The organism is Streptomyces sp. NPDC048331 (assembly GCF_043201215.1).
Classification (GTDB): domain Bacteria; phylum Actinomycetota; class Actinomycetes; order Streptomycetales; family Streptomycetaceae; genus Streptomyces.
Map to the genome: position 1 here is coordinate 1 of NZ_JBICYT010000031.1, position 55,154 is coordinate 55,154.

Sequence of the window (55,154 nt, forward strand, 5' to 3'; positions counted from 1 at the left end):
AAGTACGCCTCGTGGACGGAACGCACGATGTCCGGCCGGGTGACGTTCAGAACCTCGTTGCAGCCCTCCAGCTGCTGGAAGTCCTCCAAGCTGGGGTCCTGCGCCTGGAGCATCGTCCCCATGGCACCGTCCGCGACGACCACACGGGTCGCGAGCGCCTCCCGAAGGGCATCGGCCCGGGTCTGGGTGTCAGCGGGCAAGGTGGGCAACGAGGCCATGGGTGCTCCCTGGGATGCGACGGCTGTCGGCTTTGCACCCCCTCTGTGTCAAGGGTGCACGCGGCCAGAGTAACCGCGAGGTACCCGCCCCGGTGTGGGTGTCCCACGTGGCGGACTGCATTCTGTGGCGGGGACTTCCCGGGGGTGGGACCCGGAGGTGGTACGGCGAACAGCTGTCCGACGATGCGCAAGGTCGGCATCGACCGATACTGTTCAGCATTGTCGAACCGCGTCAAGATGGTCAGTAATACCGAAGGTCTGCAGGAGGCTGCGCGATGGCACGGAACATCCAGTCGCTCGAACGAGCCGCTGCGATGCTGCGACTCCTGGCGGGCGGCGAGCGCCGGCTGGGACTCTCGGACGTGGCGTCCTCGCTGGGCCTGGCCAAGGGGACCGCCCACGGCATCCTGCGCACCCTGCAGGCCGAGGGCTTCGTGGAGCAGGACCCGGCCTCCGGCCGGTACCAGCTGGGCGCGGAGCTGCTACGCCTGGGCAACAGCTATCTCGACGTGCACGAGCTGCGCGCCCGCGCCCTGGTGTGGACGGACGACCTGGCCCGGGCCAGCGGCGAGAGCGTGTACGTGGGCGTGCTGCACCAGAGCGGGGTGCTGATCATGCACCACGTGTTCCGTCCCGACGACAGCCGTCAGGTGCTGGAGGTCGGGGCCATGCAGCCGCTGCACTCGACCGCGCTGGGCAAGGTGCTGTCGGCCTACGACCCGGTGGCGCACACCCAGGCGCACGAGGTGGAGCGCGAGGCCTTCACCCCCCGCACGGTCACGGACGGCACCGACTTCGAGCACATCCTGAGCCTGACCCGGGCCCGCGGCTGGGCCGCGGACGTCGAGGAGACGTGGGAGGGCATCGCCTCGGTGGCGGCCCCGATCCACGACCGACGCCGGATGCCGGTCGGCGCGGTGGCGGTCGCCGGCGCCGTGGAACGGGTCTGCGGCGAGTCCGGGGAGCCCCGTGCGGCCCTCGTGGCATCGGTACGGGACTGTGCGCGCGCGGTTTCACGCGACCTCGGCGCAGGCCGGTTCTGAGCTTCCTTTAACAGGTCCTGGCCACACCCTGGCCTCTTTATGCCTGTTTTTCGCCACATCCCGGCCTTGAGATGGCTGGTTTTGGCTGATCGCACCTACGGGTAACGATCCGACACATTGGCCTGGCCGACCCTTGACGCGTTCTTCACTTGGGCGGAAAACTGCCGTTCATCGGTCGGCATTGTCGAACACCTACCGGCAATACGCGCTAGGATGCGACAAGCCACGGACCGGTGCAGCACTCACCGAGTGCGCGGAACCACCGGAGGGACCCGGTGTCCGCCCACCCCTGGACGTACAAAGGAGTCGCGGGTGTCCAGCTCCGACATCTTCATCGGCGAGACCATCGGTACCGCCCTGCTCACACTGCTCGGCGGTGGCGTCTGCGCCGCAGTGACGCTCAAGAGCTCCAAGGCCCGCAACGCGGGCTGGCTCGCCATCACGTTCGGCTGGGGTTTCGCCGTACTGATCGCCGCCTACGTCTCGGCGCCGCTCTCCGGTGCGCACCTCAACCCGGCGGTCACCGTCGGCCTCGCCGTCAAGACCGGCGAGTGGGGCGACACCCCGGTCTACTTCGCCGGCCAGCTGCTGGGCGCGATGCTCGGCGCCGTGCTGATGTGGGTGACCTACTACGGGCAGTTCCGCGTCCACCTGGCCGACCCGGAGCACATCCGCGACGCCAAGCTCGGCCCCGAGGACCCGCACCCGCACGATGTGGCCGGTCCGGTGCTCGGCATCTTCTCCACGGGCCCCGAGATCCGTAACGTCGTGCAGAACCTGGCGACCGAGATCATCGGTACCGCGGTCCTGGTCCTGGCGATCCTCACCCAGGGCCTCCAGGACGGCGGCAAGGGCCTCGGTGTCATCGGCGTCCTGATCACCTCGTTCGTGGTCGTCGGCATCGGCCTCTCGCTCGGTGGCCCGACCGGCTACGCCATCAACCCGGTGCGCGACCTCGGTCCGCGTATCGTGCACGCCCTGCTGCCGCTGCCCAACAAGGGCGGCTCCGACTGGGGTTACTCCTGGATCCCGGTGGTCGGCCCGCTCGTCGGTGCCGCGCTCGCCGGTGGTCTGTACAACATCGCGTTCGCCTGATCAGCAGTACCGGCAAGATCGTAAGATCCGCACCGCCCTCCTGATTCCGCCTACTCACCCGACCTGCCAGGAGCAGCCAACATGACCACCAGCACCGGCCCCTTCATCGCCGCGATCGACCAGGGCACCACGTCCTCCCGCTGCATCGTCTTCGACCGTGACGGCCGCATCGTCGCCGTCGACCAGAAGGAGCACGAGCAGATCTTCCCGAAGCCGGGCTGGGTCGAGCACGACGCCACCGAGATCTGGACCAACGTCCAGGAGGTCGTCGCCGGCGCCATCGCCAAGGCCGAGATCACCGCCGCCGACGTCAAGGCGATCGGCATCACCAACCAGCGCGAGACCACCCTGCTGTGGGACCGCCACACCGGCGAGCCCGTCCACAACGCGCTGGTCTGGCAGGACACCCGCACCGACGCCCTGTGCAAGGAGCTCGGTCGCAACGTCGGCCAGGACCGCTTCCGCCGCGAGACCGGCCTGCCGCTGGCGAGCTACTTCGCCGGCCCGAAGGTCCGCTGGCTGCTCGACAACGTCGAGGGCCTGCGCGAGCGCGCCGAGGCCGGCGACATCCTCTTCGGCACCATGGACTCGTGGGTCATCTGGAACCTCACGGGCGGCGCCCAGGGCGGTGCGCACGTCACCGACGTCACCAACGCCTCGCGCACCATGCTGATGAACCTGCACACCCTCGCCTGGGACGAGAAGATCGCGGAGTCGATGGGCGTCCCGCTCAACGTGCTCCCCGAGATCAAGTCCTCCGCCGAGGTCTACGGCCACGTCAAGGACGGCGTCCTCGCCGGTGTCCCGGTCGCCTCGGCGCTCGGTGACCAGCAGGCCGCCCTCTTCGGCCAGACCTGTTTCGCCGAGGGCGAGGCGAAGTCCACCTACGGCACCGGAACGTTCATGCTGATGAACACCGGCGACAAGATCATCAACTCCTACAGCGGCCTGCTGACCACGGTCGGCTACCAGATCGGCGACCAGAAGCCGGTCTACGCCCTGGAAGGCTCCATCGCCGTCACCGGCTCGCTCGTCCAGTGGATGCGCGACCAGATGGGCCTGATCAAGTCCGCGGCCGAGATCGAGACGCTGGCCTCCTCGGTCGAGGACAACGGCGGCGCCTACTTCGTGCCGGCCTTCTCCGGCCTGTTCGCCCCGTACTGGCGCTCCGACGCCCGCGGTGTGATCGCCGGTCTCACCCGGTACGTGACCAAGGCGCACATCGCCCGTGCCGTCCTGGAGGCCACCGCCTGGCAGACCCGCGAGATCACCGACGCCATGACCAAGGACTCGGGCGTCGAGCTCGCCGCCCTCAAGGTCGACGGCGGCATGACCTCCAACAACCTGCTGATGCAGACGCTCTCGGACTTCCTGGACGCCCCCGTGGTGCGCCCGATGGTCGCCGAGACCACCTGCCTCGGCGCCGCCTACGCCGCCGGCCTGGCCGTCGGCTTCTGGCCCGACACCGACGCCCTGCGCGCCAACTGGCGCCGCGCGGCGGAGTGGACCCCGCGCATGCCCGCCGAGCAGCGGGACCGCGAGTACAAGAGCTGGCTCAAGGCCGTGGAGCGTTCCATGGGCTGGGTCGACGACGAAGACGCCAGCTGACCGCACTCAGCTGAGTCAATCGACGAGGAGCTAAGAGAGATATGAGCAGCCTGCAGAGCGTTCCCGCATTGGGCACGCACCCGACCGCCGGTGCCAACGTCAGCCGCGCCCAGACCCGTGAGCAGCTGTCGAAGGCCACGTACGACCTGCTGGTCATCGGTGGTGGAATCCTGGGTACCTCCGTGGCGTGGCACGCCGCGCAGTCGGGCCTGCGGGTTGCCATGGTGGACGCCGGTGACTTCGCCGGCGCCACCTCCTCGGCCTCCTCCAAGCTCGTCCACGGCGGTCTGCGCTACCTGCAGACCGGTGCGGTCAAGCTGGTCGCGGAGAACCACCACGAGCGTCGGGTGCTGGCCAAGGACGTGGCCCCGCACCTGGTCAACCCGCTCACCTTCTACCTGCCGGTCTACAAGGGCGGTCCGGTGGGTGCGGCCAAGCTGGGCGCGGGCGTCTTCGCCTACTCCGCCCTCTCGGCCTTCGGCGACGGCATGGGCAAGGTCATATCCCCGGCCCGTGCCGCCGCCGACAACCCGGGTCTGAAGACGGACAACCTCAAGGCCGTCGCGGTCTACTACGACCACCAGATGAACGACTCCCGCGTCGCCGTGATGACGGTCCGCGCGGCCGTCGAGTCGGGTGCGGTCGTCCTCAACCACGCCGAGGTCACCGGACTGCGCAAGACGCGCGGCCGGGTCACCGGCGCCGAGCTCAAGGACCGTCTCGACGGTACCGAGTTCGGGGTCGACGCACGGGTCGTGCTCAACGCCACCGGCCCGTGGGTGGACCACCTGCGGCGCATGGAGGACAAGCACTCCATGCCGTCGATCCGCCTCTCCAAGGGCGCGCACATCGTCATGAAGCGCAAGTCGCCGTGGAAGGCCGCCATGGCCACCCCGATCGACAAGTACCGCATCACCTTCGCCCTCCCCTGGGAGGACCAGCTGCTGCTCGGCACCACCGACGAGGTGTACGAGGGCGACCCGGCGGACGTGCGTGCCACCGAGTCCGACATCGCGCAGATCCTGGACGAGGCCGCGTTCTCGGTGAAGGGCGCGGACCTGGACCGCTCGCTGATGACGTACGCCTTCGCGGGCCTGCGGGTGCTGCCCGGCGGTCCCGGCGGCGTCGAGAAGGCCAAGCGCGAGACCGTGGTCTCCGAGGGCGCCGGCGGCATGCTGTCGGTGGCCGGCGGCAAGTGGACGACGTACCGTCACATCGGCCGTGTGGTCATGGACAAGCTGGCGAAGCTCCCGGGCAGCCCGCTGACCGAGGACATGGAGCCGGTGAAGTCGCTGGTGCGCCGGATCGCGCTGCCCGGTGTCGCCAACCCCAACGCGGTCGCGCACCGCCTGCTGGTGGACCGGGAGCCGGGCACGCGGATGGACCCGCTGACGGCTCGTCACCTGGCCTCCCACTACGGCTCGCTGGCCTTCGACATCGCGCGCCTCGCGAACGAGGACCCGGCACTGGCCGAGCGGATCCACCCCGACGGTCCGGAGATCTGGGCGCAGGTCGCCTACGCCCGTGACAACGAGTGGGCCGAGACGGTCGACGACGTGCTGCGCCGCCGTACGACGGTGACGATCCGCGGTTTGGACGACGAGTCCGTCCGGGCCCGTGTCGAGGAGATGCTGGGCCGTAAGGCATAGGTCCTCCGCAGGTGGGGAAGAGGGGCGGTTCCGAGGGGAACCGCCCCTCTGTCGTGGGCTGTGGCCGGTGCCTCATCAAGGCTTAGGCTGACCACGTACGCAAGGGAACTTCGGAAGGAGACCTGGGTGATCGAGCTTGAGGGCGTGCCCGAGCTGATCGACCCGGTCATGGTGGCCGCGTTCGAGGGCTGGAACGACGCGGGTGACGCGGCCTCCGGTGCGGTCGCACACCTGGACCGGGAGTGGAAGGGCGAGGTCTTCGCGGCACTCGACGCCGAGGACTACTACGACTTCCAGGTCAACCGGCCGACGGTGTGGCTGGACAACGGGGTACGGAAGATCACGTGGCCGACGACCCGGCTGTCGGTGGTCCGGATCGGCGGCGCCAAGCCGCGCGACCTGGTGCTGGTCCGGGGGATCGAACCGTCCATGCGGTGGCGGTCGTTCTGCAACGAGATCCTCGGCTTCGCGCACGAGCTGGGCGTGGAGATGGTGGTCATCCTGGGCGCGCTGCTCGGGGACACCCCTCACACCCGGCCGGTGCCGGTGAGCGGGGTCACCTCGGACGCGGACCTGGCGCGGACGATGGACCTGGAAGAGACCAAGTACGAGGGTCCGACGGGCATCGTGGGCATCCTGCAGGAGGCCTGTACGCACGCGGGTGTCCCGGCGGTGTCCCTGTGGGCGGCGGTGCCGCACTACGTCTCGCAGCCGCCGAACCCGAAGGCGACGCTGGCCCTGCTGAACCGGTTGGAGGATCTGATCGACATCCGGATCCCGCTGGGCGAGCTGCCGGAGGACGCGCGGGCGTGGCAGCTGGGCGTGGACCAACTGGCCGCCGAGGACAGCGAGGTGGCGGAGTACGTCCAGACGCTGGAGGAGGCGCGGGACACGGCCGACCTGCCGGAGGCGTCGGGGGACGCGATCGCCCGCGAGTTCGAGCGGTACCTGCGTCGGCGTGACCCGGCGGCGGGCCCGGCCCCGGAGGCGGGCGACGGCTCCTACCTCCGCGACACGAGCGGGGGCCTCCCCCGCCCTCCGAAGCGCAAGCCGGACCCCGCCGGGGAGGGTCCGGAGCCGCCGACCGCCCCGTCCCCCGGTGAGGACGACACCCCGGACGCCTAGGCCCCCGTCCCGCCCTCTCCCGGGCGCTGCCCGGACCCGCGCCTCAAACGCCGGCGGGGCTGGATTTCCAGCCGTCCGGCATTTCAGGGACCGGGTCCGGGCAGCACCCGGTTTCGGGAAGGGGCGGGGTAGGGGAAAGAGAGATGCCCCCGGCCCGGTGGGCCAGGGGCATCGGTGTCGCTACGGCCGGATCACAGGGCCACGCCCAGGAGGGCGTCGACCGTGCGGGAGACCAGGCCGGGGGCCGACTCGTCGTCGCCGTCCGTGGCGATCTGCCGCTCGACCCAGCGGTCCACGGCCGCCAGGGCCGCCGGCGCGTCCAGGTCGTTCGCCAGGGCCTCGCGGACCTCTTCGACCAGGGCGTCGGCGGGGATGCCGTCCGGCCGGGACACGGCCGCGCGCCAGCGCTCCAGCCGTGCCACGGCCTCGTCCAGGACGGCGTCCGTCCACTCCCAGTCGGCCCGGTAGTGGTGCGAGAGCAGGGCCAGGCGGATCGCCGCCGGGTCCACCCCGGCCCGGCGCAGCGCCGAGACGAAGACGAGGTTGCCCTTCGACTTCGACATCTTCTCGCCGTGCAGCGCGACCATGCCCGCGTGCACGTACGCCTTGGCCATCGGGAATTCGCCCGTCAGTGCCTGCGCGTGCGAGGCGCCCATCTCGTGGTGCGGGAACGCCAGGTCGGAGCCGCCGCCCTGGATGTCGAAGCTCATGCCCAGGTGGTCGAGGGCGATCGCCACGCACTCGATGTGCCAGCCCGGCCGGCCGCGGCCCAGCGAGCCGCCGTCCCAGCTCGGCTCGCCCGGACGTGCGGCCATCCACAGCATCGGGTCCAGCGGGTTCTTCTTCCCGGCCCGCTCGGGGTCGCCGCCCCGCTCCGCCGAGAGCAGTCGCATCGCCTCGGCGTCGAGGTTCGAGACGCCGCCGAAGTGCGGGTCCGCCTCGACCGAGAAGTAGGTGTCGCCGTCCAGCTCGTAGGCGGCTCCGGCGTCCCGCAGCCGCTCGACGAGCGGCACGATGCCGGGTATGGCCTCGACGGCGCCGATGTAGTGCTGCGGGGGCAGCATCCGCAGGGCGGTCATGTCCTCGCGGAAGAGCGCGGTCTCGCGCTCGGCCAGCTCGGTCCAGTCCTGGTTGTCGCGCAGCGCCCGCTCCAGCAGTGGATCGTCGACGTCCGTGACGTTCTGGACGTAGATGACCTGCCGCTTGGTGTCGAGCCACACGCGCTGTACGAGGTCGAACGCGTTGTAGGTCGCCGCGTGACCGATGTGGGTCGCGTCGTACGGAGTGATGCCGCAGACGTAGATACGGGCGACGGGACCGGGGGCGAGGGTGATCGTCCCTTGGGTCGCGGTGTCGTGGATCTGGAGGTCGCGGCCCTTGCCAGGAAGGGCGGGGACCTCAGAAGCGGGCCAGGCATGCATGTGTCGAGCCTAACCGGACGGATGTTCCGGAAACGAACTGGACCTGCACGGTTGTCTTGATCGGCACTCTTGCGGTCTGGCCGGTTCTATGCGTATGGCCGGTGGCCGATTCAGACCGGTGGCCAGGGGATCGACGGCCACTGCCCGGACGGCCGCGGATGGGTGCCGGTGCGCAGCAGGTGCTCCACCCGGTCCCGTACGGCGGCCAGCTCGACCGGTGTGATCAGTTCGGCCAGCCGGGTGGCGAGCGGGGCTCCGTCGGCCAGCCCGGCGGCCAGCACGGCCAGTACCTCGCGTGCCTCGTCGGTCAGCGGCTCGCCCGCCCAGCCCCACAGGAGGGTGCGCAGCTTGTCCTCGGCGTGGAAGGTCACACCGTGGTCGATGCCGTAGAGCCGGCCGTCGGGTGCGGGCAGCAGGTGGCCGCCCTTGCGGTCGCCGTTGTTGATCACGGCGTCGAGTACGGCGATCCGGCGCAGCCGGGGGTCGTCGGCGTGCACGAGCAGCGCGGTGCGGCCCTCACCGACCTCGGCGAGGGCGACGGCCTTCCAGCCCTCGCCCGCCTGCTCACCGTCGACGAGCCCGAGGAGCGGGCCGAGCGGGGAGTCCGGAGCGCCCGGAACGGGTTGCTCCGCGTCGATCCAGCGCTGGACCATGCCCTCGCCGTACGGGCCGTCGCGGAGCACGGTGGCGGGGACCAGGCCCCATCCGGTGGCTTCGGAGATCAGGTAGGCGGCGACCTCCCGGCGGGCGAGGTTCCCGTCGGGGAAGTCCCACAGCGGCCGCTCACCCTTGACCGGTTTGTACACGCAGTCGGCGCTCACGCCCCCGTACGTGACGCTGCACAGCAGGACGGCGTTGGACGCCTCGCGGATCCGGCCGACGACGGTGAGCTCGCCCTTGGCGAGCAGTTCCTCCAGCTCCCCCGTGTCCGTCACGCCTGGCGCCGGTAGCCGTTCTGGCGCGGGCAGACGTGGCCCTCCGGGTCCAGCGGGAGGCTGCACAGCGGGCAGGGCGGGCGGCCGGCGTTGACCACGTCCAGGGCCCGCTTGGCGAAGGCTCGGGCCTGGGCGCCGGTGAGGCGGACCCGCAGCATGGGCGGGCCGTTCTCCTCGTCCTGGAGCAGTCGCTCCTCGGCCTCGGCGAGGTCCTCGTCGGAGTCCGCGTCGAGTTCGACCAGCGCCTGGGCCTCGACGATCATGCGCTGTTCCTCGCCGTCCCAGGCCAGGGCCATGGTGCCGACGCGGAACTCCTCGTCGACCGGGACGTCCAGCGGTGCGGTGTCGGCGGCCTCGGCGGGGGCGACGGCCGGGACCGGGGCGTTGCCGCCGGTGCGCCGTACGACCTCGTCCAGCAGCTCGTCCATCCGCTCGGCCAGCGCCGCTACCTGGGTCTTCTCCAGGGAGACGCTGGTGACACGGGGGCCGGCGGAGGCCTGCAGGAAGAACGTACGGCGTCCCGGCAGACCGACCGTGCCGGCCACGAAGCGGTCCGGGGGGTCGTAGAGGAACACCTGACGGGGCACGTCCAGTCTCCAAGTCTCGGCGGCAGGGGCAGGTCTGCGCCCTTGTGTTGGCCCGTCCACCCTACTGCTCCGGGCGATCAAGCCGCGCCCGCGCCGCCTCCCACGACGGCGTTCCCGGCGTCTTCGGTGTCTTTGTCCGATGCGACGGTCTCCGGTGCGGCGGGGCGTCGGACGAGTGAGCCGAAGTCCCCGGTGTCACCGAGCCGGAACACGAACGGCCGGGTGGTGGTGTACCGGATGGCGGTCACCGAGCAGGGGTCGACATGGATGCGCTGGAAGAGGTCCAGGTGCATGCCCAGGGCGTCGGCGACAAGGGACTTGATGATGTCGCCGTGCGAGCACATGAGGAGGACGGCGTCGCTGCCGTGCTCCTGCTCGATCCGGGCGTCCCAGTCGCGTACGGCGTCCACCGCGCGCGCCTGCATGGCGCGCATGGACTCGCCGCCGGGGAAGGCGGCGGCCGACGGATGCTGCTGGACGATCTTCATCAGCGGTTCGTCGGAGAGTTCGGACAGCTTGCGGCCCGACCACTCGCCGTAGTGGCACTCGCCGATCCGCTCGTCGGTGTGCAGTTCCAGCTCCGGCCGGGCGGCCAGCAGTGGCGCGAGGGTCTCCCGGCAGCGCTGCAACGGGCTGGTGACGGCGGCGGCCAGCGGCACCCCCGCCAGCCGGCCGGGGAGCGCGGCGGCCTGCTCCGCGCCGCGCTCGTCGAGGGCCACTCCGGGGGTCCATCCGGCGAGCAGCCCAGCGGTGTTGGCGGTGGACCGCCCGTGTCGTACGAGGATCAGCGTGGCCATGGGGCCAGCGTATGCGCTGCCGCGGGTGTGCGGGCGGGCGGTGGGCAGGGAAGAATGCCCCGCGTGATTGTGGACTGCGCGATTTACCGGGACGGCCGCCGTACCGAGGGGCCGGACGATTTCTCGGACGCCCTCGACCAGGCGCGGGCGACCGGTGACGCCTTCCTGTGGATCGGCATGCACGAGCCGACGGCGAAGGAATTCGACCATGTCAGCCAGGAGTTCGGGCTGCATCCGTTGGCGGTGGAGGACGCGCTGACCGCGCACCAGCGCCCGAAGCTGGAGGTGTACGACGATTCGCTGTTCGTCGTCCTCAAGCCGGTGCGGTACGACGAGGACTCGGACACGGTGACCGCGGGCGAGCTGATGGTCTTCATAGGGGATTCGTTCGTCGTCACGGTCCGGCACGGCGAGGGGGCCCCGCTGGCCGCCGTGCGCCACCGGCTGGAGCGGGAGCCGGACGTGCTGCGGCACGGCCCGACGGCGGTGTTGTACGCGGTGTCCGACGCGGTGGTCGACCACTACATCGAGGTGGCCGCCGAGCTCCAGGAGGACCTGGAGGAGCTGGAGGCCGAGGTCTTCGCCCCGAGCGCCTCGGACACCAAGAACACCGCCGCCCGGATCTACGGGTTCAAGCGTCAGGTGCTGGAGTTCCGGCGGGCGACGAGTCCGCTGCTCCAGCCGATGGACCGCCTCGCCTTCGGGGAGGTCCCGTTCGTCCACGAGCACGCCCAGCCGTTCTTCCGCGATGTCGCCGACCACCTGACCAAGGCGAACGAGTACATCGAGGGGCTGGACCGGCTGCTGTCGGACGCGCTGGCCGCGCATCTCGCGCAGATGGGTCTGCGGCAGAACGACGACATGCGCAAGATCTCTGCCTGGGCGGCGATGGCAGCCGTCCCCACGATGGTGGCGGGCATCTACGGGATGAACTTCGACCACATGCCGGAACTACGGCACACCTGGGGCTATCCGGCGGTGCTGCTGGTCATGGCGGGTGCGTGCCTGGGCCTGCACCGGATGTTCAAGCGCCGGGGCTGGCTCTGAGTTCCCGCTCGCGCGCGGTGCGGGTGGGGCCGGGCGCGGCGTCCGGTGGGCCGCCGAGGGCGTCCAGGCGCACCGGCAGTCGCAGGTCGACCATCCGGTGCCAGCCGCTGAACCGCTCGTAGGCGTACATCGCGCGGATGCCGGTGGCGAGCGCGGCCGCCTTCGGGGCGGACCAGTGCAGGAGCCGTCCCATGTGGCCCATGACGGCGAGGCTCACGTCGCGGTAGACGGAGATCTCGGCGAGCGCGCTCTCGCGGAGCACCCGCTGGATGGTCCGGCCGTATCCGGACCGGGCGAGGCGCAGCAGTTCCTCGTGGCAGTAGGCGAGGTGGTTGTCCTCGTCGTGGCTGATCATGTGGATCGCCTTGCCCACCTCGGCGTGGTCGCCGAAATACCTGACGAGCATGTCCATCTGGTCGGCGGCGCGCTGTTCGGTGACGCGGCTGTGCGCGAGGTAGACGACGATGTCCTCCTCGGTCAGCGCCACCTCCCGACGCAGCTTCTCGTGCGCGAGGCCGATGCCGCGGCGCTCCAGCAGCATCGTGTAGTCGGTCTCGGGGGGCACGGGGACGGCGGGCAGGCCTCGTTTGCGGAGCAGGGCGTGGAAGATCCGGCCGTGCTTGTCCTCGTCGGCACCGTGTCGGGTGATCTTGGGCGCGAGGTGGCGCATGCCGTCCGGCACCAGGGCCGCGATACGGGCGTTCTCCCAGCCGCCCTGGGTCTCCCCGCTGGCGGCGATGGAGCAGAACAGCTGGAAGGAGTCGTCGTTGTCGACGATCTCCTGGAACAGGCTGCGGGCAGAGAGCATGGAACGAGTCAAACGCCGGTGGACGGCGCGGGCAACCGAGGGGTCGCACGACTCGTCCGAATGAACGAAATCGGGGGGCGGGCCGCCGTGCGTAACCCGGCGGGCGTTCCCGGCGTTGTTCGCTGTGTCGGCCGTGGCGGGGAAGACCCCCCGAGCCCCCACCACGGCCGCAGAGCGTTCACCGGATGCCGGCGTCACCCGCCGGCATCCGGATCGACCGATCAGGCGATCAGGCGATCAGGCGAGACCCGCCAGCTCCATGGCCTCGGTGCCGGCGCGCAGGGCGGCGATCCGCTCGTCCAGCGTGAATCCGGCCGGGGCCAGCGTGAGGGTGGTGACCCCGGCCTCGGCGTAGGCCCGCATCCCGTCGGCGATCCTGGCTACCGGGCCGAGCAGCGTGGTCGAGTCGATCAGCGAGTGCGGGACCGCCTCGGCCGCGCCGTTCTTGTCGCCCGCCAGGTACTTGTCCTGGATCTCGGCGGCTTCCTTCTCGTAGCCCATGCGCTGGGCCAACTGGTTGTAGAAGTTCTGCTTCCGGCTGCCCATGCCGCCCACGTACAGGGCGGTGTAGGGGCGGAACATGTCCGCGAGCGCGTTCACGTCCTCGCCGAGGGCCAGCGGCACGGTCGGGCAGACGTCGAAGCCCTCCATCGTGAGCCCGGCCTTCTCGCGGCCGGCCCGGATGTGGGTGAGCGCGGTGGCCTCCAGGTGCTCGGCGGCCGGGAAGATCAGCAGCGCGCCGTCGGCGATCTCGCCGGTCTGCTCCAGGTTCTTCGGCCCGATGGCGGCGATGTAGAGCGGGATGTGCTCGCGCTCGGGGTGCACGGTCAGCTTGAGCGGCTTGCCCGGCCCGCCCGGCAGCGGCAGGGTCCAGTGGTCGCCCTCGTACGAGAGCCGCTCGCGGGTCATGGCCTTGCGGACGATCTCCACGTACTCGCGGGTGCGGGCCAGCGGCTTGTCGAACTTGACGCCGTACCAGCCCTCGGAGACCTGCGGACCGGAGACGCCGAGACCGAGCCGGAAGCGGCCCTTGGTCAGGGAGTCGAGGGTGGCCGCGGTCATGGCGGTCATCGCGGGCTGGCGGGCCGGGATCTGGAGGATCGCCGAACCCACGTCGATGCGCTCGGTCTGGGCGGCGACCCAGGCGAGCACGGTCGGGGCGTCGGAGCCGTAGGCCTCGGCGGCCCAGCAGACGTCGTAACCCAGGCGGTCGGCCTCCTGGGCGACGGCGAGGTTGTCGGCGTCCATGCCCGCGCCCCAGTAACCAAGATTGATGCCGAGCCGCATGTATCGTCCCCTTACCGGTTTACCGATCAGTAACGTTGGTGTGCGGGGACTGTAGCGCGCCAAGGTGCTTCGCGTCAGCGCCCCAGTAGTCTCAGCGCTCATGGAGCAGAGGCATCTCGGCCGCACCGGACTGCGCGTCTCCCGGATCGGCCTCGGCACCCTCACCTGGGGCCGCGACACCGGCGAGGAAGCGGCCGCCGAGCAGGTGAAGACGTTCTGGGAGGCGGGCGGCACGCTCGTCGACACCGCCGACGTGTACGGCGGTGGTGAGGCGGAGTACCTCCTCGGGCAGTTGGTGGGCGGGCTGGTCCCGCGCCGGGACCTGGTGATCGCGACCAAGGCGGGCAGCGTGCCGGACCCCGACCGGAGGTTCGACGGCTCGCGTGGGCATCTGCTCGCCGCCCTCGACGCCTCCCTGGACCGGCTGGGGACCGACTACGTCGACCTGTGGCAGGTGCACGCCTTCGACCCCGCGACCCCGCTGGAGGAGACCCTGCAGGCGCTGGACCTGGCGGTGAGCAGCGGCCGGGCCCGGTACGCGGGGCTGGCCGGCTTCAGCGGCTGGCAGCTGGCGAAGGCGGCGACCTGGCAGCTCGCGGCCCCCGGGGTGCGCACCCGGATCGCCTCGACGCAGATGGAGTACTCGCTGCTCCAGCGCGGGGTGGAGCGTGAGGTGCTACCGGCCGCGCTGGATCTCGGGATCGGCCTGCTGCCGTCCTCACCGCTGGGCCGCGGGGTGCTGACGGGCAAGTACCGGGACGGCACCCCGGCCGACTCCCGGGGCGCCTCGGAGTCGCTGGCCGCCCTGGTGGACCCGTACCTCGACGAGCCGGCGGGGCGGATCGTCGACGCGGTGGTGACGGCGGCACAGGGGCTGGCCGTGACCCCGCTCCAGGTGGCCCTGGCGTGGATCCGGGACCGGCCGGGGGTGGTGGCGCCGATCGTCGGCGCGCGGACGTCCGCGCAGCTCGCGGCGGCACTGTCGGTGGAGGCCCTTAGTCTTCCGGAGGAGATCTGCCGGGCGCTGGACGATGTTTCGGCTCCGGTGCACCGCTACCCCGATCAGGACTGGAGCACGCTGTGAGTACGGACCCTCAGGCCGATACCGCTGCCGCGGAGAACCCGGCCACCCCGGAGGCCGAGCCGTCCGCAGCCGCCGAAGCGGAAGCGAACCCGGACCCGGACCCGGACACGGCGGACGCCGACGCCGAGGGCGAAGTCGAAGCGGGCCCGGACGCGGAGGCCGAGGCGGGCCCGGACGCGGAAGCCGCGGAGCCCGACGGCCCGGACGCGGAGGCCGCCGAGGCCGCCGCGTCCACCGAGCCCGCCGCAGGCGAAGCGGCGGCTCCGGCCCTCAGCGAGGCCCAGGCCGAACTGGCCGCCCAGAAGGTCGAGCGGGAGCGGATCGCCCGGCGCAAGGCCGAGCGGGAGGCACCCGTCGAGGCCGGGGCGAAGCTCAGCGGGAAGGCCGCCGACCTGCTGGCCGCCGTACGGGCCGTGGAGGGCGGCGCGAAGCCCTCCACCGTGTACTTCGACGAGGCTCCGGCCGCCCCCCGCAAGGCGCCCGCCGCGCCCCCGGCGCCGCGCCCCGCCGCCCCGGCGGCGGTGAACGTCCCCGCGCCCTCCGCCGACACCGTCGAGGGCGTACGGGCCGTCCTGGCCCGCGGCGGCGCCCCCGAGGCCCTGGCCGGTCAGGCCGCCGCGGCCCTGGGCGAGGACGCCGCCGGGCAGCTCACGGAGAACCCCTGGCGGCTGCTGTCGCTCCCGGCCGTACGCCCGACCCAGGCCGACGGCTTCGCCCGGGCCCTGCTCGGCGCCGAGGCGGGTCCGGGGGACGAGCGGCGCACCACCGTCCTGGTGGGATGGCTGCTGGCCCAGGCCGGGCTGAAGGGGCACACCGCGCTGGAGGCCCCGGTGCTGGAGAAGGCCCTGGCCCAGTACGGCGTACCGGATCCGGACGAAGCCCTGGAACTGGCCATCGCCGAAGGCTCGGTGCTGGTCTTCCACGAGCCCCTCGGGCCGCCGGTCACCGAGGACGCCGAAGACACCGAGGAATCGGCGCAGCCCGTACGTGTGCTGGTGGGCCTGGAGGGCGCCGCCATGGCCGAGGAGAGCCTGGCCGACGGCCTGGCCCGGCTGGCCGCCGGCACCTTCGACGCGTCCGAGGACTGGGAGCGGGCCGCCGGGTCCGCGCCGAACCCCTCCGCCGCCGAACTGATCCGCGCGGTCGCGGACCACGGCCTGGTCACCCACACCGGCGGGGAGGCCGCCCGCGCCGAACCGGTGGCCCTGGCCGCCGCGGCCCGGGAGCTGGGCCTGCGGGTCTGCCTGGCCGCGCACGCCCCCGGCGGCGGCCCGGACCGGGTCACCGTGGCGGGGCTGCTGTCCGGGGCCGAGGGGCCCGGGCGGGACACGGACGGGCAGTTCTCGCTGGACCTGCTCGTCGTGCTGGACGCCCCGCAGCTGGACGTGGAGACCGCGGCCGCGCTGGTGGAGTCCGTACCGGACGGGGCTCGGCTGGTGCTCTCCGGGGACCCCGGGGTGCTCGGGTCCGCCGGGGCCGGGCAGGTGTTCGCCGATGTGCTGGCGGCCCGTACCTGCCCGCGGTCGATCTCCCGTACCCCCGACCCGGGCCCGCTCGGCGAGCTCGTCTCCGGGATCGGCATCGGGGAGCTGAACCAGGTCGACGCCCCCGGCAAGGAGGTCGTCATCGTCCCCGTGAAGGACGCCGGGGAGGCCGTGCACCGGGCCGTGCAACTGGTGGCGGAGTCGGTGCCGCGGGCCTTCGGCATTCCGGCGGACAGCGTGCAGGTGATCACCCCGGGCCACGGCGGATCGGCGGGCACCCGGGCGCTGAACGCCGCCCTGAAGGAGCGCCTGAACCCGGGTCCGGGCCGCTTCGGCGGTTTCGACCCCGGCGACCGGGTCGTGCACGTGCCGTCCGCCGGGCGGGCCCTGCCGGCCCGGGTGGTGTCGGCCGACGCCGAGGGTCTGCACCTGGACCGGGCGGGCGCGCGGATCGTCGTACCGAAGGAGCTCGTCGAGTCCCAGGTGCGGCACGGCTGGGCGATGACGGCGCACCAGGCCGTGGGCACGCGCTGGCCGGCGGTGGTCGTCGTCCTGCCGGGCGACGCGGCGCAGGCGCTGTCGCGGGACTGGGTCTACACGGCGTTCGGACGGGGCGAGCGGCACCTGTCCGTGGTGCACGGGGTCGACCAGGCGCTGCCGCACGCGGTGGCCGAGGTGCCCGCGAAGCCGCGTACGACGCGACTGACGGGCCTGCTGACGGCCCTCGCGACGGCGGGCGCGCAACCGCGGTGAACCGGCCGTGGCCCCCGCCCGAAAAGGGCGGGGGCCACGGTCTGCGGGACCTGCGGAGTCGGAGACGAGCCGGGTCAGGCCGGGGTCAGACCGGGCTCGGCGGCCCCCGCCTCGTCCTCGTCGAACTCGTCGGTCTCCTCGTCGAAGACGGAGCTGACGTCGAACCGGTGCAGCACGTCCTGCGGATCGATGTGCCCGAAGGGCGAACCCAGCCACTCCCCCGGCTCCGGCACCTCCTCGGAGGCCGCGATCCAGAGCGTGGAGTCACCCTCCTCGAGCCCGAAGTCCTTGAAGCGGGAGGCGATCTCGTCGGGCTCGTACTCCCCGAAGAGGACACCCAGTGCGTCGGCGCTGCCGCCGTCCTGGACGAACTCGGCGTCCCGGTCGTGCGCGGCGACCCGCTCGGCCTGGGCGATCAGCCGGGCCGGTTCGACCACGGCGTAGTCACGGCGGATGAGGACGCTGAAGGCGGCGGGCTCGGCGGGTCCGGTGTACGGGACGCCGTCCTCGGGCGTGGGGATCTCGAAGGGGGTGACCTCGTCGTAACGGTCGTAGAGGAGTTCGTCGTACACCTCGGCCGCGGCGGCGAGTTCGTTGAACGCGGCGTAGACGTCCGGATCCTCGTCCCCGATCCTGCGCTCGACCGCGGCGAGGTGACGGTCGAGCGCGGCCTTGACCGCCTCGGCGGCGGCGCGTACCTCGGCAACAGTGGGCAGATCGGCATCAGACATAGAGCAGACGCTATCCGTAGCGGGGCTCTGCCCGCACAATAGATGCGATGCCGGAATACGAATTTGTCGACGTGTACGTGCCCCGCGGTGTTCCTCGCAAGGAGGCGACCCGCCTGCTGACCGACCATGCCGAGTACGGGAACTGGGAACTCGACCGGCTGAGCCTGTACCGGGACGGCAGTCGTCGTGTGCGACTGCGCCGCCGGATCATCCGTCAGGTCCGCGCGACCTGGTGACGCGGGCCCCGGGGTCGGGGCCCGCGTCGTGAACATCCGTCAGGCGGCGTTTCGGGCCCGCCGGTAGAGCACGGCGCCGGCGAGCAGCAGGCCGCCCGCGAGCGGCAGCCCGGCGGTGAGGACGTCACCGGACCCGGTGGCGGCGAGACCGCCGGCCTGACCCGGGGTGTTCCCGGTGCCCGGACCGGGGTGCGTGACCGGGGTGCCGGAACCGGTGCCGGGGTTGGTCGGCGTCCCCGGACCACCCGGGTTCCCGGGCGTACCGGGTCCGCCCGGATTGCCAGGGGTACCCGGATTGCCAGGGGTACCCGGACCGCCAGGGGTACCCGGACCGCCGGGGTTGCCGGGAGTACCCGGACCGCCGGGGTTGCCCGGGGTACCAGGACCGCCAGGGTTACCCGGGTTGCCCGGACCCCCGGGGTTGCCGGGCGTACCCGGACCACCGGGGTTGCCGGGGTGGTCGTCGCACGGTTCGTCGTCGCCCGGGTGCTGCGGCTTCGGGGGCTTGGGCGGCTTCGGCTCGGCGTGGCCCGAGCCGTTCGCGCAGTGGTTCCCGAAGGCCGGGTTGAGGGCCCCCACCACGGTGATCGTGTTCCCGCAGGCGTTCACCGGTGCGTCCACGGGCACCTGCAGGTTGTTCCCGGACAGCAGGCCCGGAGAGTTCGTGGCGTGCCCCGAGGCGCCGGAGTCCGCGTGTGCGTAGCCCCCGCCCATCGCGAGGACACCCCCCGCGGCCGCCATGGTGATCAGGGTCTTCCTGGTGACCTGTGCCGGTCGTCGCATCTGTACTCGTCCCCTGGTGTGTGCGTTTCGGCCGTCGTTCGACGGCCCGGCCGTCCTGGCTCCCCCGCCTGGTACGCCGGAAGTGAGAGAAATCCGGGCCGAAAAGCCCGGTGGCCCCGGAGCGCTGGGATGCGCTCCGGGGCCGAAGACTTCAGACGCGTCAGGCGTTGACGCAGGTGTTGCCGAAGGCCGGGTTCAGCAGGCCGATCACGGAGACCGTGTTGCCGCAGACGTTCACGGGAACGTGGACGGGGACCTGGAGCACGTTGCCGGACAGGACACCGGGCGAACCGATGGCCGCACCCTGGGCACCCGCGTCAGCGGCAGCCAGACCCGCACCCGCGAGAACCAGGCCACCCGTGGCAGCCGCAGCGGCGACAACCTTCTTGATCATTGTTCCTCCTAGTAGGCAATTGCGGTCCCAGCCGCGGACCGCAACACCTGTAACGAGGAGGGATCACCGGGGCTACGAGCGTATGAGTGCATTCACTCTTCTCAGTGGAATGCGCACACCTTCTCGAATCTCAGGCGTTGTCGATGAATCGGTCGAGCACCCGCACGCCGAACTTCAGCCCGTCCACCGGCACCCGCTCGTCCACGCCGTGGAACATCCCGGCGAAGTCCAGCTCCGGCGGCAGCTGCAGCGGCGCGAAGCCGAAGCAGCGGATGCCGAGGTCGTCGAAGGACTTGGCATCCGTACCGCCCGAGAGCATGTACGGGACCGCCCGCGCGATCGGGTCCTCGGCCTTCAGGGCGCCCTGCATGGCGTCCACCAGCCGGCCGTCGAAGTCCGTCTCGAGGGCCTTGTCCCCGTGCACGTCCTCCCGCTTCACGCGCGGGCCGAGGATCCGGTCCAGGTCGGCGAAGAACTCGTCCTCGTAGCCGGGCAGGAAGCGGCCGTCGACGTGGGCCGTCGCCTGGCCCGGGATGACGTTGACCTTGTAGCCGGCGCCGAGCATCGTCGGGGCCGCCGAGTTGCGCAGGGTCGCGCCGACCATCTTGGCGATGCCGCCGAGTTTGGCGAGCGTCGCGTCCATGTTGTCGGGGTCCAGGGGGGTCCCGAGCGCGTCGGAGAGCTCGTCCAGGAAGCTGCGTACCGTCTTGGTCACACGGACCGGCCACTGGTGGCGGCCGAGTCTGCCGACGGCCTCGCACAGCTCCGTGATGGCGTTGTCGCTGTTGGTCATGGAGCCGTGGCCCGCGGTGCCGTCCACCGTGAGCCGCATCCAGTGCATGCCCTTCTGGGCGGTCTCCACGAGGTAGAGCCGCAGGTTCTCGTTCACCGTGAAGGAGAAGCCGCCGACCTCGCCGATCGCCTCGGTGACGCCCTCGAACAGGCCCGGGTGCTTGTCGACGAGGTGCCGGGCCCCGTAGATGCCACCCGCCTCCTCGTCGGCGAGGAAGGCCAGCACGATGTCCCGCGGGGGCTTGCGTCCGCTGCGCATCCGGTCGCGTACGACGGCCAGCGTCATCGCGTCCATGTCCTTCATGTCGACGGCGCCGCGGCCCCACAGGCAGCCGTCGGCGATCTCGCCCGCGAAGGGGTCGTACGTCCAGTCGGCGGCGTTGGCCGGAACCACGTCCGTGTGCCCGTGGATCAACAGCGCCGGCCGCGAGGGGTCCTCCCCCTCGATCCGCGCCACGGTCGAGGCGCGCCCCTTGTGCGATTCGAAGATCTGCGGCTCCAGGCCGACCTCGGCGAGCTTCTCGGCGACCCATTCCGCCGCCTTGCGCTCCCCGGGGCCCGAGTGGTCCCCGTAGTTGCTGGTGTCGATCCGGATGAGGTCCCGACAGAGGTCGACCACCTCGTCCTCGCCGGAGACGGTCCTGCCCGTGCTCGACTCGCTCACGCTGCTTCCTCCCACTGATCGGTACCGAACCCCCATCCTCCCGCTCCGGGCCGCTCCGCCCAAGGGCGATCCCCGGCCGTCGGGGGGTGTGATCGAGGACCCCGGAATGTTTGGTAATGTTTTCCACGTCGGAACGGCCCGCGAGGGACGCGAGACAGACACCTTGTCCGGGTGGCGGAATGGCAGACGCGCTAGCTTGAGGTGCTAGTGCCCTTTATCGGGCGTGGGGGTTCAAGTCCCCCCTCGGACACCATGGTCATACGACCTGGAAGAGCCGGTCAGAGCGACGTGAAGTCGCTCTGACCGGCTCTTTCGTTTTCCTCGGCGGGTGGCGGCCGCGATCCCCGGTGGAGCCGGTGGTTACGGCTCGGCGCCGGGGAGGTGCGGGGTCGGCCGGTCAGCCCTGTCCGTCCTCCAGCCAGGGGCGGAGCTTCTCCGGATTGCGGACCGCCCAGATGCGGGTGACGCGGTCGCCGCTCAGCTCGAACGCCGCCACGGTCACGGTGACCCCGGTGTGCTGGGCGACCAGGCCGGGCCGGCCGTTGACCGAGCGTTCCAGGAGCGTCAGGCCGGGGGCCCGGTCGGCGATCTGGATCAGGTACTCGGCGATGCGCGCGGCGCCCTCGATCGGGCGCAGGGCGGCGCCGACCAGTCCGCCGCCGTCGGCGATCATCGCGGCGTCGGGGGCCAGCAGGCCGACGAGGGCCTTGATGTCCCGGGCTTCCCACGCCTCCTTGAAGTCCCGTACCAGCGGTGCCTGTCCGGCCGTCGGGGCGGTCGGGGGCTCGGCGGCGCTCACGCGTCGGCGGGCGGAGGTGGCCAATTGGCGGCAGGCCGCCGGCGTCCGGCCGACGATCACGGCTATCTCGGCGAAGGGGTAGCGGAAGACGTCGTGGAGGATGAAGGCGACGCGTTCGGCCGGTGTCATCGACTCCAGTACGACGAGGAAGGCCATGTTGACCGACTCGTCCAGGGTGACCCGGTCGGCCGGGTCGACCGGGCCGGACCCGCCGCCCGCCGGGACGCTGATCCACTCAGTGCGGTCGGGCAGCGGCTCGGGGACCCATTCGCCGACGTAGCGCTCCCGTCGGGCCCGCGCCGAGCCGAGCAGGTCCAGGCAGATGCGGCCGGCGACCGTCGTCAGCCAGGCGCCGGGCGACTCGACGGCCTCCTGCTTCCGCCTCGGCATCGCGTACCAGCGGGCGTAGGTCTCCTGTACGGCGTCCTCGGCCTCGGCCAGCGAACCGAGCAGCCGGTAGGCGAGGTTGGTGAGGTGTCCCCGCTCTCCGACGATCGCGTCCAGGCCCGGATCGGACCGGCCGACCCCACGCGTGGACGACGTACTCCTGCTCACGAGCGCTCCCCCTGGTCCGTCCTTCGGCGCCTCGCCTCACATTTCGCGGGCCCACGTCGTCGGACTACCGAGACCTTATCGATCTACGCCGTGAGGCAGAAGAGGGGACCGCCACCATGGCCACACTGACGACGGAGAAGCCGCGTACCTCCACGTTCCTACAGGTCTCCGTCTGGCTGCAGACCTTGGGCATCTTCTTCCAGGCGGTCACCGCCGGGGTGCTGCTGTCCTCGACCCACGGCGAGCTGCTGCACGGCATCGGGGCGCGCGTGATGTACGGGGCGACCATGCTGTACGTGATCGCCGCGGTCCTGGCATGGCGGCCGGGCGGCGGTTCGCCCCGGCCCATCCTGTACTCGTCGGGGTTCCTGGTCCTCGCGTCGGTGCAGGTGGTCCTGGGTATCGCGCGCGTGCCGTCGGTCCATGTCCCCTTGGGTGTCCTGATGTTCGCGCTGAGCCTGCTGGCCCTGAGCCGCAGGCCGTCGGCCCACCGGTCCTGATCAGCACGACGGGGCGAAAACGTTCGAGGCCCCCGCGCGGACGGTGTCCGGCGCGGGGGCCTCGTAGGCGGTCGTGGGGTCAGCCGCGGGTGGCGGCGAGTTCGGCCACGCGGCCGCGGACCAGGTACCAGCCGCCGACCAGGGCGGCGCCGATGACCGGGACGAACAGGACCGTGGTACGGCCGACGCCGCCGTCGCACCACATCAGCACCAGCACGGTGAGCAGGAAGACGAGGGTGACGATCTGCGTGTACGGGGCCCAGGGCAGGCGGTAGGAGGGGCGCTCGACGAGGCCCTGCTGGGCGCGGCGCCAGAAGAACAGCGAGCAGACCATGACCATCGCCCAGGTGCCGAGGATGCCCAGCGAGGCGAAGTTCAGGACGAGCTCGAAGGCGTCCTTGGGCATGAAGGCGTTCAGTCCGACGCCCGCGAGGCCGAACGCGGCGGTGAACAGGACGCCGCCGTAGGGGACCTTGCCCTTGTTCATGACGCCGGTGAACTTCGGGGCGGAGCCGGACAGGGACATCGAGCGCAGGATGCGGCCGGTGGAGTAGAGGCCGGAGTTCAGGCTGGAGAGGGCGGCCGTCAGGACGACGAGGTTCATGATGCCCGCGGCGCCGGGGACACCGAGCTTGTCGAAGACGGTGACGAAGGGGCTCTGGTCGGAGCTGTAGGCCGTGTAGGGCAGGAGGAGGGCGAGGAGGACGACCGAGCCGACGTAGAAGAGGCCCACGCGCCACATGATCGAGTTGATCGCCTTCGGCATGATCTTCTCGGGGTTCTCGGTCTCGCCGGCGGCGACGCCGCAGAGTTCGACGGAGGCGTACGCGAAGACGACGCCCTGGATCACCAGGAGCATCGGGAGGACGCCGGAGGGGAAGAGTCCGCCGTTGTCGGTGATGTTGGCGAGGCCGGGGGTGGTGCCGTCGATGTCGTGGCTGGTGGCGACGAGCCAGATGCCGACGATCAGGAAGACGACGAGGGCGGCGACCTTGACGAGCGAGAACCAGAACTCCATCTCGCCGAAGTACTTCACCGAGATCAGGTTGGCGGTGAGCACGATGGCGAGGGCGATGAACGCGAGGACCCACTGGGGGACGTCGGTGAACAGCGACCAGAAGTGGGCGTAGGTCGCGGCGGCCGTGATGTCGGCGACGGTGGTCGTGGACCAGTTCAGGAAGTACAGCCAGCCGGCCGTGTAGGCGCCCTTCTCGCCCATGAACTCACGGGCGTAGGAGACGAAGGCGCCGGAGGAGGGGCGGTAGAGGACGAGCTCGCCGAGTGCCCGTACGACGAAGAAGGCGAAGACTCCGCAGACCGCGTAGGCGATCGCGAGGGAGGGGCCGGCGCCGGCGAGGCGGCCGCCCGCGCCGAGGAAGAGGCCGGTGCCTATGGCCCCGCCGATCGCGATCATGTTGATGTGGCGGGACTTGAGGTCCTTGCTGTAGCCCTCGTCACCGGCGTCGACATGGCGGGTCGACGCCGGGGCGGGCGCCTCGGTCAAGGTGCGGTCACTCAGGTCACTCATGTGGGACTTCGCCTTCGTGGGTGGGACAAGGCAGCGCCCGGACCACCGCGCAGGGGAGCTGGGTGGTGTCCCCTGTGCTGCGATCCGGGTGGTTTGGTCGCAACAGGAGACCATGAGGCTCCACTCCCCTCCAAAAGCACCCCCCGCACGCGGAAGCCCCCGACGACCATGGAAACGGGTGTCGGGGGCTCCGTAGGGGCTGGAAACCGAGGTCAGATGCTCGGGGTGTCCTCCGCTGCCTGGTCGAGGCGGAAGGCCTCGTTCCCGAGGCCGATACGGGCGTGCGTCTCGGGGCGGCTGCGGCGCAGTACGGATCCGTAGACCAGGCCGATCACGACGGCGGCGCCGATGATGCCGGGCAGCACCCAGCTGAGCGCGGAGCCCTTCTCGGCGCCGACCAGGACGCCGAAGTCCTTGACGGTGTAGACGGCGATGGCGAGCAGTGCGAGACCGGCGGTGCCGGCCGCGACGAGGCGCCAGACCTGGGCGCCGGCGGTGCCGCGGCGGACGAAGAAGGCGATGACGGCGAAGGAGGCGGCGGCCATGAGAAGGGTCACGCCGAGGGCGCCGACGCTGCCCATCCAGGTGAACAGGTGCAGGACGGGGGTGGTGGGGTCGCCGGCCGGCTTGTCGTCGGTGAGCGCGAAGGCGATCACGACGAGGGCGGCGACGCCGGTCTGCAGCAGGGAGCCGGTGGCGGGGGCGCCGGTGCCGGCGTTGGTGCGCCCGAAGGTGGCCGGGAGCAGGCCCTCGCGGCCCATGGCGAAGGCGTAGCGGGCGACGACGTTGTGGAAGCTGAGCATGGCCGCGAACATGCCGGTCACGAAGAGGACGTGCAGGACGTCGGTGAAGGTGGTGCCGAGGCGGCTCTCGGTGAGCTGGAAGAGCAGGGTGGGGCCGGCCTCGGCGGAGGTCTTGACGACCTCGGAGGGGCCGGTGGCGACGGTGAGGGCCCAGGCGCTGACGGCGAAGAAGAGGGCGACGAAGCCGACGGCGAGGAACATCACGCGGGAGACGACGATGTGCGGCTTGCTGGTCTCCTCGGCGTAGACCGGGGACTGCTCGAAGCCGACGAAGGCGGCGATGCAGAAGCAGAGGGCGGTGCCGAAGCCGGCTCCGCCGAGGGTCTCGGGGTTGAAGGCGTGGAGCGAGAGGCCTTCGGCGGCCGGCTCGGCGATGGCGGCGATGTCGAAGACGACGACGAGGACGCACTCGATCAGGAGGAGGACGCCGAGGACCTTGGCGTTGAGGTCGATCTTGAGCCAGCCGAGCCCGCCGGTGACGGCGACGGCCAGCAGGGCCGGTATCCACCAGGCGAGTTCGATGTCGAGGTAGGTGGCGAAGAGGCCCGATATCTCGAAGCCGAGGATGCCGAAGACGCCGACCTGCATGGCGCTGTACGCGACGAGGGCGACGAGGGAGGCGGCCGCGCCGGCGGTGGGGCCGAGGCCTCGGGCGATGTACGCGTAGAAGGCGCCGGCGTTGTGGACGTGGCGGCTCATCTCGGCGTAGCCGACGCTGAAGAGGGCGAGGACGGCGCCGAGGATGACGAAGAGCAGGGGCTGACCGACGATGCCCATGACCCCGAAGGTCGTGGGCATGACACCGGCGACGACCATCAGGGGCGCGCTGGCGGCGAGCACGGACAGGAGCAGGCCGGCGGTGCCGAGGCGGTCGGCGCGCAGGGCCCGGTCCTGGCCCTTGTACGTACGGATCTCGGCCGGGTCTTGGAGCGTGGAGGATCTGCCCGTCGGCATGGCGGCGTCCTTTCGGGGGCGTGGTGCTCGGGGATGGGTGCTCGGGGGGTACTCGGCGGTGTTCGGGGGGGGTCCGTGCGGTGTGCGTGGGTGGCGCGGTCAGGCGGTGCCGAGTGCGACGCCGCGGGCGGCGAGGAAGGCCTTCTGCGGGTCCCGGTCCGGATAGGACCAGGGGGCGCGGGTGGCATGGCTGCCGATGCGGTGGAACAGGGCCGCGGCCTCGGCGGGCCGGCCCTCGCAGAGTTTGGCGTGGGCGAGGAAGTTGAGGTCGACGCGGTTGCGGGGGTGGTCCTCGCGCTCCCACTCCAGCCACCAGTCGAAGGCGGCGCGCAGCACCTGGCGGGCGCGGCGGCCCGCCCAGTGCGCGGCGGCCGCCTCGGGCGAGTGCCCGTGCGTGGCGGCCAGCACCCGGTACCGCTCCGCGTGCGCGACGACGGGGAGCACCGCGAGCGGGGAGTCGGCCGGGGACTCCTCGGCGGCCCAGGACGCGAAGTCGTAGACCTCGTGGAGCGGGTCCTGGCCGGATCCGAGGGTGCGCTCGGCCAGTTTGGCGACCATCAGGTGGTGGGCGTGGTGGTGCTCGCGGTGGCGGGCCCGGACCTGGTCGAAGTGACGGCTGAACTCCTCCTCGCCGCCGAAGGAGCGGGAGAGCAGGAGCAGTCCGAGCCAGGGCGTCGGGTCCGCCGGGAGCAGCGCGGCAGCCCGGCGGCAGGCCTCCTCGGCCGCGGCCGGGCTGCTCTTCTGACGTAGGGCGGCGAAGACGGCGGCGCAGGCGAGGAGGGTGGCGGCGTCGGCGCTCTCCGGTTCGGCGAGCAGCCATTCGCGGGCCCATGCGGTGGCCGCCGGGGTCTGCGCGAGGACGACGACGCGGTGGCCGCGGCGGTCCCAGTCGTCACCGGTGTTGACGAGGAGGGCGCGGGCCCGGGCCCACCGACCCTGGGTGAACTGGGAGCGGACGTCGACGAGTTCGGCGTCGCACAGGGCCGGGTCGAAGAGCTGGGCATCCCGTTTGCGGGCGCGGCCGAGGGGCGGCGGAGGCGGGGACATCCGCGGGTTTCCCTCCAGGACGCGGGCGGACGGGGATCGGGGCGGCCGCGGCCTCCCCCGCGCGTAGGGCGCACGCGCGCGGTCGGGCCGTGAGATCCGGGGATCGTGCCGGTGGAGCCCCGGTGGGGGCTCCCGAGGACTGCGGAGGAACTACGAGGAACGTGGTGGTGCCGGCTCGGATCCGCGACGTACGTGCGCAATCCGGTCGGAACTCCGTTGAGCACTCTGGTGATCACGCACAGCAAAGCGGTACGCGTAGCTCCGAGTCAAGGTCCAGTCCACTGCGTGGCGCGTTTCAACTGCTCTGAAGGCCGTGCCAGTTGGGTGGTCGATATTCGTTACGGCAGGCCGCGGGGGGCGCCCTAGGGTGGCCCTATGACCGCATATGACGATCTTCCGCCCTACCTGCTGGGGTTCCCCGGCCCCCTGCGCGACCAGCTGGTCGCGGCCGTGCTGAGCGGGGCGAAGACCAGCACGACCGGCCTGCTCGCGGAGTACGAGGCCGAGCAGGAGCCGCTGCCGGAGCCCGGCGCGCGGTCCCTGCTCGTCGACTCCGCCGAGCACGGGGTGGCGGTGGTGGAGGTCACGTCCGTGGAGGTGCTGAGGCTCGCCGACGTGGGACTGGGGCACGCGCTCGACGAGGGCGAGGGGTACACGTCGGTGGCCGAATGGCGTACGGCACACGAGGAGTTCTGGCACAGCGAACCGGTGCGTACGGTGATCGGCGACCCGGGGTTCACGGTCGACGACGACACCCTCGTCATCGCGGAACGGTTCCGGGTCACCGAGCGGCTCGGCTGACGCCCCCGGCTCGCCACGGGCCGTACGCGCCGGCCGGTCCCCTACGCCGGGCCGCGAGGCGCCGGGCGGGGCCGGCCGCTCGTCGCACGCGTCGGCGCGGCTTCGGCCGGGGAGGGAGCCGGAGCCGGAGCCGGACTCAGCCGACCGCCTGCGCCGCCGCGCGGCCCGCCGCCCGGCCCGAGAAGATGCAGCCGCCGAGGAAGGTGCCCTCCAGGGCCCGGTACCCGTGCACCCCGCCGCCGCCGAACCCGGCCGCCTCGCCCGCCGCGTAGACGCCCGGCAGCGGTTCGCCGGACCCGGTCAGGACGCGGGAGGAGAGGTCGGTCTCCAGGCCGCCCAGGGACTTGCGGGTCAGGATCGACAGCCGTACCGCGATCAGCGGCCCGGCCTTGGGGTCCAGGATCCGGTGCGGGGCGGCCGTACGGATCAGCTTGTCGCCGAGGTACCTGCGGGCGCCGTGGATGGCGGTGACCTGGAGGTCCTTGGTGAAGGGGTTGGCGATCTCCCGGTCGCGGGCCACGATCTCGCCGCGGACGGTGGCCTCGTCGAGGAGGTCCTCCTTGGTGACCGCGTTCATGCCGCGCACCAGGGCGGAGAGGTCCCGCTCGACGACGAAGTCGGCCCCGTTGTCCATGAAGGCCCGGACCGGGGCCGGTACGGCCTGGCGCGCGCGGGTGAAGACGTCGCGCACCGACCTGCCGGTGAGGTCCGGGTTCTGCTCGGAGCCGGAGAGGGCGAACTCCTTGCCGATGATCCGCTCGTTGAGCACGAACCAGGTGTGGTCGTGGCCGGTCCTCATGATGTGGTCGAGGGTCCCGAGGGTGTCGAAGCCCGGGAAGAGCGGCACGGGCAGCCGCTTGCCCGTCGCGTCCAGCCACAGCGGGGAGGGGCCGGGCAGGATGCGGATGCCGTGCCGGGCCCAGATCGGGTCCCAGTTCTGGATGCCCTCGGTGTAGTGCCACATCCGGTCCTTGTTGATGTGGCTGGCGCCCGCCCGCTCCGCGATGCCGAGCATCAGACCGTCGACGTGCGCCGGGACCCCGGAGAGCAGCCGCTGCGGCGGGGTGCCGAGCCGCTCGGGCCACTGGGCGCGGACGAGGTCGTGGTTGCCGCCGATCCCGCCGCTGGTGACGATCACGGCCTGGGCCCGCAGGGAGAAGGTCCCGGTGGCCTCTCGACTGCTGGCGGAGCCCCGTACGGCGTCGGAGGGTTCCAGGATCTCGCCGGTCACGGTGTCCACCGCGCCGGCCGTGGCCGAGAGCCCGGTGACCCGGTGGCGGAACGCGAACCGGACCAGGCCGCGGGCCACACCGGCCCGGACCCGTCGCTCGAAGGGCTCCACCAGGCCGGGGCCGGTGCCCCAGGTGATGTGGAAGCGGGGGACGGAGTTCCCGTGGCCGTTGGCGTCGTAGCCGCCGCGCTCCGCCCAGCCGACGACCGGGAAGAAGCGGACGCCCTGGGCGTGCAGCCAGGAGCGCTTCTCGCCGGCCGCGAAGTCGACGTAGGCCTCGGCCCAGCGGCGCGGCCAGGCGTCCTCCTCGCGGTCGAACCCGGCGGTGCCCAGCCAGTCCTGGAGGGCGAGGGCGTGGCTGTCCTTGATCCGCATCCGGCGCTGCTCGGGCGAGTCCACGAAGAACAGCCCACCGAAGGACCAGTGCGCCTGGCCGCCGATCGACTGCTCCGGCTCCTGGTCGAGCAGGATGACCTTGCGGCCCGCGTCGACGAGCTCGGCGGTGGCGACGAGCCCCGCGAGCCCGGCTCCGATCACGATCACGTCAGCGTCGTACGTCATGCGGTTACCCGTCCTCCGTCGATGGTGGGGCAGATCCTTGGCTACGGAGCGGTAACCAGTCAACAGCGGTGGTTGGATGACCTGCATGAGTGTCGCTGAGGAAGTACTGGACGTGGTGGACCGGGAGGACCGGGTCGTCGGGCAGGCCCCACGCGGCGAGGTGTACGCCCGGGGGTTGCTGCACCGCTGCGCGTTCGTGCTGGCCAGGGACGCGCGGGGGCGGATCTTCGTGCACCGGCGGACCGCCTCGAAGCTGGTCTTCCCCTCGCACTACGACATGTTCGTGGGCGGGGTGCTGGGCGCCGGCGAGAGCTATGCCGAGGCCGCGCTGCGCGAGGCCGAGGAGGAGCTCGGGGTGCGGGGGCTGGCGGAGCCGACGCCGCTGTTCAAGTTCCTGTACGAGGGTCCGGGCGGGGCCTGGTGGTCGTACGTGCACGAGGTGCGGTGCGAGCTGCCCGTGGCTCCGCAGGCCTCGGAGGTCGACTGGCACACGTACCTCACGCCGGAGGAGCTGGACCGGGAGGTGGACGGCGGGGCGTGGGCCTGGGTGCCGGACGGGCTGGAGGCGTACCGGCGGCTGCGCGCGCATCGGGAATCCCGCTTGTAGATTTGTCGGGTGATCGACTTCGTCAAGGACGTGCGCCTCTGGTTCGCACCCTCGCGGCTGAGGGACGAGGGCGAGACCCCGGACTACCGCTTCTCGCTGGCCAACGAACGGACCTTCCTCGCCTGGATCCGGACCTCGCTGGCCCTGGTGGGCGGCGGTTTCGCCGTCGACCAGTTCCTGCCGGACCTGCGCTGGGGGGTGCGGGTCGGGATGGCCCTCACGCTGCTCGCGGTGGGTGCGGCCTGTGCGCTGCGGGCGGTGAACCACTGGGTGCGGTGCGAGCGGGCGATGCGGCGGGGCGAGGACCTGCCGCTGTCGCGCTTCCCGGTGCTGCTGAGCCTGGGCGTGGGGCTGGTGGCCGTGGCGATGGTGGCGGTCGTGCTGCTGGGCTGGACGACGGGGCGGTGAACGTCTCGGGCCCGGACCGCGATGCGGGGCTCCAGCCCGAGCGGACCCGGCTCGCGTGGCGGCGTACGACGCTGGCCTCGTCGGTGGTGGCGGTGCTGGCGGTGCGGCAGGCGTTGCGCGGGTCGGGCGCGCCGCTGGAGCTGGCCGGGGCGGCGGCCATCGCGCTGATCTGGCTGGCGTTCCTGTGGGTGGCCCACCGGCGGATCCGGGCGCTGGCGGCGAGCCGACCGCGGCAGCTCGCCCCGCGGGCGGCTCTGGCGGTGGTGGCGTGCACGGTGGCGCTGGCGGTCTTCGCGGTGACGGTGATCCTGTGAGCCGTCGGACGGTCCGGGCCGCCGGGACGGTTTCCGGGCCGCCGGACGGCGTCCCGTCGACGGTCCACCGGCCGGTGTGATGATCGCGCTTCACCGCGCCACTGCGACACAACGGGCGATACCGGACAATGCACACTAACCTCTGCGCCATGACGACCCTGCACCACGAACACCCCACGCACCAGCACACGCACGGCACGGACTGCGGGCACCAGGCGGTCCCGCACGGCGACCACGTCGACTACGCCCACGACGGCCATCTGCACCGGGAGCACTCGGGGCACTGGGACGAGTGCGAGCCCGGCGGACACACCACGCACGACGGCCACGCGCACGCGCACGGCTCGGACTGCGGGCACGAGTCGGTCCGGCACGGCGACCACGTGGACTACCTGCACGACGGGCACCGGCACGCGGAGCACGACGGACACTACGACGACCACTGACCGCCGACCGCCGACCACCGGCCGATGGCCGGTGACCGGACCCGCCCTCCCCCCGGGTGACGCCGGCCGGCAGGATGCCGAGCGTTCGTCGTAGCGACCCGGGGAGAGCGCAGATGTCCGTCGAAGATCCGTACCTCGTCCAGCCCGCACCGGGGGTGTACGCCTACGTCCAGCCGGACGGCGGCTGGTGCCTCAACAACGCCGGATTCGTGACCGACGGGGGCCGGACACTGCTGGTCGACACCGCCGCCACCGAACGGCGCGCCCTCGCGCTGCGCGACGCGATCGTGGCGGCCGGGGTGCCGCTCCCCCGCACCGTGGTCAACACCCACCACCACGGCGACCACACGTACGGCAACGGGGTCTTCACCCCCGAAGCGCTGATCCTCGGGCACGACCGGGCACGGTCCGAGCAACTCGCGGCCGGGCACCAGTTGGAGCTGATCTGGCCGGCCACCGACTTCGGCGCGATCGACATCGTCCCGCCCGACCTCACCTACAGCGACCGGGCCACCGTGCACGTCGGCGCCACCGAGGTACGGGTCATCCACCCGGGGGTCGCCCACACCACCGGGGACTCGGTCGTATGGCTGCCCGAACAGCGGGTGGTGTTCACCGGCGACCTGATCTTCGCCGGAGGGACCCCGTTCCTCGCGATGGGCTCCCTCGCCGGCTCGCTGCGGGCGCTCGAACTGCTGCGGTCGTTGGACGCGGAGACCGTCGTACCGGGCCACGGACCCCTGACCGACCCCTCCGCCTACGACGCCACCGAGCGCTACCTACGGTACGTGGACGAACTCGCCCGGGAGGGCCGGGCGAAGGGGCTGTCCCCGCTGGAGGTGGCCCGGCAGGCCGATCTCGGCGAGTTCGGCGCCTGGCGGGAGAGCGAGCGACTGGTGGCGAACGTGCACCGGGCGTACGCGGAACTGGCCGGCCTGCCGGAGGGCGCGCCGCTGGACATCCTGGCGGTCCTGACGGACATGACCGTGATGAACGGCGGCACACCGATCCTCTGTCACGCCTGACAGCGGGCGGACGGCGCCGGGCGGAGAGTTTTCTTTCCGCCCGCCCTCTGGACGACATACCGACTGGTCGGCATGATGGCTCGCGACGGTGCTCCGACGTGCCGTCGTCCTTCCCCTCGTCGACTCGCACGGAGGTGCGCACCATGACCTCAGCCCCGGCCGACCCACGCGGCCTGGATCTGGAGCGGCTGCGCGGTCATCTCGACCGGGCCCGGCCGGGACTCGTGACCGGCCCGCTGCGCGGCCGGCTCATCGAGGGCGGCCGGTCCAATCTCACGTACGAGATCACGGACGGGACCGCCCGCTGGGTGGTCCGCCGGCCGCCCCTGGGCCACGTACTGGCCACCGCGCACGACATGCGGCGCGAACACCGGGTCATCGCGGCGCTGCACGGCACGGCCGTACCGGTGCCCGAGCCCTTGCTCCTGTGCGAGGACGAGGACGTGCTCGGGGCGCCGTTCTACGTGATGGAGTTCGTGGACGGGGTGCCGTACCGGACGGCCGAGCAGCTCGCCGCGATCGGCCCGGAGCGGACCCGGCGGGCGGTACTGGGCCTGGTGGACACCCTGGTGGACCTCCACGCGGTGGACCCGGAGGCGGTGGGCCTGGGCGACTTCGGCCGACCCGAGGGCTTCTTGGACCGGCAGCTGCGCCGCTGGGGCAAGCAGCTCGCGGCCTCCCGGGGGCGGGAGCTCGCCGGGATCGACGAGCTGCACTCCGCGCTCGGCCGCCGGCTGCCCGTCTCCCCCGCCCCGACGGTGGTGCACGGGGACTTCCGGCTCGACAACGTCCTGATCGGCGGATCCCCGTCCGGCATCGACACCGTCCGGGCGGTGCTGGACTGGGAGATGTCCACGCTCGGGGATCCGCTGACCGACCTCGGGCTGCTGGTGATGTACAGCTCGGACCTGGGCCTGACCGGATCGCCGGTCAGTACGACGAGCGGGGCGCCGGGCCATCCGACGCCGACCGAGCTCGTCGAGCGTTACGCCGCCCGCTCGGGCCGGGACACCGGGGCCATCGCCTGGTACACGGCGTTCGCCTGGTTCAAGCTCGCCGTGATCCTCGAGGGCATCCACTACCGCTACACGCTGGGGCAGACCGTCGGGCCGGGCTTCGACCGGATCGGCGAGCTGGTGCCGGTCTTCATCGAGCACGGACTGACCACTCTTCAGGACCAGGACCAGGACCAGGACCGCCAGGACCGCCAGGAAGGCTGAGGCACCCACCCATGGATTTCGCATTCGACGCCCGGACCGAGGAACTCCGCGAGCGGCTGCTCGCGTTCATGGAGGAGTACGTCTACCCGGCGGAGCCCGTCGCCGCCGAGCAGCGCGCGCGGCTGGCCTCGCCCTGGGACACCCCGGCCGTCTTCGGTGAACTGAAGGCCGAGGCGCGCCGCCAGGGCCTGTGGAACCTCTTCCTGCCCGACGCGGAGCACGGCGCGGGGCTGACGAACCTCCAGTACGCGCCGCTCGCGGAGATCACCGGCCGCAGCCCGCACCTGGCGCCGATGGCCACCAACTGCGCGGCCCCGGACACCGGGAACATGGAGCTGCTCGCCCAGTTCGGGAACGAGGAGCAGAAGAAGCAGTGGCTGGAGCCGCTGCTGGCCGGGGAGGTCCGCTCCGCCTTCGCGATGACCGAACCCGAGGTGGCCTCCTCGGACGCCACGAACATCGAGACGCGGATCGAGCGCGCGGCGGGCGGTGACGCGTACGTGGTCACCGGCCGGAAGTGGTTCATCTCCGGGGCGATGAACCCGGACTGCAAGATCTTCATCGTGATGGGCAAGACCGACCCGGAGGGCGCCGATCCGCGCCGTCAGCAGTCGATGATCCTGGTGCCGCGCGACACCCCGGGGGTCGAGGTACGCCGGGCGATGACGGTGTACGGGTACGAGGACCACGACCACGGCGGCCACGCCGAGGTGGTCTTCGACGGGGCCCGGGTCCCGGCGGCGAACCTGATCGGCGAGGAGGGCACCGGCTTCGCCATCGCCCAGGCCCGGCTCGGTCCGGGCCGCATCCACCACTGCATGCGGCTGATCGGGATGGCGGAGCGGGCCATCGAGTTGATGTGCCGGCGGGCGGTGGGGCGTACCGCCTTCGGCAAGCCGCTGGCCGCCCAGGGCGTCGTGCAGAACTGGATCGCCGACGCCCGGGTGTCGGTGGAGCAGCTGCGGCTGCTGGTGCTGAAGACGGCCTGGCTGATGGACACGGTCGGCAACCGGGGCGCGCACACCGAGATCCAGGCCATCAAGATCGCGACCCCGCGGGCGGTGGTGCGGATCCTGGACGACGCGGTGCAGCTGTACGGCGCGGGCGGGGTGAGCCAGGACTTCCCGTTGGCCGAACTGTGGGCGGCGGCAAGGACCTTGCGACTGGCCGACGGACCGGACGAGGTGCACCAGCGGTCGTTGGCGCGGCGGGAGTTGAAGGGGTACGCGGCCGGTCGCCCGTGAACGTGTGGGAATCGTGCGGGAGTTCATAGGAACTTGTGTGCGAGGTGAAGCCGATGCGAGGGACCCTTTAAGAAACCTTGTTGAACAACCCCGGAACCCCAAAGCGTTCTTGATTTGCGCCTGTCAATCGGAAGAGGGTTCTCCAGAAGGTCTGACGCCCCCAACGTCAACACGAGGAGAACCCTCCAGATGGCAACTCATAAGCGCTCGCGCGGTTTCCGGTACGCGGCAGTCGGCACCGGAGCGGCCACAGCGGCTGCCGTGGCCCTGCTCGCCACCCCCCTCGCGGGAGCGGCGACACCGGCCGAAGGCACCGTGTACGGCCTCGGCGCGCCCGGCGCGATCAGCGGGAGTTACGTCGTCATACTCGACGCATCCGCGAACAAGGAACAGCTCGCCCGCAAGTACGGGGGTGAGCTGAAGCGTTCCTACGGCTCCGGGGTCAACGGCTTCTCGGCCGCAGGTCTCAGCGAGACGGAGGCGAAGCGGCTCGCCGCGGACCCGGCCGTCGGCAAGGTCGTGCAGAACAAGAAGTTCACCATCAACGCCACCCAGACCAACCCGCCCTCCTGGGGTCTGGACCGGATCGACCAGACCGCTCAGGCGGGCGACAAGAAGTACACGTACCCCGACGGCGGCGGCGAGGGCGTGACGGCGTACGTCATCGACACCGGCGTGCGCACCACCCACAAGGACTTCGGCGGTCGTGCGACGTCGGGCTTCGACGCGGTGGACAACGACGAGAGCGCCGACGACGGCAACGGCCACGGCACGCACGTGGCCGGCACCATCGCGGGTACCACGCACGGCGTCGCCAAGAAGGCGAAGGTCGTCGCGGTGCGGGTGCTGGACGACAACGGCTCCGGCACCACGGAGCAGGTGGTCGCGGGCATCGACTGGGTCACGCAGAACCACAAGGGCCCCTCGGTGGCCAACATGAGCCTCGGCGGCGGCGCCGACGAGGCCCTCGACGAGGCGGTGCGCAGGGCCGTCGCCGCGGGCGTCACCTTCACGGTGGCGGCGGGCAACGAGTCGGCCGACGCCGGTCAGGGCTCGCCGTCCCGGGTCACGGAGGCGATCACCGTGGCGTCGAGCACGATCGACGACCAGCAGTCCTCGTTCTCGAACTTCGGCTCCGTGGTGGACCTGTACGCGCCGGGCTCGGACATCACGTCCACCTGGAACGACAGCGACACGGGGACGAAGACCATCTCCGGCACCTCCATGGCGGCCCCGCACGCGGCCGGCGCGGCGGCGGTCTACCTGGCGGGGCACCCGTCCTCGACCCCGGCGCAGACGGCCGCGGCGCTGACGGGGGCGGCCACGTCCGGTGCGGTCACCAACCCGTCCGCGGGCACGGCGAACAAGCTCCTGAAGGTGGCCGAGTAATCGACGTGCCCGGGGGTCCGCCGGCGGGCGGACCCCCGGGCACGGTCACCCTGCTCGACCGGACACCCCTGGAGGCCCGACGGCCTCCAGGGGTGTCATGGCTTCCGGGGCGCAGCGGCCCGCTAGGCCGTCTCTTCCGGATCTTGCCGGGCCCGGCCCGCCCGGCACGGCACCTCGCCGCGTTGTCGGGGCACCCGAGTACGACCGGTACACGGGCGCCCCTCCGCCCGGGGGCCCCTCCCAGCGGTAGCTGGGGGAGAGGCACCGCACCGGACGACCCGGGCTCATCCGACAAGATCCGAAAGAGACGACCTAGGGCCGCAGGGCGCGCAGCAGCAGGTCGGCGAGGTGATCGGCGACCTGCTGCGGCGTGAGCGGGCCGTCCGCCCGGTACCAGGTGGACAGGTGGTGGACGGATCCGAAGTGGTAGTCGACCACCAGGTCCGCGGGGGTGGCGTCGGAGAACACGCCCGTGCGCTGGCCCTCCTCGACCAGGGCCCGGAAGCGCTCGTGGTAGCGCCGGCGCTCCGCCCGCACCTGCTTGGACTTCTCCGGGCTGAGCTGGTGCATCGACCGGAAGAAGATCATCGCGTCGTCGAGGTTCTCGATGGTCGTGACGACCACGTCGGCGGCCGCGGCGCGCAGCCGCTCCTCGACGGGCGCGTCGGAATCGGCCACCGCGTCCAGGCGCTGCTGCTGGAGCCGCAGCATCCGCGCGTACACCTCGTGCAGCAGATCGTCCTTGGACCCGAAGTAGTGGTAGAGCGCGCCCTTCGTGACGCCGGCCGCCTCGACGATCTCCTGGACCGAGGTGCGGTCGTAGCCGCGCTCGGCGAAGAGCCGGGTGGCGACGGCCAGCAGCCGCTGCGGTACCGGGGCCTCGTGCGTGCCTGCGGGTTCCGTGGTCCGTGCCGCCATGGCGCTGACCTTCCCTTCCTCGTTCCTGCCTGGTCACTGCGACCAGCTGTACGACCCTCCGACTGTTTTCAGCCGCGATCGCGCAGTTCCCGTCGCAGGATCTTGCCACTGGTCGTCTTCGGAAGAACAGGCAGGATCTCCACCTGACGCGGGTATTTGTACGCGGCGATGCGCTCGGCGCAGAAGGCGGAGAGCTCCGCCGGCTCCACCGAGGCGCCGGGACGCAGGCTCACGTACGCCTTCACGCTCTCCCCCCGGTACGGATCGGGGACGCCGACCACCGCGGCCTCCCGGACGGCGGGGTGCGTGTAGAGCACGTCCTCGACCTCGCGCGGCCAGACCTTGAAGCCGGAGGCGTTGATCATGTCCTTCTTGCGGTCGACGACGTAGAGCCAGCCGTCGGGGTCCATGAATCCGACGTCGCCGGTACGCAGCTCGCCGTCGGGGAAGGCTGTGGCGGACTCATCGGGCAGACCCCAGTAGCCGGGCACCACCTGGGGCCCGCGGACGGCTATCTCGCCGGTCTCGCCGAAGGGCACCTCGGCTCCCCGCTCGTCGAGGATGCGCACCACCGTGTCGGCGCCGGGCAGGCCCACCGAGAGGGTGCCGGATTCGGGGTCGACGGGAGCTTCGAGGTGCACGGGCACGCTGGCACAGGGGGCGGTGCACTCGGTGAGGCCGTAGCCGTTGCGGAGGTAGAAGCCGAAGGCGGTGCGCAGGCGCTCGACGAGCGCGGGCGGCAGCGGGGCTCCGCCGGAGGAGATCACCTGGAACGAGGCGAAGTGGTCCGGGGTGACCTCGGGGTGGGCGGCGAGGGCCATGAAGGCGGTGGCCGGGCCGACGGTGTACGCGGGGCGGTGTTCGAGGAAGGCGTCGAGGACGGCGCCGGCGTCGAAGCGGTGGGCGAGGACCAGGGTGCCGGCGTTGGCGAAGCACGCGGCGAGTTCGCAGACCATGCCGGTGATGTGGAAGAGGGGCGCGAGGGCGAAGTAGGTGGCGCCCTCGGGGAGGGGGTGGGAGGTCACCTGCCGGACGGCGTTGTACGTGAGCGCGCCGTGCGGGTTCATCGCGCCCTTGGGGGTGCCGCTGGTTCCGGAGGTGTAGCTGATGAGGGCGGTGTCGGCGGCGGTGAGGTACGGCTCCTCCGGCGCGGGCCGCCCGCCGCGGGCCGCGGTGAGGAGGTCGACGGCGCCCGGGCCGGGCCCGGACTCCCGGTCCGGCGCGTCCGCCTGGGCGGGCACGAAGGGCCGGGCGGGCGCCGCTGCTCCCGCCGGGGCCGGCACCGGGACCGGGCCGAAGACGCGCGGGTCGTCGCGCGTCTGGAAGTCCAGGTCCGACGCGGTCAGCACGGTCCGTACGGCACTGTCCCGGACGGCCTCGCGCAGGTACGCCGTCCACGCACCACCGTCGCAGACCAGCGCGGCGGCCCCGGAGTCGCGGAGGACGTGCCCGACCTCGCCCGACTTGTACATGGGGTTGAGCGGGACGACGACGGCCCCGGCCTTCCAGGCCGCGAGGACGGCGAGCACGAAGTGCGGGGTGTTCTGCAGCATGACCGCGACCCGGTCCCCGCGGCGGACGCCCCGCGCCGCGAGGTGGCCGGCGACGGAGTCGGAGAGCGCGTCGGCCTCCGCGTAGCCGATCCGGCCGTCGAAGTAGGCCAGGGCGGTGCGTTCGGGGGCCCGGGCGACGGCCTCGCGGAAGGCGTGCAGCACGGTGGGCGGCGGTGCGACGGGCGCCCGCTGGACCGCGGCGAGCCGTCCGAGCCACGGCTTGGCGGCGTACCGGGAGGCGGTCACCGGGTCTCCCATTTCTGCTGGAGGTGGTTCATGCCGCTCAACCAACGGTCCGGCTCGGTGGCGCGAGCGGCGTAGAAATCGGCGACCTCGCGGTGCGGGAGGATCAAGAACCGGCCCTTCTCCATGCCGTCGAACAATGCGTCCGCGACCGCTTCCGGCTCGATCGCGGTCGGTGCGAGGACGAGTTCGCCCGCCGAGCCCGCGGCGGTCAGCATGTCGGTGCGCACCCCTTGCGGGCAGATGGCGTGGACCTGGACCCCCCGGTGGCGGTAGGTCAGCGAGAGCCATTCGGCGAAGGCGAGCGCACCGTGCTTGGTGACACTGTACGGGGCCGCTCCGATCATGGTCAGGAGCCCGGCGGCCGAGACGGTGGACACGAACCGGCCGCTCTCCCGCTCCAGCCAGTCCGGCAGCAGAAGCCTTGCGGCACGGACGTGGGCCATGACGTTGGTGTCCCAGGCCGCTTCCCAGACGGCTTCGTCGGCGAAGGCGTCGCCGCCCGAGGCGAGTCCGGCGTTGGCGCAGTAGACGTCGACCGTCCCGCCGAGCGCCTCGCGGGCCTCGGCCACGATCGCCGAGGCGTCGCCCGGCACCGGGATCGCCCGAGCGCCGATGGCGGCGGCGACCGCGGCGGCCTTGGCCGGGTCGAGGTCGTTGACCACCACCGTGGCGCCCTCGGCCGCGAAGCGGTGGGCGAGGGCGGCGCCGATGCCGCCGCCCGCGCCGGTGACGACGACTCGCTGGTCCTGGTACGCGCTCACGGGGTCCACCTCTCGTGCGGCCGGTTGCCGGATGGCGGGCAGACTAACCGGTCGGTATGTCAGGAGGAAAGGGGCGCGGCCCCTAGCGTGGCCGGATGACAGTGTCGCGACGCGGGGTGCTGGGGCTGGCGGGGGCCATCGGATCGGCCGGTGCGCTGGGGGCGAGCGGCGCGGGCGGGACCCGCGCCGCCGCCGGGGGCGCCGGGACCGCGGCGGGTGGCCGGGTGCGTACCGGCTTCGAGCGACTGGCCGCGGACGGCTACGCCGTACTGGCCGGACAGAGGGTCGGGGTGGTCACCAATCCCACCGGGATCACCGCCGACGCACGGCACCTGGTCGATGTGCTGCACGCGGACGAACGGGTCGACCTGGTGGCGGTGTTCGGGCCCGAGCACGGCTTCCGCGGGACCGCGCAGGCCGGCGACTCGGAGGGGGCCTCCCGGGACCCGGCGACCGGGCTGCCGGTGTACGACACGTACGACAAGAGCGGGCAGAAGCTCGCGGACGTGTTCACGACGGCCGGGATCGACACCGTCGTCTTCGACATCCAGGACGTCGGGGCGCGCTTCTACACCTACATCTGGACCCTCTACGACTGCATGCGCGCGGCCGCGCTCGCCGGCAAGGCGGTGGTGGTGCTGGACCGACCCAATCCGGTGGGCGGCCGGCGGGCGGCGGGGCCCGTGCTGGCACGACCGTACGCGAGCTTCGTCGGCCGGGAGCCGATCGCGCTGGCACACGGGATGACGGCGGCCGAACTGGCCCGGCTCTTCAACGGCGCGTTCCTGACGGACCGGCCGGTCGAGCTGCGGACGGTGGCGATGGCCGGGTGGCGTCGGGAGTCGTTCTTCGGGGAGACCGGTCTGCCCTGGGTGCCGCCGAGCCCGAACATGCCGACCCCGGACACGGCCCTGGCGTACGCCGGCACCTGCCTGTTCGAGGGGACGAACCTCTCCGAGGGGCGCGGGACGACCACTCCCTTCGAGGTGATCGGCGCGGAGGGGATCGACAGGGGGTGGGCGGAGGCGGCGAACGGGCTGGGGCTGCCGGGGGTGTGGTTCCGGGAGGCGTACTTCACTCCGACCTTCTCCAAGCACGTGGGGAAGGTGTGCGGCGGGGTGCGGCTGATCGTGCACGACCGGGAGGCCTTCGACCCGGTGCGGGCCGGGATCGGGCTGCTGATCACGGCCCGCCGGGTGTGGAGCGGCTTCGGTTGGCGGGCGGACCACTGGATCGACCGGCTGACCGGCTCGGATCGGGTGCGGACGCTGGTGGACGCGGGGGCGGACGTGGACGAGGTCGTGGGCGACTGGGCGGCGGGGCTGGCCAGCTTCGGGGCGGTGCGCGAGGAGTACCTGCTGTACCCGTGATCCGACGGCGTCGGGGGGCTGGCCGGGCGGGCACCGCAGCAGGATGCTGACTGCACCGGAGGCACGGCGTGAAGGGGGGCGTCATGGCGGACGTCGGTGGCGGATTCGGGAGCGGGGTCGGCGGCGGGAGCGGGGGCGGCGGCGGATTCCGGCGCGGTGGCGGTCGCGGATCCGGTGCCGAGCCCAGGGTCGGGATCGGTGTCGGTGTCGGTGTCGGTGTCGGTGTCGGTGTCGGTGTCCGGCCGTACGCGGAGCTGACCTTCGACTCCGAGGGGGACGTCGACCGGGTCACCCAGGGCGCGGTGTCCCGGATGGAGGCGACCGACCTGCTGGTCTTCGCCCACGGCTGGAACAGCGACCGGTCCACGTCGACGCGCCTCTACGACCGGTTCTTCGCCCCCTTCGAGGGGCTGGTGGGGTCGGGGGTACGCCTGGGATACGTGGGTGTCGTCTGGCCCGCGATGCGATTCCCCGACGAGCCGATACCGGACTTCGACGTACCCGGCGCCCTCGCGGAACCGGACCTCGGCGGCGGCCTGGACCCGCTCACCCGCCGGGCGCTCGGGGAGTTCTGGCCGGAGCGGCGGGCGGAGCTGGACCGGGTGGCGGAGCTGCTGGCCGAGCGGCCGGACTCGGCGGCCGCCTTCATCGAGTTCGGCGCCCTGGTCCGCGAGTTGGCGGGGGTGGACGCGGTCCCCTCGGTGGTCGTGCCGTCGGTGCCCGCGATCTTCACGGACGATGTGCTGGAGGTGTGTCGGGCCCTGTCCGTCGCCCTGGCCAGGGCGGCCGCGCCGGGTGCGGCCGGGCCATGTGCGGCCCCGCCGGCGGCCGCGGCGGGCCCCGAGGGACCGGGGCTCACGGTCGGCGGCGGGCTGCGCGGCCTGTGGGACGGCGCCAAGGAACTGCTGAGACAAGCCGCGTACTACAAGATGAAGAAGCGAGCGGGTGTGATCGGCGAACGCGGCCTCGGCCCCGTACTGGCCCAGCTGGCGGCCGCCCGCCCCGCCCTGCGGTTCCACCTGATCGGACACAGCTTCGGAGCGCGCGTCGTCTCCTTCTCCCTCCGCGCGGTACCGGACCGGGCCCGCTACGTGAAATCCGTGACCCTGCTCCAAGGCGCCTTCTCCCACTACGCGTTCGCCGACCGGCTGCCGCACGACAAGGGCAACGGCGGAGCCCTGCGCGGCCTCCAGCGCCGGGTCGACGGGCCGGTGGTCGCCTGCCACTCCCCCCACGACTCCGCCCTCAAGATCTTCTATCCGCTGGCCTCCCGGATGGCAGGGGATTCGGCCGGACTGTTGGGTTTCGACGAGCGCTGGGGCGCCATCGGACACGACGGGGTCCAGGCCGTTCCGGGCGCGCCCCGGATGACCCTCGACGCGGCCCTGCGCGAGGGGGTTCCCTCGACCGGTTGTGTCAGTGTGGACGCGGGCTCCGTGGTGCGGCGCGGCGGTGCCCCGGCGGGGGCGCACAGCGACATCTGCCACGAGGAACTGGCCCGGCTGGTGGTGGACGCGGGGCGCATGGGGCGCTGAGTTCTGGCCATGTGCCACCCGCACGCCTCGACCGCCCCCGCATGCGCCGGCCTCCGACCGGGCATGTTGGGCACATCGGCGGAGGTGATGGTGTGATGGCGGGATTCCGGAGTCTGGCCTACCAGGTGCGCGACGCGCGCAATGACCGGGCCTTGCGGCGCCATTCCCTGCGCCGCTGCCTGGAGCGATTCGCGCCCTACGGGCACCGGGCCACGTGGTGGCACCTGTGCGACCGGCACGGGATCGCCCCGGAGGACCGGGGGGCGGATCCGCTGCGGCTGGTCGCCGCGCTGGAGGAGCTGGAGGACGCGCGGGCGGTCTGGCTGGAGTACGAGCGCCAGTTCGCGGAACGCCGGCGGCGTGAGAAGTACCACGGACTGCGCCGGCCGGAGTGGGCCTGGGGCGGGAGCGGGGACGCGGTGGTGCGGTGCGCCGATCCGGGGGTTCGGCCGGAGGGGGCGCTGGGCGAGGTGCTACGGCGGCTGGTGCGGGCGCTGGAGTCGGCGCCGGGGACGGTGTGCCCGGTGTGCGGGGACACCGAACTGCACTGGCCGGAGGTGGCTCCGGTCGGGCCCTGGGCGGGGGCGCTGGCCTGGGACGGGCCGGTGTGCGCGGGCTGCGGGATCGTGGTGCCCAGACCGGCCCTGGTGGACACCCCGATGCTGCTGGACACCCCGTCGGCGGGGGCCGCGTGAAGGCTCTCGCCCCTCTCGCCCCACGGCCGGCGCCGGTGTCGTTGTGCGTGTCGTTGAACGGCTCACGGAGTGCTTCGGACGGCCCGGCCGTACCCATGTCGCCGGAGGCACTGGCGGAGTCGGCGCTCGCGGCCGTCGCCGCCGGGGCCGAGGAGGTGCTGGTGCATCCGCGGACGCCGTGCGGGCGGGAGAGCCTGTCGCCGCGGGTGATCGGACCGGTGCTGGAGGCACTGCGGCGCGCAGGGGTCGGCGCAGCGCTGTCGGTACCGGTGTCGATCGCGGCCGAGCCCGATCCCGCGGGGCGGCGGGCCCGGGTGGCTGCGTGGACGGTGCTGCCGGATCGGGCCGTGGTGCACTTCGGGCAGCCCGGCTCCGGGGAGCTGGCGCAGGCCCTGCTGGCGCGGGGGGTCGCGGTGGACGCGGTGGTACCGCTGGGCGGGGCGGCCGGGCCGGAGCCGCTGGCCCGGTTCCTGGCCTGGCCGGTGCGTGAGCCCGGGCGGGTGCGGCTCTCGGTCGAGCTGGCGGCGGCCGATCCGGCGCTGGTGGCGGGGCTGCGCGCGCTGCCGCCCGTACCGGTGCTGCTGTACGGGCGGGACGAGGCCGCCTGGCCGGTGCTGCGGCTGGCCGCGCGGTGCGGCACCGGCGTACGGACCGGCGTGGGCGATGTGACGTGCCTGCCCGACGGGCGTCCGGCAGGGTCGAACGCCGAACTGGTGGCGGTGGCCCGGGACATGGTGGCGCGGGCGGTGGCTACAGCCGCGAGCCGGTGAGCCGTTCACCGAAGGCGTCGTCCGGGTTGGACAAGGCGCAGGTCTCCATCGACAGGCAGCCGCAGCCGATGCAGTCCGTCAGGTGATCGCGCAACCGGCCGAGCCGGGTGATGCGTTCGTCGAGTTCGGCGCGCCACGCCTCGGAGAGCCGGGCCCAGTCCTCGCGGGTGGGGGTGCGCTCCTCGGGGAGTTGGGCCAGCGCGTCACGAATGCTGGCCAGCGGGATGCCCACGCGCTGTGCGGCGCGTACGAAGGCCACCCGGCGCAGTGCGTCTCGCGTGAAGCGGCGCTGGTTGCCGGAGGTACGGCGGCTGCTGATCAGGCCCTTGGCCTCGTAGAAGTGGAGCGCCGAGACGGCCGCGCCGCTGCGGGCGGACAGCTGACCGACGGTGAGTTCGTGGATCTTCTCGGGAATCTGCGGCACCCGGCCGAGCGTAGTCGGCGGTCCGTTGACATACACATGCACCCCCCAGCATGCTGAGCAAGCGCTTATTCATTCGTTCGTCCGTCAGTCGTCCGCGAGAGACAGGAACAGGGCATGGCCGAGCCGAGGGTCTTCACGTCCGCCGAGGAGCTGCACGCCGGGATCGGCGAACCGCTCGGGCCCAGCGGGTGGCTGGAGGTGGACCAGAAGCGGATCGACCTCTTCGCGGACGCCACCGGCGATCACCAGTGGATCCACGTGGACCCGGAGCGCGCGGCGGACGGCCCCTTCGGCTCCACCATCGCGCACGGCTATCTGACCCTGTCCCTGCTGCCCAGCCTAGTGCCGCAGATCATGCGGGTCGAGGGCATGCGGATGGGCCTCAACTACGGGACGAACAAGGTCCGTTTCCCCGCGCCGGTGTTGGTCGGTTCGCTGCTGCGCGCCACCGCCGTGATCACGGAGGTCACGGAGGCGGGTGGCGGCGTACAGGTCACGGCCACCGTCACGGTGGAGCGCGAGGGCGGCGACAAGCCGGTGTGCGTGGCGGAGTCGGTGTCGCGCTACTACTTCTGAGGGCCCGGCCGCGCGGCCACCATGCGGAGCACGAGGTCGGCGTACAGTCCGCCGACCTCGTCGGGCGTGCGCTGCCCGGCCACGTTGAACCAGCGGGCCACGTCGATGCACAGCGACAGCACGGCGAGCGTGGTGCCCGGCACGTCGGGGACGTCGAACTCCCCCGCGGCCACCCCGTCGGCGATGATGCGGCGCACGGCCGCGTCGCTCTGCCGGCGCAGCGCCACGATCTCGGAGCGGTGCTCCGGAGCGAGAGCGTCGAGCTCGTACTGGACCACACGCGCGGTGGTGTGATGCGCCGCGTGCCAGCGCACGAAGGACCGGACGGCGGCGTCGAGCCGGTCGGCGGCACTGCCGGGGCCGTCGGCGGCGGTGGTGAGGATCTCCAGCGCCTTGTCGTGACCGATCCGGCTGATCCGCTGGAGCAGCTCTTCCTTGGTCTTGTAGTGGATGTAGAGCGCGGCCGGGCTCATCCCGGCACGGCCCGCGATGTCACGTGTGGTGGTGGCGTGGTACCCGCGCTCGGCGAAGGCTTCGACGGCGGCGACGAGCAGCCGCCGCGCGGCGTCGGGGGTGACCTCGGACCACGGCCGGTAGCCGTCGACCGTATCCTCCGCGCTGCCCATCGCTCACTCACCCTTCACCGTGTGGAAGTGAACACCCTACCGGAGGGTGAGCAAGCGCTTAGCGATGTCGGGGCGCCGGCCGGGCCGGCGTGCGACTACTTCGGCGCGAAGGGGTCGTACTCGGCCATCATCTTCTCCATCCTGGCCTGATCCACCCGGCTGACGATCTGCGTGACCTCCTGGCGGTCACGGATCACCTTGGCGAGGGTGAAGGCGGAGGTGGTGAGGTAGAGGACGGCGATGCCGAGGAAGGCGCGGACCCAGCCGTTCGCCTCCAGGTTGTAGATCCCCACGGCCACGGCGCCGATGGCGATACCGAAGGAGGCGACGGCCTGACCGTAGTACGCCCCCGTGCTCTGCTGCTTGACCGGTGTCTCGTTCATGGTTCGAGCATCGGGCGGACGTCGCGGGAGCACATCCGCACGCGTACTCATACGGGTACTCAGAAGGCGGAAACCCCGGTGCGGGCGCGGCCGATGAGCAGCTTCTGGATCTGGCTGGTGCCCTCGTAGAGGGTCATCACGCGGGCGTCGCGCAGCAGTTTGCCGGCCGGGTACTCGTCGATGTAGCCGTACCCGCCGTGCACCTGGAGGGCGTTGCTCGCGGCGCGCACGGCGGCCTCGGAGGCGAAGAGCTTGGCGGTGGAGGACTCGGTGGCGAAGGGCTTCCCGCGGTCGATGAGGTCGGCCACCCGCCAGGTCAGCAGCCGGGCCGCGTCCACGTCGACCGAGATGTCCGCGATGAGCTCCTGGACCAGCTGGTGGTGGGCTATCGGCCTGCCGAACTGCTCGCGCTGCGACGCGTACGAGACGGCCGCGTCCAGGGCCGCCTGCGCGATGCCGACGCAACCGGCGGCGACCGACATCCGGCCCTTGGCGAGGGCGGACATGGCGACGGAGAAGCCCTTGCCCTCAGGGCCGATCATGGCGGAGGCGGGTACGCGGACGCCGTCCAGGACGAGCTCGGCGGTGGCCTGGCCGCGTAGGCCGAGTTTGCCGTGGATCTCGCGGCGGGTCAGGCCCGGGGTGTCGGTGGGGACGAGGAAGGCGGAGACCCCGCGGTGGCCGGGCGCGTCGCCGGTGCGGGCGAAGAGCAGCACCACGTCGGCCCAGGTGCCGTTGGTGATGAACATCTTGCTGCCGTCGAGGACGTACCCGTCCCCCGCGCGCACGGCGCGGGTGGTGAGGCTGCCGGCGTCGGAGCCGGTGCCGGGCTCGGTCAGGCCGAAGCAGCCGAGCGCGTCGCCGGAGCACAGGCGGGGCAGCCAGGCGCGCTTGTGCTCCTCGGAGCCCCAGGCGGCGATGGTCTTGGCGACCAGGCCGAGGGAGACGGAGACGATCCCGCGCACGGCGGAGTCGCCGCGGCCGAGCTCCTCGGTGACCAGCACGTAGGCGAGGTGGTCACCCCCGGAGCCGCCGTACTCCTCGGGGACCGTCAGGCCGAGGAAGCCGAGGTCGCCCAGCTTCTTCACGATGGCCCGGTCCACGCTCTCGGCGCGGTCCCACTCGGCGGCGTACGGGACGACCTCGCGCTCGGTGAACTCACGGGCGAGCCTGCGGACGGCGGCCTGCTCCTCGCTCAGCTCCAGATCCACCGGGCACCTCCGGGGCGCTCGTCCGGGGCTTTAACTAGCACCGGTAGTTTATGGCGGGCAGGCCCTACTATGTGGCGCATGGCCAGACCGCGCAAGCCCCTCCTCAGCCGGGACCGCATCATCGGGACGGCCGGCGCCCTGGTGGACGCCGAGGGGCTGGAGGCGGTGTCGACGCGCCGGCTGGCCGCCGCGCTCGGGGTCAGCGGACCCTCGCTCTACAACCATTTCCGCACCAAGGACGAGATCCTGGACGCAGTGGCGGACGCGGTGAGCGCGCGGGTGGACCTGTCGATGTTCGACGGCGGCCAGGACTGGCGGGCGGCCCTGCACGCATGGGCGCACTCGTACCGGGACGCGCTGGCGGACCACCCGAACATCGTGCCGGTCCTGGCGCGGGGGCCGGGCCGCCGGCCGGCCGGGCTGCGACTGGCCGACGCGGTGTTCGGGGCGATGACGGCGGCGGGCTGGCCGCCGGCGCAGGCGACCCGGATCGGCGCCCTGATGCGCTACTTCATCCTGGGCTCGGCGGTGGCCTCCTTCGCCGGAGGTTTCGTGGACGACCGCACGGCGTACGACCCGGCGGACTACCCGCACCTCGGCCAGGCCCACCTGCTGGCGGAGCGCGGGCGCGAGGTGGACGAGGGCGCCTTCGAGACGGGCCTCGCGGCGCTGCTCGACGGATTGACCCTGCAGTACGAGGCGTTGAAGGAGGGGGCATGGCACACGGGGACAGCGACCTGATCACCGCGGTGCGGGCCGACGACGCGGCGCGGGTCCGCGCACTGCTGCGGGCGGCCGACGAGTCCGCTCCGGGCACACTCGGCGCAGCCGCCCTCGGGGTGGACGCGCTCGGGGTGGACGCGCTCGGGGTGGACGGCCTGTCGCCGCTGGACATCGCGGCGGCCCGCGGCTCGTACCCGGTGGTCGAGGTGCTGCGCGACTACGGCGTGCGGCTGGACCGCGTGGGCCCCGACGACAGGACCCCGCTGCTGCGGGCGGTCGATGCCGGCGCCTACGGGGTGGCCGTTCTCCTGCTGTTCGCCTCGGTACCGCTGTGGCCCAAGGGCCCCGACGGGCGGACCGCCCTGGAGCTGGCCCGCCACTGGCACGAGACGGGCGCCGAGAACGAGTTGCGCCGCCGAACGGGAGCCACGGAGCCCTCGGAGCCCGCAGAGTTCAGCCGGGTCCTGGACGACGAGTACTCCTTCACCCGTCTGCTGCGGCTGCCGGGCACCGACGCGCACGTACGCACCGGGCACACGGCCATCCTGTGCCGGCTGGAGGCCGCCTACGGGATACGCACCCCCTTCGCCGAACTCCTCGCCCGCGCCGAAGCGGAGGGCGACCTTCGCGGCGTGACGCACGACGCGGCCGTATCGGTCCTGTACGACCGGGCCGACCGCGAGACGTGGGAGGCCGCCGCGGCACTGCGCACCCATCCGCACCCCTCCGTACGGCACTTCGGCGCCGAGGTCGTGCGCTGCATCAGCCTCTTCGACGAGTGCGAGGAGGGCGGTGGGTGCATCGACGGGGCCGGGTGCGTGGCGGAGCCGGCCGGGGGCCTCTTCCTCGCGTGGGCGGCCGACGAACGGGATCCGGACGTTCTCGCCGTACTGCTCACCGCACTCGCGGATTGCCCGGCGTTGCCCCGTGCCACCGTCGCCGAGGCCCTGCTCCCCCACGCGCGGCATCCGTCCGCCGTGGTCCGCCGTTCGGTGGCGAACGCGTTCGTCGCCTGCGCGGACGAGGAGAGCGCGCTCCCCCAGATCCTCGCGTACCTCCAGGACGGCGACGCCGAGGTGCGCCGCAGCGGTTGCCTCGCGGTGGCGCGACAGAGGGACCGTTCCCGCGAGGTGCGCGACAGCCTGATACCGCTCCTGGCCGATCCGTCGATCGAGCTCCAGATCCAGGCGGTACGGGCCCTGGTCCTGCTCGACGATCCGCGCGGCGAGGAGGCGCTGGACTGGCTCAGCCTCGGGTACACGGAAGACGAGCCCGGTTACTGGTCGCTGTACGACGCCCACCGCCACCTGCGACTGCGCGAGGAGGCCGGGCGCGCCCGGCGGGCGGGGTGAGAAGCGGGGGCGGAACACTCAGAACACGACGAGGGAGCGACCGCCCTTGCCCGCCAGCATGGCGTCGAAGGCGGCCGGGATGCCGTCGAGGGTGACGCGGTCGGTGACCAGGGTGCCGAGGTCGAGGCGGCCCGCGCGGACGTGCTCGGCGATCACCGGGAGGTCGCGGGCCGGGTCGCTGTTGCCGTAGACGCAGCCGGTGAGGGTGCGGGCGAAGTGGAAGATCTCCATGGAGTGGAAGGTGACCTTCTGTTCCTTGCCGCCGATGCCGACGACCGTGGTGCGGCCGCCGCGTCGGGTCGACTCCCATGCGCCCCGGATGCTCTCGGCCCGGCCGACGCATTCGACGGCGACATCGGCGCCCTGGCCGCCGGTGAGCGCGCGGATCTGCCGGGCGGTGGTGTCGGAGGCCAGTACGAACTCGGTGGCCCCGGCCGCGCGGGCCAGCTCCTCCTTGGCCGGGGACACGTCGACGGCGATGACCGGGCCCGCCTCGGCGATCCGGGCGGCCTGGAGGGCCGCGAGGCCGACACCGCCGACTCCGAAGACGGCCACCGACTCGCCCGGGCGGACCTGAGCGCTGTGGCGGACGGCTCCGTAACCGGTGAGGACGGCACAGCCGAGCAGGGCCGCTTCGGCGAGCGGGATCCCGGTGGGCGCGGGTAGCACGCAGTTGCCCGCGACGACGGTCTCCTCGGCGAAGGCGGCCACGTTCAGCCCGGGGTGCAGGGCGGTGCCCCGGGCGTCGTGCGCGTAGACGGCCCCGACCCCGGTGAGCGCCGTGGCGCAGAGCCAGACCTCGCCGATCGTGCAGTGGTGGCACTCGCCGCAGGACGGGGCCCAGTTGAGCACCACGCCGTCGCCGGGGGTGACGTGGGTGACACCCTCCCCCACCGCGAGGACCGTGCCCGCGCCCTCGTGGCCGAGGACGGCGGGCACGGGGATCCGCATGGTGCCGTTGGTGAGGGAGAGGTCGGAGTGACACACCCCGGCTGCGGCGAGCCGCACCCGGACCTGCCCGGGGCCGGGATCCGGCAGCACGATGTCCCGTATCTCCAGCGGGGCTCCGACGGCGGGCAGGACAGCGGCGCGGACCATGGTCGTCATCTCGTCTTTCCGGTGCTGGTCGGGCGGGGTCAGAACTGCAGGGACTTGGTCTGGAGGTATTCCGCCAGGCCGTGCGCGCCCAACTCACGTCCGACGCCCGACTGCTTGTAGCCGCCGAAGGGCGCGAGCACGTTGAAGCGGCCGCCGTTGATGTCCACCTGCCCGGTGTCCATACGGCGCGCGAAGGCCACGGCCGTCGTCTCGTCGGCGGCCCAGACGGCGCCGCCCAGGCCGTAGACGGTGCCGTTGGCGATGCGGAGCGCCTCCTCCTCGTCCTCGTAGCGGAGGATCGACAGCACCGGGCCGAAGATCTCCTCCTGGGCGATCGTCATGTCGGGCGTGACGTCGGCGAACACCGTCGGCGCCACGAAGTACCCCTGCTCCAGCGGGGCGTCGGGGCCGCCGGCGACAAGGCGCGCGCCTTCCTCCACGCCCTTGGTGATGAAACCGCGGACGCGCTCGTGCTGCTTGGCGTTGACGACCGGGCCGACGCGGACGCCCGCCCCGCGCGGGTCGCCGGCGGGGTAGTCGGAGACGGCGGCGGCCGCGAGCGAGACGGCCTCCTCGTAGTGATCCCGGTGGACGAGCATCCGAGTGAGCGCGTTGCAACTCTGGCCGCTGTTGTTCATGACGTGCCCGACGCCTGCCGCGACGGCCTTGGCCAGGTCGGCCCCCGGCAGGATGACATTGGCCGATTTGCCGCCCAGTTCGAGCGCGACCCGCTTGACGGCGGCGCCGGCCGTCGCGCCGATCCGCTTGCCGACCGCGGTCGAGCCGGTGAAGGAGACGAGGTCGACTCCCTCGTGCGCGGCCAGGGCCTGACCGGCGACCGGACCGGTACCGGTCACCAGATTGAAGACTCCGGCCGGGATGCCCGCCTCGTGCACGGCTTCGGCGAAGAGCTGTGCGGTCAGCGGGGTGTCCTCGGCCGGCTTGAGGACGAGGGTGCAGCCGGCGGCGAGAGCGGGCGCCACCTTTGCAACGACCTGGTGCAGCGGATAGTTCCAGGGCGTGATGGCCCCGACCACCCCGATGGGCTCCAGCAGCACGGTCGAGTTCCCGACCCGCTCCTCGAAGGCGTACGAGGAGGCGAGTTCGGCGTAGGAGGAGGCCACGGCGATCGGCGCTCCGACGTGGACCGCCTTGGAGAAGCCGAGCGGGGACCCGAGCTCGGCGGTGATCGTCTCGGTCAGCTCGCCGGTGCGGGCCACCAGGACGTCGCGGAGCGCCCCGATCAGCGCGGCACGCTCGGCCGGGGCCGTGGCCGCCCAGCCGGGGAAGGCCGCACGGGCCGCGCGTACGGCCGCGTCCACATCCTCCTCGGTGCCGGCCGGGACCGTGGCGATGACCTGGCCGTCGGCCGGGTTCACGACCTCGATCAGATCGCTACCGACGGCGGGCCGCCACGCGCCGTCGATGTACATCCCGTCGTGGGCCTTCATGGCATTCCTCCCGAGCACGCACGAGCGCGTAGATCCGACCTCGCGAACACCCTACAAACTAGCGTCGGTAGTTTTTGCCGGCCAGAGGGCGCCGGATGTCAGATGATGCCGAAAAGCATCCCCGCCGCGAGGACCACGAGGGAGGTCAGGGCCGCCCATTTCACGGTGAACCGGGTGTGGTCGCCGAACTCCACCTTGGCCATGCCGACGAGTACGTAGACGGCCGGAACCAGCGGGCTCGACATGTGCAGGGCCTGGCCGACGAGCGAGGCGCGGGCGATCTCGAGCGGGGAGACGCCGTGGGCGGCGCCGGCTTCGGCCAGGACGGGCAGGACGCCGAAGTAGAAGCCGTCGTTGGACATGAAGTAGGTGAGCGGCAGGCTGAGCAGGCCGGTGACCAGGGCCATGTGCGGGCCCATGCCCTCGGGGATGGCGCCGACGAGCCAGTCGGCCATGTGCTTGACCATGCCGGTGCCGGTGAGGACTCCGGTGAAGACGGCGGCGGCGAAGACCATGCCCGCGACGTTCAGGACGTTGTCGGCGTGGGCGGCGATCCGGGCCTTCTGATCGGGCATGTGCGGGAAGTTGACGGTGAGGGCGAGGGCGGCGCCGAGCAGGAACAGCACCGGGATGGGCAACAACTCCATGATCATCGCGGTGAGGAGGGCCACGGTGAGGCCGGCGTTGAACCAGTACAGGCGCGGGCGCAGGGTGGGCCGGTGCGGATCCAGTCCCTGGAAACCGTCGTCGGGGGCGACGGCGTCACCACTGCCGTGCCCACCGGAACCGGCGGCCGTGCCTTCACCGGAAGCGGAGGCGGGGGCAGGGGCAGCGGCAGGGGCGGAAGCGGAACTGGAGGCAGGGAGGGAGGCAGCGGCGCCGGACGCGCCGGGGGCGGCCGGGACCAGCTCCTCCTCGACAGCCTCGCGCTCCACCCGGCCGGGCAGCGCCAGGGTGCCGACCCGGCGGCGTTCCTTCACGCCGAGGACGTACGCCAGGACGAACACGAAGAGCAGGCCCACCGCGAGCGCCGGAATCATCGGGACGAAGATGTCGGCGGCGTCGAGCTCGAGGGCGGTGGCGGCGCGGGCGGTCGGCCCACCCCAGGGGAGGGTGTTCATGACGCCGTTGGCCGTGGCCGCGACGCCCGTCATCACCACCAGACTCAGGCCGAGCCGCTTGTAGAGGGGGTACATGGCCGAGACGGTGATCATGAAGGTGGTCGATCCGTCGCCGTCGAGGGAGACGATCGCTGCGAGGACGGCGGTACCGACCACCACCCGCATCGGGTCCGCCTTGCAAAAGCGCAGGATGCCGCGGACGATCGGGTCGAAGAGGCCGACATCGATCATCACGCCGAAGTAGACGATGGCGAACATCAGCATGGCGGCGGTCGGTGCGAGCTTGCCGACGCCGTCGATGACGTAGTCGCCGAGGTGTGCGCCCTTCCCCGCGAATACGCAGAAGAGTGCCGGGATGAGGACGAGCGCCGCGATGGGCGACATTTTCTTCATCATGATCAGGACCAGGAACGTCGCGATCATGGCGAAGCCGAGGAAGGTCAGCATGGGGGGAAGGTAGGTGCCGCCTCCTTGCGCCAACAAGACGTCCACGCGTGAGCAATACGAGCAAAACCCCAGCTCAGGGCAGGGGTGCGAGTTCGACGGGGAAGCCGTTGAGCACCGCCGTGCCGGACAGTCGGTCCATGCGGGTGCCGTCGAGCAGCTGGTTCACGTTCGCGCCGGGTACTGCGGCGGCCACCGACAGCCGGGAGCCGGGCCGGTGGTGACCCCAGCCGTGCGGAAGGCTCACCACCCCGCTGCGGATGGCTTCGGTGACCTCGACGGGCACCTCCAGGCTCCCCCCGTCGGCGGTGATCCTGGCCTGCCCTCCGTCGACGAGGCCGAGCCGGTCCGCGTCGTGGGGGTGGACCTGAAGGGTGCAGCGGTTGGAACCTCCGGTGAGGGCCGGGACGTTGTGCAACCAGCTGTTGTTGGACCGCAGATGGCGGCGGCCCACGAGCACCAGGGCGGCGGGGCGGTCGGCGAGGGCCGTGCGCAGCCTGGGGAGTTCGGCCGCGATCGGGTCCGGGAGCAGCTCGATCCTGCCGCTGCGGGTCTTCAGCACACCCGGAAGCCGCGGCTGTAGCGGGCCGAGGTCGATGCCGTGCGGCGCCTGCCGCAGATCGTCGAGTATCAGGTCGTACGGGCCCGTGCGGAGCATCAGGTCGAGGCGCCGCTCGGGTCCGGTGCGGCCGGTCAGCAGACGGGCCAGCTCCTGAGGGTCGCCGCCGTGCAGCGGTGAGTGGGGGTCGGTGACGGACCGGGCCAGGCTGTCGGCGATGACGCGCTCGTCGACCGCCTCCGGCGGCGCTCCGTGCAGCCCGGAGACGGCGAGGATCAGGCGCGCGTGGATCTCGCACTCGTCCATGCGCCCGTCCGCCAACGGCAGGGCCGCGGGCGAGTAGCGGGCCTGGTTGCGCACGGCGAACCCGTTGAACGCGAAGTCGAAGTGCGCGCTCTGCGAGGGCGGTGGCGGTGGCAGGACGACGTGGGCGTGGCGGGAGGTCTCGTTCAGGTAGGGGTCGACGGAGACCATGAAGTCCAGCCCGGCCAGCGCCCGGTCCAGCCGGTCGCCGTCGGGTGCGGACAGGACCGGGTTGGCGGCGATGGCCAGGAGGACGCGGATCCGCCCGTCGCCCCGGGTCTCGATCTCCTCGGCGAGCGCGGCCATGGGCAGCTCGCCCTTGACCTCCGGGTGGCCCGAGACCCGACTCGACCAGCGGCCGAGCGTGAACCCCTTGCCCGGCCCCGCGGGACGCCCCGCCGGAGCCGTGGCGGAGAGCGGGAAGAGTGCGCCGCCGGGCCGGTCGAGGTTGCCGGTGAGGATGTTCAGTACATCGACCAGCCAGCTCGCGAGGGTGCCGAACTCGACGGTGCAGCTGCCGATCCGGGCGTAGACGGCGGCGGTGGGTGCGGCCGCGAGCTCGCGGGCGAGGGTGCGGATCTCGGTGGCGGTGAGGTCGCATGCGGGTGCGACGACCTCAGGAGTGAAACTCGCGAGCGCGACGCCGAGTTCCCCTATGCCGTCGCAGTGTTCCTCCAGCACGCCGGGATCGGAGAGCTTCTCCTCGATCAAGGTGTGTGCGAGGGCGGCGAGCAGCAGCGCGTCGCTGCCGGGGCGCGGCGCGAGATGGCGGTCGGCCAGCGCCGCCGTACGCGTGCGGCGCGGGTCGACGACGACCAGGGTGCCGCCGCGGGCGCGCAGGGCCTTGAGTCGGCCGGGGAAGTCGGGGGCGGTGCACAGGGAGCCGTTGGACTCGACCGGGTTCGCGCCCAGGAGCAGCAGGAAGTCGCTCCGGTCGAGGTCGGGTACCGGGATGGCGAAGGGGTCGCCGAAGAGCAGCCCGCTGGACACGTGCTTGGGCATCTGGTCGAGGGTGCTGGCGGTGAAGAGGTTGCGCGTGCCGAGGCTCTTGAGGAGCAGGGG

At 72.1% G+C, this 55,154-nt stretch carries 53 protein-coding genes and 1 tRNA gene (1 of these 54 running past the window's edge); 27 read left to right on the forward strand and 27 right to left on the reverse strand.

Annotated elements, in window-relative coordinates; all coding sequences use genetic code 11:
• On the reverse strand, nt 1-218 hold a 218-nt coding region (locus ACGFYY_RS32125; protein ID WP_393714793.1), incomplete at its 3' end, for a homocysteine S-methyltransferase family protein.
• A gap of 275 nt (nt 219-493) precedes the next feature.
• Here ACGFYY_RS32125 and ACGFYY_RS32130 point away from each other — a divergent pair.
• The 5 genes from ACGFYY_RS32130 to ACGFYY_RS32150 all read left to right on the forward strand — a co-directional run bounded on the left by ACGFYY_RS32130 (nt 494) and on the right by ACGFYY_RS32150 (nt 6,738).
• Complete coding sequence (locus ACGFYY_RS32130; RefSeq protein WP_365281142.1) at nt 494-1,261, forward strand: IclR family transcriptional regulator; 768 nt, start codon at nt 494-496, stop codon at nt 1,259-1,261.
• Nucleotides 1,262-1,573: 312 nt separating this feature from the next.
• Nucleotides 1,574-2,356: an MIP/aquaporin family protein gene (locus tag ACGFYY_RS32135; protein ID WP_365281139.1), complete on the forward strand. Its 783-nt coding sequence runs from the start codon at nt 1,574-1,576 to the stop codon at nt 2,354-2,356.
• Nucleotides 2,357-2,437: 81 nt separating this feature from the next.
• Nucleotides 2,438-3,964, forward strand: coding sequence for a glycerol kinase GlpK (gene glpK, locus ACGFYY_RS32140; protein WP_202202278.1), 1,527 nt, complete (start codon nt 2,438-2,440; stop codon nt 3,962-3,964).
• Between the two features lie 41 nt (nt 3,965-4,005).
• Nucleotides 4,006-5,613 carry a glycerol-3-phosphate dehydrogenase/oxidase gene (locus tag ACGFYY_RS32145; protein ID WP_365281136.1) on the forward strand — a complete coding sequence of 536 codons (1,608 nt, stop codon included), beginning with the start codon at nt 4,006-4,008 and terminating at the stop codon, nt 5,611-5,613.
• Nucleotides 5,614-5,739: 126 nt separating this feature from the next.
• Nucleotides 5,740-6,738 (forward strand): PAC2 family protein, encoded by a 999-nt coding sequence (locus ACGFYY_RS32150; RefSeq protein WP_393714797.1) that lies wholly within the window; start codon nt 5,740-5,742, stop codon nt 6,736-6,738.
• A gap of 191 nt (nt 6,739-6,929) precedes the next feature.
• Here ACGFYY_RS32150 and mshC read toward each other — a convergent pair whose 3' ends face one another.
• From mshC to ACGFYY_RS32170, 4 genes are all read right to left on the reverse strand, one after another.
• On the reverse strand, nt 6,930-8,159 hold the full coding sequence (gene mshC, locus ACGFYY_RS32155; protein ID WP_393714799.1) for a cysteine--1-D-myo-inosityl 2-amino-2-deoxy-alpha-D-glucopyranoside ligase: 1,230 nt from the start codon (nt 8,157-8,159) through the stop codon (nt 6,930-6,932).
• Nucleotides 8,160-8,269: 110 nt separating this feature from the next.
• Nucleotides 8,270-9,127: an SCO1664 family protein gene (locus tag ACGFYY_RS32160; protein ID WP_393714892.1), complete on the reverse strand. Its 858-nt coding sequence runs from the start codon at nt 9,125-9,127 to the stop codon at nt 8,270-8,272.
• Nucleotides 9,091-9,681 carry a DUF3090 domain-containing protein gene (locus ACGFYY_RS32165; protein WP_030011536.1) on the reverse strand — a complete coding sequence of 197 codons (591 nt, stop codon included), beginning with the start codon at nt 9,679-9,681 and terminating at the stop codon, nt 9,091-9,093. Before ACGFYY_RS32165 ends, ACGFYY_RS32160 begins: the two co-directional genes overlap by 37 nt.
• 77 nt (nt 9,682-9,758) lie before the next feature.
• Nucleotides 9,759-10,478 (reverse strand): histidine phosphatase family protein, encoded by a 720-nt coding sequence (locus ACGFYY_RS32170; protein WP_365279589.1) that lies wholly within the window; start codon nt 10,476-10,478, stop codon nt 9,759-9,761.
• Between the two features lie 54 nt (nt 10,479-10,532).
• Between ACGFYY_RS32170 and corA the strand changes: the two genes are divergently transcribed.
• Nucleotides 10,533-11,525 carry a magnesium/cobalt transporter CorA gene (corA, locus tag ACGFYY_RS32175; protein ID WP_393714802.1) on the forward strand — a complete coding sequence of 331 codons (993 nt, stop codon included), beginning with the start codon at nt 10,533-10,535 and terminating at the stop codon, nt 11,523-11,525.
• Here corA and ACGFYY_RS32180 read toward each other — a convergent pair.
• Both ACGFYY_RS32180 and ACGFYY_RS32185 read right to left on the reverse strand, forming a co-directional pair.
• Nucleotides 11,503-12,333, reverse strand: a complete 831-nt coding sequence (locus tag ACGFYY_RS32180; RefSeq protein ID WP_393714804.1) for a ferritin-like domain-containing protein — start codon at nt 12,331-12,333, stop codon at nt 11,503-11,505. The two genes, corA and ACGFYY_RS32180, sit on opposite strands and share 23 nt — an antisense overlap.
• Nucleotides 12,334-12,570: 237 nt before the next feature.
• Complete coding sequence (locus ACGFYY_RS32185; RefSeq protein WP_393714806.1) at nt 12,571-13,620, reverse strand: LLM class F420-dependent oxidoreductase; 1,050 nt, start codon at nt 13,618-13,620, stop codon at nt 12,571-12,573.
• A 100-nt stretch (nt 13,621-13,720) separates the two neighbouring features.
• Here ACGFYY_RS32185 and ACGFYY_RS32190 point away from each other — a divergent pair, with 100 nt between their 5' ends.
• Both ACGFYY_RS32190 and ACGFYY_RS32195 read left to right on the forward strand, forming a co-directional pair.
• Nucleotides 13,721-14,704 (forward strand): aldo/keto reductase, encoded by a 984-nt coding sequence (locus tag ACGFYY_RS32190; protein ID WP_365279579.1) that lies wholly within the window; start codon nt 13,721-13,723, stop codon nt 14,702-14,704.
• A complete protein-coding gene (locus ACGFYY_RS32195; protein ID WP_393714808.1) occupies nt 14,701-16,941 on the forward strand; it encodes an ATP-binding domain-containing protein in 2,241 nt (746 codons plus the stop codon). The genes ACGFYY_RS32190 and ACGFYY_RS32195 overlap by 4 nt, the downstream gene beginning before the upstream one ends.
• 74 nt (nt 16,942-17,015) lie before the next feature.
• On the opposite strand, the gene ACGFYY_RS32200 is transcribed toward ACGFYY_RS32195, so the two are convergent.
• On the reverse strand, nt 17,016-17,672 hold the full coding sequence (locus ACGFYY_RS32200; RefSeq protein WP_393714810.1) for a hypothetical protein: 657 nt from the start codon (nt 17,670-17,672) through the stop codon (nt 17,016-17,018).
• A gap of 47 nt (nt 17,673-17,719) precedes the next feature.
• Between ACGFYY_RS32200 and ACGFYY_RS32205 the strand changes: the two genes are divergently transcribed.
• Entirely contained in the window at nt 17,720-17,908 is a 189-nt protein-coding gene (locus tag ACGFYY_RS32205; protein ID WP_030009118.1) for a DUF5703 family protein, read from the forward strand.
• 39 nt (nt 17,909-17,947) lie between these two features.
• Here the strand turns inward: ACGFYY_RS32205 and ACGFYY_RS32210 are convergent, their stop codons facing one another.
• From ACGFYY_RS32210 to ACGFYY_RS32220, 3 genes are all read right to left on the reverse strand, one after another.
• On the reverse strand, nt 17,948-18,691 hold the full coding sequence (locus ACGFYY_RS32210) for a chaplin (RefSeq protein WP_393714812.1): 744 nt from the start codon (nt 18,689-18,691) through the stop codon (nt 17,948-17,950).
• 160 nt (nt 18,692-18,851) lie between these two features.
• Nucleotides 18,852-19,085: a chaplin ChpH gene (chpH, locus tag ACGFYY_RS32215; protein ID WP_030723300.1), complete on the reverse strand. Its 234-nt coding sequence runs from the start codon at nt 19,083-19,085 to the stop codon at nt 18,852-18,854.
• 130 nt (nt 19,086-19,215) lie between these two features.
• Nucleotides 19,216-20,541 (reverse strand): M20/M25/M40 family metallo-hydrolase, encoded by a 1,326-nt coding sequence (locus ACGFYY_RS32220; RefSeq protein WP_393714814.1) that lies wholly within the window; start codon nt 20,539-20,541, stop codon nt 19,216-19,218.
• A 165-nt stretch (nt 20,542-20,706) separates the two neighbouring features.
• On the opposite strand from ACGFYY_RS32220, the gene ACGFYY_RS32225 reads away from it, so the two are divergent.
• Nucleotides 20,707-20,794: transfer RNA gene (locus tag ACGFYY_RS32225), tRNA-Leu, on the forward strand.
• A gap of 144 nt (nt 20,795-20,938) precedes the next feature.
• Here ACGFYY_RS32225 and sigJ read toward each other — a convergent pair.
• On the reverse strand, nt 20,939-21,895 hold the full coding sequence (gene sigJ, locus ACGFYY_RS32230) for an RNA polymerase sigma factor SigJ (protein ID WP_393714816.1): 957 nt from the start codon (nt 21,893-21,895) through the stop codon (nt 20,939-20,941).
• A 116-nt stretch (nt 21,896-22,011) separates the two neighbouring features.
• On the opposite strand from sigJ, the gene ACGFYY_RS32235 reads away from it, so the two are divergent.
• Nucleotides 22,012-22,395, forward strand: a complete 384-nt coding sequence (locus ACGFYY_RS32235) for a hypothetical protein (protein ID WP_393714818.1) — start codon at nt 22,012-22,014, stop codon at nt 22,393-22,395.
• Nucleotides 22,396-22,474: 79 nt separating this feature from the next.
• Here the strand turns inward: ACGFYY_RS32235 and ACGFYY_RS32240 are convergent, their stop codons facing one another.
• From ACGFYY_RS32240 to ACGFYY_RS32250, 3 genes are all read right to left on the reverse strand, one after another.
• Complete coding sequence (locus ACGFYY_RS32240) at nt 22,475-23,914, reverse strand: amino acid permease (RefSeq protein ID WP_393714894.1); 1,440 nt, start codon at nt 23,912-23,914, stop codon at nt 22,475-22,477.
• A 221-nt stretch (nt 23,915-24,135) separates the two neighbouring features.
• On the reverse strand, nt 24,136-25,680 hold the full coding sequence (locus ACGFYY_RS32245; RefSeq protein WP_393714820.1) for an APC family permease: 1,545 nt from the start codon (nt 25,678-25,680) through the stop codon (nt 24,136-24,138).
• A gap of 99 nt (nt 25,681-25,779) precedes the next feature.
• Entirely contained in the window at nt 25,780-26,727 is a 948-nt protein-coding gene (locus ACGFYY_RS32250) for a hypothetical protein (protein WP_393714822.1), read from the reverse strand.
• A gap of 375 nt (nt 26,728-27,102) precedes the next feature.
• Here ACGFYY_RS32250 and ACGFYY_RS32255 point away from each other — a divergent pair, with 375 nt between their 5' ends.
• Complete coding sequence (locus ACGFYY_RS32255; protein ID WP_393714824.1) at nt 27,103-27,528, forward strand: ASCH domain-containing protein; 426 nt, start codon at nt 27,103-27,105, stop codon at nt 27,526-27,528.
• Between the two features lie 136 nt (nt 27,529-27,664).
• Here the strand turns inward: ACGFYY_RS32255 and ACGFYY_RS32260 are convergent, their stop codons facing one another.
• Nucleotides 27,665-29,320, reverse strand: a complete 1,656-nt coding sequence (locus ACGFYY_RS32260) for an FAD-binding dehydrogenase (protein WP_365280416.1) — start codon at nt 29,318-29,320, stop codon at nt 27,665-27,667.
• Between the two features lie 85 nt (nt 29,321-29,405).
• Between ACGFYY_RS32260 and ACGFYY_RS32265 the strand changes: the two genes are divergently transcribed.
• The 8 genes from ACGFYY_RS32265 (at nt 29,406) to ACGFYY_RS32300 (ending at nt 35,973) form a co-directional block, all read left to right on the forward strand.
• Nucleotides 29,406-29,927 (forward strand): NUDIX domain-containing protein, encoded by a 522-nt coding sequence (locus ACGFYY_RS32265; protein ID WP_393714826.1) that lies wholly within the window; start codon nt 29,406-29,408, stop codon nt 29,925-29,927.
• Between the two features lie 9 nt (nt 29,928-29,936).
• Nucleotides 29,937-30,335 carry a DUF202 domain-containing protein gene (locus ACGFYY_RS32270; protein WP_365280411.1) on the forward strand — a complete coding sequence of 133 codons (399 nt, stop codon included), beginning with the start codon at nt 29,937-29,939 and terminating at the stop codon, nt 30,333-30,335.
• A complete protein-coding gene (locus tag ACGFYY_RS32275) occupies nt 30,332-30,649 on the forward strand; it encodes a DUF202 domain-containing protein (protein ID WP_393714829.1) in 318 nt (105 codons plus the stop codon). The genes ACGFYY_RS32270 and ACGFYY_RS32275 overlap by 4 nt, the downstream gene beginning before the upstream one ends.
• Before the next feature lie 149 nt (nt 30,650-30,798).
• Nucleotides 30,799-31,095 (forward strand): hypothetical protein, encoded by a 297-nt coding sequence (locus ACGFYY_RS32280; protein WP_365280406.1) that lies wholly within the window; start codon nt 30,799-30,801, stop codon nt 31,093-31,095.
• 113 nt (nt 31,096-31,208) lie between these two features.
• Nucleotides 31,209-32,120, forward strand: a complete 912-nt coding sequence (locus ACGFYY_RS32285; RefSeq protein ID WP_393714831.1) for an MBL fold metallo-hydrolase — start codon at nt 31,209-31,211, stop codon at nt 32,118-32,120.
• Between the two features lie 143 nt (nt 32,121-32,263).
• Complete coding sequence (locus tag ACGFYY_RS32290) at nt 32,264-33,340, forward strand: phosphotransferase family protein (RefSeq protein WP_393714833.1); 1,077 nt, start codon at nt 32,264-32,266, stop codon at nt 33,338-33,340.
• Nucleotides 33,341-33,351: 11 nt separating this feature from the next.
• Nucleotides 33,352-34,584, forward strand: coding sequence for an acyl-CoA dehydrogenase family protein (locus ACGFYY_RS32295; protein ID WP_393714835.1), 1,233 nt, complete (start codon nt 33,352-33,354; stop codon nt 34,582-34,584).
• A 189-nt stretch (nt 34,585-34,773) separates the two neighbouring features.
• Nucleotides 34,774-35,973, forward strand: a complete 1,200-nt coding sequence (locus ACGFYY_RS32300; RefSeq protein WP_365280880.1) for a S8 family serine peptidase — start codon at nt 34,774-34,776, stop codon at nt 35,971-35,973.
• A gap of 312 nt (nt 35,974-36,285) precedes the next feature.
• On the opposite strand, the gene ACGFYY_RS32305 is transcribed toward ACGFYY_RS32300, so the two are convergent.
• The 3 genes from ACGFYY_RS32305 to ACGFYY_RS32315 all read right to left on the reverse strand — a co-directional run bounded on the left by ACGFYY_RS32305 (nt 36,286) and on the right by ACGFYY_RS32315 (nt 39,451).
• A complete protein-coding gene (locus tag ACGFYY_RS32305) occupies nt 36,286-36,891 on the reverse strand; it encodes a TetR/AcrR family transcriptional regulator (protein ID WP_033223888.1) in 606 nt (201 codons plus the stop codon).
• A gap of 68 nt (nt 36,892-36,959) precedes the next feature.
• Entirely contained in the window at nt 36,960-38,702 is a 1,743-nt protein-coding gene (locus ACGFYY_RS32310; protein WP_393714838.1) for an AMP-binding protein, read from the reverse strand.
• Nucleotides 38,687-39,451 carry an SDR family oxidoreductase gene (locus tag ACGFYY_RS32315; protein WP_030723253.1) on the reverse strand — a complete coding sequence of 255 codons (765 nt, stop codon included), beginning with the start codon at nt 39,449-39,451 and terminating at the stop codon, nt 38,687-38,689. Before ACGFYY_RS32315 ends, ACGFYY_RS32310 begins: the two co-directional genes overlap by 16 nt.
• A 95-nt stretch (nt 39,452-39,546) precedes the next feature.
• Between ACGFYY_RS32315 and ACGFYY_RS32320 the strand changes: the two genes are divergently transcribed.
• The 4 genes from ACGFYY_RS32320 (at nt 39,547) to ACGFYY_RS32335 (ending at nt 43,821) form a co-directional block, all read left to right on the forward strand.
• The gene (locus ACGFYY_RS32320; RefSeq protein ID WP_393714840.1) at nt 39,547-40,821 is read left to right on the forward strand and encodes an exo-beta-N-acetylmuramidase NamZ domain-containing protein; all 1,275 of its coding nucleotides are present in this window, start codon (nt 39,547-39,549) and stop codon (nt 40,819-40,821) included.
• An 83-nt stretch (nt 40,822-40,904) separates the two neighbouring features.
• Nucleotides 40,905-42,356, forward strand: coding sequence for a serine-threonine protein kinase (locus ACGFYY_RS32325; protein ID WP_393714842.1), 1,452 nt, complete (start codon nt 40,905-40,907; stop codon nt 42,354-42,356).
• A gap of 95 nt (nt 42,357-42,451) precedes the next feature.
• Entirely contained in the window at nt 42,452-43,051 is a 600-nt protein-coding gene (locus ACGFYY_RS32330) for a hypothetical protein (protein ID WP_365270991.1), read from the forward strand.
• A gap of 47 nt (nt 43,052-43,098) precedes the next feature.
• On the forward strand, nt 43,099-43,821 hold the full coding sequence (locus ACGFYY_RS32335; RefSeq protein WP_393714844.1) for a 3-keto-5-aminohexanoate cleavage protein: 723 nt from the start codon (nt 43,099-43,101) through the stop codon (nt 43,819-43,821).
• Here ACGFYY_RS32335 and soxR read toward each other — a convergent pair.
• Nucleotides 43,802-44,245, reverse strand: coding sequence for a redox-sensitive transcriptional activator SoxR (gene soxR, locus ACGFYY_RS32340; RefSeq protein ID WP_365270997.1), 444 nt, complete (start codon nt 44,243-44,245; stop codon nt 43,802-43,804). The genes ACGFYY_RS32335 and soxR overlap by 20 nt on opposite strands.
• Before the next feature lie 114 nt (nt 44,246-44,359).
• Between soxR and ACGFYY_RS32345 the strand changes: the two genes are divergently transcribed.
• A complete protein-coding gene (locus ACGFYY_RS32345) occupies nt 44,360-44,821 on the forward strand; it encodes a MaoC family dehydratase (RefSeq protein WP_393714847.1) in 462 nt (153 codons plus the stop codon).
• Here the strand turns inward: ACGFYY_RS32345 and ACGFYY_RS32350 are convergent.
• From ACGFYY_RS32350 to ACGFYY_RS32360, 3 genes are all read right to left on the reverse strand, one after another.
• The gene (locus ACGFYY_RS32350) at nt 44,812-45,447 is read right to left on the reverse strand and encodes a TetR/AcrR family transcriptional regulator (protein WP_365271003.1); all 636 of its coding nucleotides are present in this window, start codon (nt 45,445-45,447) and stop codon (nt 44,812-44,814) included. The two genes, ACGFYY_RS32345 and ACGFYY_RS32350, sit on opposite strands and share 10 nt — an antisense overlap.
• Before the next feature lie 95 nt (nt 45,448-45,542).
• Nucleotides 45,543-45,830, reverse strand: a complete 288-nt coding sequence (locus ACGFYY_RS32355; protein WP_033223882.1) for a YiaA/YiaB family inner membrane protein — start codon at nt 45,828-45,830, stop codon at nt 45,543-45,545.
• A 59-nt stretch (nt 45,831-45,889) separates the two neighbouring features.
• Nucleotides 45,890-47,041 (reverse strand): acyl-CoA dehydrogenase family protein, encoded by a 1,152-nt coding sequence (locus ACGFYY_RS32360; RefSeq protein WP_393714850.1) that lies wholly within the window; start codon nt 47,039-47,041, stop codon nt 45,890-45,892.
• Nucleotides 47,042-47,119: 78 nt separating this feature from the next.
• Between ACGFYY_RS32360 and ACGFYY_RS32365 the strand changes: the two genes are divergently transcribed.
• Nucleotides 47,120-47,782: a TetR/AcrR family transcriptional regulator gene (locus tag ACGFYY_RS32365; RefSeq protein ID WP_393714852.1), complete on the forward strand. Its 663-nt coding sequence runs from the start codon at nt 47,120-47,122 to the stop codon at nt 47,780-47,782.
• On the forward strand, nt 47,758-49,116 hold the full coding sequence (locus tag ACGFYY_RS32370; RefSeq protein WP_393714854.1) for a HEAT repeat domain-containing protein: 1,359 nt from the start codon (nt 47,758-47,760) through the stop codon (nt 49,114-49,116). The genes ACGFYY_RS32365 and ACGFYY_RS32370 overlap by 25 nt, the downstream gene beginning before the upstream one ends.
• A gap of 18 nt (nt 49,117-49,134) precedes the next feature.
• Here ACGFYY_RS32370 and ACGFYY_RS32375 read toward each other — a convergent pair whose 3' ends face one another.
• The 4 genes from ACGFYY_RS32375 to ACGFYY_RS32390 all read right to left on the reverse strand — a co-directional run.
• A complete protein-coding gene (locus tag ACGFYY_RS32375; protein ID WP_393714896.1) occupies nt 49,135-50,214 on the reverse strand; it encodes a Zn-dependent alcohol dehydrogenase in 1,080 nt (359 codons plus the stop codon).
• A 38-nt stretch (nt 50,215-50,252) separates the two neighbouring features.
• A complete protein-coding gene (locus ACGFYY_RS32380) occupies nt 50,253-51,665 on the reverse strand; it encodes an aldehyde dehydrogenase family protein (protein ID WP_393714856.1) in 1,413 nt (470 codons plus the stop codon).
• A gap of 98 nt (nt 51,666-51,763) precedes the next feature.
• Complete coding sequence (locus tag ACGFYY_RS32385; RefSeq protein ID WP_393714858.1) at nt 51,764-53,233, reverse strand: CitMHS family transporter; 1,470 nt, start codon at nt 53,231-53,233, stop codon at nt 51,764-51,766.
• Nucleotides 53,234-53,306: 73 nt separating this feature from the next.
• Nucleotides 53,307-55,154 carry the 3' portion of a molybdopterin oxidoreductase family protein gene (locus ACGFYY_RS32390; RefSeq protein WP_393714860.1) on the reverse strand. The gene runs 351 nt beyond the window's last position, so 1,848 of the gene's 2,199 nt are visible here — the last part of the coding sequence; the start codon falls outside the window, past its right edge; its stop codon occupies nt 53,307-53,309.

Bases quoted from the DNA above. Each gene is read 5' to 3' on its own strand.
- ACGFYY_RS32235 (WP_393714818.1), top strand. From the start codon at position 22,012: ATGGCCACACTGACGACGGAGAAGCCGCGTACCTCCACGTTCCTACAG.
- ACGFYY_RS32300 (WP_365280880.1), top strand. From the start codon at position 34,774: ATGGCAACTCATAAGCGCTCGCGCGGTTTCCGGTACGCGGCAGTCGGC.
- ACGFYY_RS32250 (WP_393714822.1), bottom strand. From the start codon at position 26,727: ATGTCCCCGCCTCCGCCGCCCCTCGGCCGCGCCCGCAAACGGGATGCC.
- ACGFYY_RS32245 (WP_393714820.1), bottom strand. From the start codon at position 25,680: ATGCCGACGGGCAGATCCTCCACGCTCCAAGACCCGGCCGAGATCCGT.
- ACGFYY_RS32305 (WP_033223888.1), bottom strand. From the start codon at position 36,891: ATGGCGGCACGGACCACGGAACCCGCAGGCACGCACGAGGCCCCGGTA.
- corA (WP_393714802.1), top strand. From the start codon at position 10,533: ATGCCCCGCGTGATTGTGGACTGCGCGATTTACCGGGACGGCCGCCGT.
- ACGFYY_RS32345 (WP_393714847.1), top strand. From the start codon at position 44,360: ATGGCCGAGCCGAGGGTCTTCACGTCCGCCGAGGAGCTGCACGCCGGG.
- ACGFYY_RS32350 (WP_365271003.1), bottom strand. From the start codon at position 45,447: ATGGGCAGCGCGGAGGATACGGTCGACGGCTACCGGCCGTGGTCCGAG.
- mshC (WP_393714799.1), bottom strand. From the start codon at position 8,159: ATGCATGCCTGGCCCGCTTCTGAGGTCCCCGCCCTTCCTGGCAAGGGC.
- ACGFYY_RS32370 (WP_393714854.1), top strand. From the start codon at position 47,758: ATGGCACACGGGGACAGCGACCTGATCACCGCGGTGCGGGCCGACGAC.
- ACGFYY_RS32365 (WP_393714852.1), top strand. From the start codon at position 47,120: ATGGCCAGACCGCGCAAGCCCCTCCTCAGCCGGGACCGCATCATCGGG.
- ACGFYY_RS32260 (WP_365280416.1), bottom strand. From the start codon at position 29,320: ATGACGTACGACGCTGACGTGATCGTGATCGGAGCCGGGCTCGCGGGG.
- ACGFYY_RS32310 (WP_393714838.1), bottom strand. From the start codon at position 38,702: ATGGGAGACCCGGTGACCGCCTCCCGGTACGCCGCCAAGCCGTGGCTC.
- ACGFYY_RS32200 (WP_393714810.1), bottom strand. From the start codon at position 17,672: ATGTCTGATGCCGATCTGCCCACTGTTGCCGAGGTACGCGCCGCCGCC.
- ACGFYY_RS32265 (WP_393714826.1), top strand. From the start codon at position 29,406: ATGAGTGTCGCTGAGGAAGTACTGGACGTGGTGGACCGGGAGGACCGG.
- ACGFYY_RS32385 (WP_393714858.1), bottom strand. From the start codon at position 53,233: ATGCTGACCTTCCTCGGCTTCGCCATGATCGCGACGTTCCTGGTCCTG.
- ACGFYY_RS32285 (WP_393714831.1), top strand. From the start codon at position 31,209: ATGTCCGTCGAAGATCCGTACCTCGTCCAGCCCGCACCGGGGGTGTAC.
- ACGFYY_RS32145 (WP_365281136.1), top strand. From the start codon at position 4,006: ATGAGCAGCCTGCAGAGCGTTCCCGCATTGGGCACGCACCCGACCGCC.
- ACGFYY_RS32205 (WP_030009118.1), top strand. From the start codon at position 17,720: ATGCCGGAATACGAATTTGTCGACGTGTACGTGCCCCGCGGTGTTCCT.
- ACGFYY_RS32330 (WP_365270991.1), top strand. From the start codon at position 42,452: ATGGCGGGATTCCGGAGTCTGGCCTACCAGGTGCGCGACGCGCGCAAT.
- ACGFYY_RS32170 (WP_365279589.1), bottom strand. From the start codon at position 10,478: ATGGCCACGCTGATCCTCGTACGACACGGGCGGTCCACCGCCAACACC.
- ACGFYY_RS32280 (WP_365280406.1), top strand. From the start codon at position 30,799: ATGACGACCCTGCACCACGAACACCCCACGCACCAGCACACGCACGGC.
- ACGFYY_RS32180 (WP_393714804.1), bottom strand. From the start codon at position 12,333: ATGCTCTCTGCCCGCAGCCTGTTCCAGGAGATCGTCGACAACGACGAC.
- ACGFYY_RS32190 (WP_365279579.1), top strand. From the start codon at position 13,721: ATGGAGCAGAGGCATCTCGGCCGCACCGGACTGCGCGTCTCCCGGATC.
- glpK (WP_202202278.1), top strand. From the start codon at position 2,438: ATGACCACCAGCACCGGCCCCTTCATCGCCGCGATCGACCAGGGCACC.
- ACGFYY_RS32295 (WP_393714835.1), top strand. From the start codon at position 33,352: ATGGATTTCGCATTCGACGCCCGGACCGAGGAACTCCGCGAGCGGCTG.
- ACGFYY_RS32130 (WP_365281142.1), top strand. From the start codon at position 494: ATGGCACGGAACATCCAGTCGCTCGAACGAGCCGCTGCGATGCTGCGA.
- ACGFYY_RS32290 (WP_393714833.1), top strand. From the start codon at position 32,264: ATGACCTCAGCCCCGGCCGACCCACGCGGCCTGGATCTGGAGCGGCTG.
- ACGFYY_RS32255 (WP_393714824.1), top strand. From the start codon at position 27,103: ATGACCGCATATGACGATCTTCCGCCCTACCTGCTGGGGTTCCCCGGC.
- ACGFYY_RS32375 (WP_393714896.1), bottom strand. From the start codon at position 50,214: ATGGTCCGCGCCGCTGTCCTGCCCGCCGTCGGAGCCCCGCTGGAGATA.
- ACGFYY_RS32210 (WP_393714812.1), bottom strand. From the start codon at position 18,691: ATGCGACGACCGGCACAGGTCACCAGGAAGACCCTGATCACCATGGCG.
- ACGFYY_RS32185 (WP_393714806.1), bottom strand. From the start codon at position 13,620: ATGCGGCTCGGCATCAATCTTGGTTACTGGGGCGCGGGCATGGACGCC.
- ACGFYY_RS32325 (WP_393714842.1), top strand. From the start codon at position 40,905: ATGGCGGACGTCGGTGGCGGATTCGGGAGCGGGGTCGGCGGCGGGAGC.
- ACGFYY_RS32380 (WP_393714856.1), bottom strand. From the start codon at position 51,665: ATGAAGGCCCACGACGGGATGTACATCGACGGCGCGTGGCGGCCCGCC.
- ACGFYY_RS32355 (WP_033223882.1), bottom strand. From the start codon at position 45,830: ATGAACGAGACACCGGTCAAGCAGCAGAGCACGGGGGCGTACTACGGT.
- ACGFYY_RS32320 (WP_393714840.1), top strand. From the start codon at position 39,547: ATGACAGTGTCGCGACGCGGGGTGCTGGGGCTGGCGGGGGCCATCGGA.
- chpH (WP_030723300.1), bottom strand. From the start codon at position 19,085: ATGATCAAGAAGGTTGTCGCCGCTGCGGCTGCCACGGGTGGCCTGGTT.